52 protein-coding genes and 2 pseudogenes (2 of these 54 only partly in view) are annotated in these 56,401 nt (G+C 70.3%); 18 read left to right on the forward strand and 36 right to left on the reverse strand.

The window, feature by feature from the left end; all coding sequences use genetic code 11:
- A protein-coding gene (locus WDU99_RS12290; RefSeq protein ID WP_337332754.1) for an SGNH/GDSL hydrolase family protein crosses the window boundary here: on the forward strand, positions 1-530 show its 3' portion. 166 nt of this gene lie to the left of the window's left edge; only the last 530 of its 696 coding nucleotides appear in the window; the start codon falls outside the window, past its left edge; it ends in the stop codon at positions 528-530.
- A gap of 41 nt (positions 531-571) precedes the next feature.
- On the opposite strand, the gene gnd is transcribed toward WDU99_RS12290, so the two are convergent.
- The 4 genes from gnd to WDU99_RS12310 all read right to left on the reverse strand — a co-directional run bounded on the left by gnd (position 572) and on the right by WDU99_RS12310 (position 3,981).
- Positions 572-1,627 carry a phosphogluconate dehydrogenase (NAD(+)-dependent, decarboxylating) gene (gnd, locus tag WDU99_RS12295; protein WP_337332755.1) on the reverse strand — a complete coding sequence of 352 codons (1,056 nt, stop codon included), beginning with the start codon at positions 1,625-1,627 and terminating at the stop codon, positions 572-574.
- A gap of 182 nt (positions 1,628-1,809) precedes the next feature.
- Entirely contained in the window at positions 1,810-2,085 is a 276-nt protein-coding gene (locus WDU99_RS12300; protein ID WP_337332756.1) for a metal-sensitive transcriptional regulator, read from the reverse strand.
- Positions 2,082-3,812 carry an FAD-dependent oxidoreductase gene (locus WDU99_RS12305; protein WP_337332757.1) on the reverse strand — a complete coding sequence of 577 codons (1,731 nt, stop codon included), beginning with the start codon at positions 3,810-3,812 and terminating at the stop codon, positions 2,082-2,084. Before WDU99_RS12305 ends, WDU99_RS12300 begins: the two co-directional genes overlap by 4 nt.
- Before the next feature lie 4 nt (positions 3,813-3,816).
- Complete coding sequence (locus WDU99_RS12310) at positions 3,817-3,981, reverse strand: hypothetical protein (protein ID WP_337332758.1); 165 nt, start codon at positions 3,979-3,981, stop codon at positions 3,817-3,819.
- A gap of 207 nt (positions 3,982-4,188) precedes the next feature.
- Between WDU99_RS12310 and WDU99_RS12315 the strand changes: the two genes are divergently transcribed.
- The gene (locus WDU99_RS12315) at positions 4,189-4,533 is read left to right on the forward strand and encodes a TraR/DksA family transcriptional regulator (RefSeq protein ID WP_337332759.1); all 345 of its coding nucleotides are present in this window, start codon (positions 4,189-4,191) and stop codon (positions 4,531-4,533) included.
- Between the two features lie 9 nt (positions 4,534-4,542).
- Here WDU99_RS12315 and WDU99_RS12320 read toward each other — a convergent pair whose 3' ends face one another.
- Both WDU99_RS12320 and WDU99_RS12325 read right to left on the reverse strand, forming a co-directional pair.
- Positions 4,543-6,030 carry a multicopper oxidase family protein gene (locus WDU99_RS12320; protein ID WP_337332760.1) on the reverse strand — a complete coding sequence of 496 codons (1,488 nt, stop codon included), beginning with the start codon at positions 6,028-6,030 and terminating at the stop codon, positions 4,543-4,545.
- Positions 6,027-6,431, reverse strand: coding sequence for a hypothetical protein (locus tag WDU99_RS12325; protein WP_337332761.1), 405 nt, complete (start codon positions 6,429-6,431; stop codon positions 6,027-6,029). The genes WDU99_RS12320 and WDU99_RS12325 overlap by 4 nt, the downstream gene beginning before the upstream one ends.
- 152 nt (positions 6,432-6,583) lie before the next feature.
- Between WDU99_RS12325 and WDU99_RS12330 the strand changes: the two genes are divergently transcribed.
- The 4 genes from WDU99_RS12330 (at position 6,584) to WDU99_RS12345 (ending at position 10,468) form a co-directional block, all read left to right on the forward strand.
- Positions 6,584-7,834, forward strand: a complete 1,251-nt coding sequence (locus WDU99_RS12330) for a sensor histidine kinase (protein ID WP_337332762.1) — start codon at positions 6,584-6,586, stop codon at positions 7,832-7,834.
- Positions 7,831-8,532, forward strand: coding sequence for a response regulator transcription factor (locus tag WDU99_RS12335; RefSeq protein ID WP_337332763.1), 702 nt, complete (start codon positions 7,831-7,833; stop codon positions 8,530-8,532). The genes WDU99_RS12330 and WDU99_RS12335 overlap by 4 nt, the downstream gene beginning before the upstream one ends.
- Positions 8,533-8,544: 12 nt before the next feature.
- A complete protein-coding gene (locus WDU99_RS12340) occupies positions 8,545-9,396 on the forward strand; it encodes a hypothetical protein (RefSeq protein ID WP_337332764.1) in 852 nt (283 codons plus the stop codon).
- Positions 9,397-9,520: 124 nt separating this feature from the next.
- Positions 9,521-10,468, forward strand: coding sequence for a Gfo/Idh/MocA family protein (locus tag WDU99_RS12345; RefSeq protein WP_337332765.1), 948 nt, complete (start codon positions 9,521-9,523; stop codon positions 10,466-10,468).
- A gap of 7 nt (positions 10,469-10,475) precedes the next feature.
- Here WDU99_RS12345 and WDU99_RS12350 read toward each other — a convergent pair whose 3' ends face one another.
- From WDU99_RS12350 to WDU99_RS12380, 7 genes and pseudogenes are all read right to left on the reverse strand, one after another.
- On the reverse strand, positions 10,476-11,951 hold the full coding sequence (locus tag WDU99_RS12350) for a lipase maturation factor family protein (protein WP_337332766.1): 1,476 nt from the start codon (positions 11,949-11,951) through the stop codon (positions 10,476-10,478).
- A gap of 162 nt (positions 11,952-12,113) precedes the next feature.
- Complete coding sequence (locus WDU99_RS12355; RefSeq protein ID WP_337332767.1) at positions 12,114-13,034, reverse strand: glycine betaine ABC transporter substrate-binding protein; 921 nt, start codon at positions 13,032-13,034, stop codon at positions 12,114-12,116.
- Positions 13,035-13,095: 61 nt separating this feature from the next.
- Complete coding sequence (locus tag WDU99_RS12360; RefSeq protein WP_337332768.1) at positions 13,096-14,028, reverse strand: ABC transporter permease; 933 nt, start codon at positions 14,026-14,028, stop codon at positions 13,096-13,098.
- Positions 14,028-15,362, reverse strand: a complete 1,335-nt coding sequence (locus WDU99_RS12365; protein ID WP_337332769.1) for a quaternary amine ABC transporter ATP-binding protein — start codon at positions 15,360-15,362, stop codon at positions 14,028-14,030. Before WDU99_RS12365 ends, WDU99_RS12360 begins: the two co-directional genes overlap by 1 nt.
- Before the next feature lie 286 nt (positions 15,363-15,648).
- Entirely contained in the window at positions 15,649-16,842 is a 1,194-nt protein-coding gene (locus WDU99_RS12370; protein WP_337332808.1) for a class I SAM-dependent methyltransferase, read from the reverse strand.
- Between the two features lie 17 nt (positions 16,843-16,859).
- Positions 16,860-17,216: a hypothetical protein gene (locus WDU99_RS12375; protein ID WP_337332810.1), complete on the reverse strand. Its 357-nt coding sequence runs from the start codon at positions 17,214-17,216 to the stop codon at positions 16,860-16,862.
- A 58-nt stretch (positions 17,217-17,274) separates the two neighbouring features.
- A pseudogene (locus WDU99_RS12380) lies at positions 17,275-17,571 on the reverse strand (PH domain-containing protein); the annotation flags it as partial.
- Between the two features lie 27 nt (positions 17,572-17,598).
- Here WDU99_RS12380 and WDU99_RS12385 point away from each other — a divergent pair.
- The 4 genes from WDU99_RS12385 (at position 17,599) to WDU99_RS12400 (ending at position 21,575) form a co-directional block, all read left to right on the forward strand.
- Positions 17,599-19,515 (forward strand): DUF5107 domain-containing protein, encoded by a 1,917-nt coding sequence (locus tag WDU99_RS12385; protein ID WP_337332770.1) that lies wholly within the window; start codon positions 17,599-17,601, stop codon positions 19,513-19,515.
- 73 nt (positions 19,516-19,588) lie between these two features.
- Positions 19,589-19,975: a GntR family transcriptional regulator gene (locus WDU99_RS12390; RefSeq protein WP_337332771.1), complete on the forward strand. Its 387-nt coding sequence runs from the start codon at positions 19,589-19,591 to the stop codon at positions 19,973-19,975.
- Positions 19,972-20,889: an ABC transporter ATP-binding protein gene (locus tag WDU99_RS12395; RefSeq protein WP_337332772.1), complete on the forward strand. Its 918-nt coding sequence runs from the start codon at positions 19,972-19,974 to the stop codon at positions 20,887-20,889. The genes WDU99_RS12390 and WDU99_RS12395 overlap by 4 nt, the downstream gene beginning before the upstream one ends.
- The gene (locus WDU99_RS12400; protein WP_337332773.1) at positions 20,889-21,575 is read left to right on the forward strand and encodes a hypothetical protein; all 687 of its coding nucleotides are present in this window, start codon (positions 20,889-20,891) and stop codon (positions 21,573-21,575) included. The genes WDU99_RS12395 and WDU99_RS12400 overlap by 1 nt, the downstream gene beginning before the upstream one ends.
- Positions 21,576-21,635: 60 nt before the next feature.
- Here WDU99_RS12400 and WDU99_RS12405 read toward each other — a convergent pair whose 3' ends face one another.
- On the reverse strand, positions 21,636-22,262 hold the full coding sequence (locus WDU99_RS12405; protein WP_337332774.1) for an ArsR/SmtB family transcription factor: 627 nt from the start codon (positions 22,260-22,262) through the stop codon (positions 21,636-21,638).
- Between the two features lie 73 nt (positions 22,263-22,335).
- Between WDU99_RS12405 and WDU99_RS12410 the strand changes: the two genes are divergently transcribed.
- Both WDU99_RS12410 and WDU99_RS12415 read left to right on the forward strand, forming a co-directional pair.
- Complete coding sequence (locus WDU99_RS12410) at positions 22,336-23,688, forward strand: MFS transporter (protein WP_337332775.1); 1,353 nt, start codon at positions 22,336-22,338, stop codon at positions 23,686-23,688.
- Positions 23,689-23,948: 260 nt separating this feature from the next.
- Positions 23,949-24,752, forward strand: a complete 804-nt coding sequence (locus WDU99_RS12415; protein ID WP_337332776.1) for a MerR family transcriptional regulator — start codon at positions 23,949-23,951, stop codon at positions 24,750-24,752.
- Positions 24,753-24,876: 124 nt separating this feature from the next.
- Here WDU99_RS12415 and WDU99_RS12420 read toward each other — a convergent pair whose 3' ends face one another.
- On the reverse strand, positions 24,877-26,100 hold the full coding sequence (locus WDU99_RS12420) for an NAD(P)/FAD-dependent oxidoreductase (protein ID WP_337332777.1): 1,224 nt from the start codon (positions 26,098-26,100) through the stop codon (positions 24,877-24,879).
- A gap of 171 nt (positions 26,101-26,271) precedes the next feature.
- Between WDU99_RS12420 and WDU99_RS12425 the strand changes: the two genes are divergently transcribed.
- Positions 26,272-26,754 (forward strand): Lrp/AsnC family transcriptional regulator, encoded by a 483-nt coding sequence (locus WDU99_RS12425; RefSeq protein ID WP_337332778.1) that lies wholly within the window; start codon positions 26,272-26,274, stop codon positions 26,752-26,754.
- A 207-nt stretch (positions 26,755-26,961) separates the two neighbouring features.
- Here the strand turns inward: WDU99_RS12425 and WDU99_RS12430 are convergent, their stop codons facing one another.
- The 6 genes from WDU99_RS12430 to WDU99_RS12455 all read right to left on the reverse strand — a co-directional run bounded on the left by WDU99_RS12430 (position 26,962) and on the right by WDU99_RS12455 (position 32,891).
- Entirely contained in the window at positions 26,962-27,738 is a 777-nt protein-coding gene (locus WDU99_RS12430) for a DeoR/GlpR family DNA-binding transcription regulator (protein WP_337332779.1), read from the reverse strand.
- Positions 27,739-27,761: 23 nt separating this feature from the next.
- Positions 27,762-28,628 (reverse strand): class II fructose-bisphosphate aldolase, encoded by an 867-nt coding sequence (locus WDU99_RS12435; RefSeq protein ID WP_337332780.1) that lies wholly within the window; start codon positions 28,626-28,628, stop codon positions 27,762-27,764.
- The gene (locus WDU99_RS12440) at positions 28,625-29,716 is read right to left on the reverse strand and encodes a 1-phosphofructokinase family hexose kinase (RefSeq protein WP_337332781.1); all 1,092 of its coding nucleotides are present in this window, start codon (positions 29,714-29,716) and stop codon (positions 28,625-28,627) included. Before WDU99_RS12440 ends, WDU99_RS12435 begins: the two co-directional genes overlap by 4 nt.
- The gene (locus WDU99_RS12445; RefSeq protein ID WP_337332782.1) at positions 29,713-30,720 is read right to left on the reverse strand and encodes an ROK family protein; all 1,008 of its coding nucleotides are present in this window, start codon (positions 30,718-30,720) and stop codon (positions 29,713-29,715) included. Before WDU99_RS12445 ends, WDU99_RS12440 begins: the two co-directional genes overlap by 4 nt.
- Before the next feature lie 56 nt (positions 30,721-30,776).
- Positions 30,777-31,676: an SIS domain-containing protein gene (locus WDU99_RS12450; protein WP_337332783.1), complete on the reverse strand. Its 900-nt coding sequence runs from the start codon at positions 31,674-31,676 to the stop codon at positions 30,777-30,779.
- Positions 31,677-31,745: 69 nt separating this feature from the next.
- Entirely contained in the window at positions 31,746-32,891 is a 1,146-nt protein-coding gene (locus WDU99_RS12455; RefSeq protein WP_337332784.1) for an ROK family protein, read from the reverse strand.
- A gap of 116 nt (positions 32,892-33,007) precedes the next feature.
- Between WDU99_RS12455 and WDU99_RS12460 the strand changes: the two genes are divergently transcribed.
- The gene (locus WDU99_RS12460) at positions 33,008-34,075 is read left to right on the forward strand and encodes an ROK family transcriptional regulator (protein WP_337332785.1); all 1,068 of its coding nucleotides are present in this window, start codon (positions 33,008-33,010) and stop codon (positions 34,073-34,075) included.
- A gap of 82 nt (positions 34,076-34,157) precedes the next feature.
- On the opposite strand, the gene WDU99_RS12465 is transcribed toward WDU99_RS12460, so the two are convergent.
- Positions 34,158-34,457 (reverse strand): chorismate mutase, encoded by a 300-nt coding sequence (locus WDU99_RS12465; RefSeq protein WP_337332786.1) that lies wholly within the window; start codon positions 34,455-34,457, stop codon positions 34,158-34,160.
- A 59-nt stretch (positions 34,458-34,516) separates the two neighbouring features.
- Between WDU99_RS12465 and WDU99_RS12470 the strand changes: the two genes are divergently transcribed.
- A complete protein-coding gene (locus WDU99_RS12470) occupies positions 34,517-35,734 on the forward strand; it encodes an AI-2E family transporter (RefSeq protein WP_337332787.1) in 1,218 nt (405 codons plus the stop codon).
- A gap of 31 nt (positions 35,735-35,765) precedes the next feature.
- Here WDU99_RS12470 and WDU99_RS12475 read toward each other — a convergent pair whose 3' ends face one another.
- The 6 genes from WDU99_RS12475 to WDU99_RS12500 all read right to left on the reverse strand — a co-directional run bounded on the left by WDU99_RS12475 (position 35,766) and on the right by WDU99_RS12500 (position 42,117).
- Positions 35,766-36,689 (reverse strand): ABC transporter substrate-binding protein, encoded by a 924-nt coding sequence (locus tag WDU99_RS12475; RefSeq protein ID WP_337332788.1) that lies wholly within the window; start codon positions 36,687-36,689, stop codon positions 35,766-35,768.
- 48 nt (positions 36,690-36,737) lie between these two features.
- The gene (locus tag WDU99_RS12480; RefSeq protein WP_337332789.1) at positions 36,738-37,460 is read right to left on the reverse strand and encodes an ABC transporter permease; all 723 of its coding nucleotides are present in this window, start codon (positions 37,458-37,460) and stop codon (positions 36,738-36,740) included.
- Entirely contained in the window at positions 37,457-38,113 is a 657-nt protein-coding gene (locus WDU99_RS12485) for an ABC transporter permease (protein ID WP_337332790.1), read from the reverse strand. The genes WDU99_RS12480 and WDU99_RS12485 overlap by 4 nt, the downstream gene beginning before the upstream one ends.
- Complete coding sequence (locus tag WDU99_RS12490) at positions 38,110-39,000, reverse strand: ABC transporter ATP-binding protein (protein WP_337332791.1); 891 nt, start codon at positions 38,998-39,000, stop codon at positions 38,110-38,112. The genes WDU99_RS12485 and WDU99_RS12490 overlap by 4 nt, the downstream gene beginning before the upstream one ends.
- A gap of 161 nt (positions 39,001-39,161) precedes the next feature.
- The gene (locus WDU99_RS12495; protein WP_337332792.1) at positions 39,162-40,571 is read right to left on the reverse strand and encodes a dihydrolipoyl dehydrogenase family protein; all 1,410 of its coding nucleotides are present in this window, start codon (positions 40,569-40,571) and stop codon (positions 39,162-39,164) included.
- A 109-nt stretch (positions 40,572-40,680) separates the two neighbouring features.
- The gene (locus WDU99_RS12500) at positions 40,681-42,117 is read right to left on the reverse strand and encodes an MFS transporter (protein ID WP_337332793.1); all 1,437 of its coding nucleotides are present in this window, start codon (positions 42,115-42,117) and stop codon (positions 40,681-40,683) included.
- A 53-nt stretch (positions 42,118-42,170) separates the two neighbouring features.
- Between WDU99_RS12500 and soxR the strand changes: the two genes are divergently transcribed.
- Positions 42,171-42,647, forward strand: a complete 477-nt coding sequence (gene soxR / locus WDU99_RS12505; protein ID WP_337332794.1) for a redox-sensitive transcriptional activator SoxR — start codon at positions 42,171-42,173, stop codon at positions 42,645-42,647.
- 6 nt (positions 42,648-42,653) lie between these two features.
- Here soxR and WDU99_RS12510 read toward each other — a convergent pair whose 3' ends face one another.
- From WDU99_RS12510 to WDU99_RS12520, 3 genes and pseudogenes are all read right to left on the reverse strand, one after another.
- Complete coding sequence (locus WDU99_RS12510) at positions 42,654-43,217, reverse strand: lactonase family protein (RefSeq protein ID WP_474199790.1); 564 nt, start codon at positions 43,215-43,217, stop codon at positions 42,654-42,656.
- 194 nt (positions 43,218-43,411) lie between these two features.
- Positions 43,412-43,696 (reverse strand): annotated as a pseudogene (locus tag WDU99_RS12515) (beta-propeller fold lactonase family protein); the annotation flags it as partial.
- A gap of 42 nt (positions 43,697-43,738) precedes the next feature.
- Positions 43,739-45,025 carry an adenylosuccinate synthase gene (locus tag WDU99_RS12520; protein WP_337332795.1) on the reverse strand — a complete coding sequence of 429 codons (1,287 nt, stop codon included), beginning with the start codon at positions 45,023-45,025 and terminating at the stop codon, positions 43,739-43,741.
- Between the two features lie 111 nt (positions 45,026-45,136).
- Here WDU99_RS12520 and WDU99_RS12525 point away from each other — a divergent pair, with 111 nt between their 5' ends.
- Both WDU99_RS12525 and WDU99_RS12530 read left to right on the forward strand, forming a co-directional pair.
- On the forward strand, positions 45,137-45,844 hold the full coding sequence (locus tag WDU99_RS12525) for a Pr6Pr family membrane protein (RefSeq protein WP_337332796.1): 708 nt from the start codon (positions 45,137-45,139) through the stop codon (positions 45,842-45,844).
- A 150-nt stretch (positions 45,845-45,994) separates the two neighbouring features.
- Entirely contained in the window at positions 45,995-47,782 is a 1,788-nt protein-coding gene (locus WDU99_RS12530) for a protein kinase domain-containing protein (protein WP_337332797.1), read from the forward strand.
- Positions 47,783-47,803: 21 nt separating this feature from the next.
- On the opposite strand, the gene WDU99_RS12535 is transcribed toward WDU99_RS12530, so the two are convergent.
- The 5 genes in view from WDU99_RS12535 to WDU99_RS12555 are tightly spaced (each overlapping or abutting the next) and all read right to left on the reverse strand, a layout consistent with a single transcriptional unit that may run on beyond the window.
- The gene (locus WDU99_RS12535; protein WP_337332798.1) at positions 47,804-49,963 is read right to left on the reverse strand and encodes a transglutaminase TgpA family protein; all 2,160 of its coding nucleotides are present in this window, start codon (positions 49,961-49,963) and stop codon (positions 47,804-47,806) included.
- Positions 49,960-51,123 carry a DUF58 domain-containing protein gene (locus tag WDU99_RS12540; protein WP_337332799.1) on the reverse strand — a complete coding sequence of 388 codons (1,164 nt, stop codon included), beginning with the start codon at positions 51,121-51,123 and terminating at the stop codon, positions 49,960-49,962. Before WDU99_RS12540 ends, WDU99_RS12535 begins: the two co-directional genes overlap by 4 nt.
- Positions 51,120-52,115 (reverse strand): AAA family ATPase, encoded by a 996-nt coding sequence (locus WDU99_RS12545; protein WP_337332800.1) that lies wholly within the window; start codon positions 52,113-52,115, stop codon positions 51,120-51,122. The genes WDU99_RS12540 and WDU99_RS12545 overlap by 4 nt, the downstream gene beginning before the upstream one ends.
- Positions 52,112-54,769, reverse strand: coding sequence for a hypothetical protein (locus WDU99_RS12550; RefSeq protein WP_337332801.1), 2,658 nt, complete (start codon positions 54,767-54,769; stop codon positions 52,112-52,114). Before WDU99_RS12550 ends, WDU99_RS12545 begins: the two co-directional genes overlap by 4 nt.
- On the reverse strand, positions 54,766-56,401 hold the end of the coding sequence (locus WDU99_RS12555; RefSeq protein WP_337332802.1) for an FtsK/SpoIIIE domain-containing protein. The gene runs 2,714 nt beyond the window's last position; the window shows 1,636 of its 4,350 coding nt (coding positions 2,715-4,350); the start codon falls outside the window, past its right edge — the gene reads right to left on this strand; the stop codon is at positions 54,766-54,768. Before WDU99_RS12555 ends, WDU99_RS12550 begins: the two co-directional genes overlap by 4 nt.

The following is a 56,401-nucleotide window of genomic DNA, read 5'->3' on the forward strand; positions in this document are numbered from 1 at the left end:
AGGACGTGCTGATCAACACGGGCATCAGCGGCTGGCGAGTAGTGCTGCTGCTCGAAGACTTCGACCGGCGCGTGGCCATGTGGCGCCCGGACGTCGTCACGCTCATGATCGGCACGAACGACTGCTCGGACGCCGGCGTCTTCCCGGTGGTCTCACCCGCGCAGTTCGCCGCCTCGGTCACCGAATTCGTGCGCCGGGTGCGCGCCACCTGGGCGATCCCGGTACTGCAGACCCAGCCCGCGATCGACGTCGCCAACGCCCCCGAGCGCGCCCGCATCGCCGACTTCGCGCAGGCGATCCGCGATGTCGCCGCTGCCGAGGACGCCATCCTCGTCGACCAGTTCGCGAAGTTCGCCGAGCTCGGCGCGGGCGACGTGCCGCACAGCCTGCTCGACGATCCCTTCCACCCCGGAGACGCCGGTCACGCCGCGCTGACCCTCGAGATCGCCCGCGTGCTCGGGCTGCGCGCGCCGGCAGCATCCGACCGCGTCCTGCCCGACCTGACCCAGCGCGTCGCACGCGCGATCTGACGGCTGGTTGCCCGAGACTCGCTGGTTGCCCGCGACTCGCATCAGCGCGAGTCGGACTTGCGGGCGCCGGCCTCGAGCACGTCGCCGGCGGGCAGCTCTTTGTGGCCGCCGAACTGCAGGCGCATCGCCGAGAGCACCTGGTTGGCGAACTGGTCTTCATCGCGTGAGGCGAAGCGCTCGAACAGCGCGGACGACAGCACGGGCACTGGAACTCCCACGTCGATCGCGGCCTTGACAGTCCAGCGGCCCTCGCCCGAGTCCGAGACGCGACCGGCGAGCCCGTCGAGCGCGGGGTTCTCGTGCAGCGCGGTGGCGGTCAGGTCGAGCAGCCACGACGAGATCACCGACCCGCGCCGCCACAGTTCGGTGACCTTCGCGGTGTCGATGTCGAACTGGTAGAACTCGGGCTCTTCGAGCGGGGCGACCTCGGCGGAGTGCTCCGCCTCGCGCACGCCGGCATCCGCGTTCTCGAGCAGGTTCAGGCCCTCGGCGATCGCCGCCATGATGCCGTACTCGATGCCGTTGTGCACCATCTTCACGAAGTGGCCGGAGCCGGCCTGACCACAGTGCAGATAGCCCTGCTCCTCGGGCGCGAGTTCGCCGGTGCGTCCCGGGGTCCGTTCGATCTCACCGGCGCCCGGCGCGATGGTGCGCAGCAGCGGCTCGATGTGCTGCACGGCAGCATCCGATCCCCCGACCATGAGGCAGTACCCGCGCTCGAGACCGAACACCCCACCGCTCGTGCCGGCATCGACGTACTCGATGCCGCGCTCGCGCAGCGCGGCGGCGCGGCGCACGTCGTCGCGGTAGTTCGAGTTGCCGCCGTCGATGACGATGTCGCCAGGCTCCAGGTGCGCGGCGACCTCGTCGACGACCTGCCCGGTCAGCGATGCGGGCACCATCACCCAGACCACGCGCGGGGTCTGCAGCTGCGCGGCGAAGTCGGCGAGGTCGGATGCCCCGGACGCACCCTCTGCGGCGAGCGCCGCGACAGCATCCGGATTCACGTCATAGGCGACGCAGTCGTGCCCGTCCTTCATCAGCCTGCGCACGATGTTCGCGCCCATCCGGCCCAGTCCGATCATTCCCAGCTGCATGGCGTCTCCCTCGTGTCCGGTCGTTCCATCGTCACGCACGTCGGGGAGGCGGGCAAGGGGCTCGCACCTCGCTCCCCGCCCCGTTGTCGGGAACGGATGCAGGGAGATTGAACGCTTGTCCGGCGACACGCCGAGGTTTTCACCTGCAGGCGTTCAGACGTCCTGCATCCGTTCCCACGAGATCAGGCGAGCGTGAGGAACAGCTTCTCGAGCTCCTGCATGCTGGGTGCGTCGTCGTCGGCATCCTCTCCCTCGGTCACGCAGGTGCGCAGGGCGGTGCTGATGACCGCGAACCCGGCCCGGTCGATGGCCTTGCCGACGGCGGCGAGCTGCAGCACGACGTCGCGACAGTCGGCGTCGGTCTCCATGGCGTCGATCACCGCGGTCAGCTGCCCGCGGGCGCGCTTGAGCCGGTTGACGACCTTGCGGATGTCGTCGGCGGATGCCTGGCTGCTCATGCCATCTCCTTCTCTCGGATGCCGGTGCCGGCGCTCTCGCGGGCATCGGCGCTCATTCGTGTTCCGGCCGCCCAGGTCAGGTAGCCGCCGTCGAGGTTGCGGGCCCGGCGCCCACGCTGCCGCAGCAGCCGGACGGCGGTGTGACCGCGCTGACCGACCTGGCAGTGCACGATCAATTCGCCCGGTGGCAGGTCGTCGATCCGCTCGCGCAGCTCGTCGACCGGGACGTTGAGGCTGCCCGGGATCGACCCGCCCGCGTGCTCGGCCTCGGTGCGCACATCGATGACGGTCGCCCCCGCGGCTACCGCGGCATCGACCTCGTGCCACTGGATGCTCTCGGTCAACCCGGTCGCGGCGTTGTCGGCGATGTAGCCGAGCATGTTGACGGGATCCTTCGCCGAGGCGAACTGCGGTGCGTACGCCAGTTCGAGACGACTCAGCTGCGAAGCGGTGAGCCCCGCCTGCATGGCCGTGGCGATGACATCGATGCGCTTGTCGGCGCCGTGGCGTCCGATCACCTGCGCACCGAGGATGAGATCGGTGTCGGGGTCGACGAGCATCTTCATCGTGAGCCGCTCGGAGCCGGGGTAGTAGCTGGCGTGGTCGGCGGGATGCGCATGGATCACGCGGTGCGCGCGCCCAGCATCCGTCAGCCGCCTCTCGCTCCACCCGACCATCGCGACGGCCAGGCCGAAGACGCCGACGATCGCAGTGCCGACAGCGGGCACGGCGTCGTCGGGGCGCTCCTCGAGCAGCCCGTGCTCCCAGGCGATGGCGTCGGCGGCCGTGCGACCGTGGCGGTTCGCGAGTCCGGCCATGGTGACGAGGGTCGGCTCGGCCGAGATCGCGTCGATCTTCTCCACCGCGTCGCCGACGGCGACGATGCGCGGGTCGTTGGTGCGCTGCAGACCGTCGACTGCGATGCCGCCGGTTGGTCCGGTGGCCAGTCCCGCATCGGTGGCGATGGATGCTGCCGGGCGGACCCCTCTGGCATCGATCACGATGTCGGCGGGCACGATGGTGCCGTCGTCGAGGTGTACACCGTCAGCATCCATCGACTGCACCGAGGTGTGCATCCGCAGGTCGACGCCGCGGGCGGTCAACTCGTCGACGACGACCGCCGCCATCTCGGGGTCGAGCGGGCTCAGCGGGTGCGCGCCGTGCTGCACGAGCGTGACGTCGAGGCCGCGGTGCACGAGGTTCTCGACGGCCTCCAGCCCGATGAATCCACCGCCGGCGACGACGGCGCGCTTCTTCGGTTCGGCGGCGCGGCCTGTACCGGGCACCTCTTGGAGTGCGAGAGTGATGCGGTCGACGTCGTCGATCGTGCGCAGGGTCGACACGACTGGCCCGCCCTCGATCTGACCGAAGGCGTCACGCGGAGTCGCTCCGGTGGCGAGGATGAGGTGATCGTACGCTTCATGCGTGATCGTGCGCGTGCGGGTGTCGCGGATGCTGACCGTCTTGGCCGCGCGGTCGATCGCGACGGCCTGGTGACGGGTGCGCACGTCGAGCGCGAAGCGGGCGCGCAGCGACTCGGGTGTCTGCAGCAGCAGCGACTGGCGCTCGGGGATGACGCCGCCGACGTAGTAGGGCAGGCCGCAGTTGGCGAAGCTGACGTAGTCGCCCTGCTCGATCACGATGATCTCGGCGGTCTCGTCGAGTCGGCGCAGGCGGGTGGCGGCCGACATGCCACCGGCGACGCCCCCGATGATGATCACGCGCATGCGATCACGCCCGTCCGAACAGCTTGGCGAAGAAGCCGGTGCTCGGCTCGTTCTCGTGGCCACGGCAGCGGTCGGACGGTCGGATGCCGCGCATCACGCTGTCGACGTGCTGGCCGCATCCGGCCCACGTGGTCTTGCCGCACTTGCGGCAGGTCACTGCTCGACACATGTCTGGTGCTCTCCTCGAATCTGCTCGTGCGATACCCCCGAGGGTATCAGATACCCCTGGGGGTATCTGCGAGTGCGCTGTGCAAGGCATCCGATTCTTCCGCGTGCGCGCCACATTCCTTCATCCGCGCCATTGATCGATGGCGCAGATGCAGGAAAGTGGCGCAGATCCGAGTCGCCGCCTCTTCGTCGACCTAGGGTGGAGCGCATGACGGATGTGCGGGCGAACCTCGAGGCCTTGCGGGCCGAGGCCGCCGTGCGCGCCGAGACGGCGGCATCCGCCCTGGCCGACCTCGTGCGCGACCGGCAGGGATCCAACGATGACGACGAGCACGATCCCGAGGGCGTGACGCTGTCGTCGGAGTGGTCGCGCCTGTCGGCGTTGTCGGATGCTGCCGCCGACGAGCTGCGACAGTTCGACGTCGCACTGGCGCGCGTCGATGCCGGCACCTACGGCATCTGCGCCCGGTGCGGGAAGCCGATCCCGGCCGCCCGGCTGGAGGTGCGGCCGTTCGCCGAACTGTGCGTGCCGTGCGCGGAGCAGGTCGGGTGAGCTGCCCGCTCAGTGGTGGTGCCCCTCTGGCATCCCCACGTCGCCTTCCTGGCCGCGCTCGATGACGACGAACTGGCCCATCATGCCTTCGTCCTCGTGCCGCAGCATGTGGCAGTGGTACATGTACGGCATGGTGGGGTCGGCGTAGTCCTCGAAGCGCAGTAGCAGCCGGTACTGCACGTTCGGCATCAGATAGACCGTGTCCTTCGGGCCCGCGAGCTCAGGCGGCGGAGCCTGACCGCCGATCGACAGGATGCGGAACTGCACGTCGTGCACGTGGAAGCTGTGCGGAATCGGCTGGGTGCTCGTCACCTCCCACACCTCGGTGTCGCCGACGTAGGCGATCTCGTCGATGCGCGACATGTCCATCCTCTCGCCGTTGATCTCGCGGCCCTCCAGTTCGAACGCACGGGTGACGGTGGCGTCCTCCTCGTGCAGCGCGTCAGCATCGGCTTCCGCGGCAGGCGACCACGACGGCTCCGGTGACGGCACCAATTCGTCGGCCACACGGAACTCCACGACGTCGAACGCATCATTCGCCCCCGTCGTGCCGGGAACGGCGATGCCGCCCAGGTCCGTCTTCAGCGACCGCATCCGCACGGTCTCGCCCGCGGCGAAATCCACCACCACCTCTGCCCGCTCCCCGGGCGCGAGGCGCAGTTCGTCGAGGGTCAGCGGCGCGTCGAGGAAGCCGCCGTCACCGGCGATCATGGTCATGGGACGGTCGGGGAACGCGAACGTGTACGTCCGTGCCGTCGAGCCGTTCAGCAGCCGCAGCCGCACCCGTTCGGTCGTCACCTGCTGGACGGCGCCGACCGTGCCGTTGACCATGACGGTGTCGCCGAGCATTCCCGGCTCGGCACCGTCGTGCTGCAACTCGAACTCACCGTCTCGATTGAACGAGCGATCCTGCACGATCATGGGCAGGTCATCGATCCCGTACTCGTGCGGCAGATCAGCGGCGACGCTGGCGTCGTCATCCAGGATGAACATGCCGGCGAGACCGCGGTACACGTGCGCTTCGGTCTCGCCGTGTGGGTGCGGGTGGTACCAGAGTGTCGCCGCCGGCTGGTCGATGATCCAGGTGGGCCGCCAGTGCTCGCCGGCGTCGATCATCTGGTGGGGGCCGCCGTCCATCGCGGCGGGTAGGTGCATGCCGTGCCAGTGCACGCTGGTCGGCTCGGGCAGCTCGTTGTCGATCTCGATCGCGACCTTCTCGCCGCGCTGCGCGCGCAGCGTCGGCCCGAGGAAGGCGCCGTTGAAACCCCAGGTCTCGGTCGGCGCCGACGCCCCGGGGAATCGCGTCATGCCCTCCTGTGCCGACAGGTGGAACGTGCGCACCCCGTCGTCGACCGTGGAGTGCGCCAGCGGCGGGATCGCCAGTTCGTTCTCGAACGGCTGCTCGGCCACGGGCGACGTGGAGACGCCGCACGCGGTGAGCGCGGATGCCACCAGGGCGAGCATCGCGATCGATGCCAGCCTGGATACCCGGCTCATGAGGCACCCCGCGCGCCGAGCGCTCTCTGCACGCCCAGGGCGATCACGCCCGAGAGCGCCCCGGCCGCAGCGCTCATGAGGAGCTCGGGGATGAGCACCCACAGAGTCGCGACGTCGCCCAGCGGGCCACCGCGGGAGACGAGCCCGGCGAGCACGAGGGCGATGAGACCGTGCAGCACGCCGGTGACGGTCAGGGTCAGCACCGGGCGGGGCACCCGCGCGAAGCCGACGACGCCGACCCAGACGACGAAGGTGATGCCGAGGATGCTCAGCGCGCGGGGCAGCCCGTGCCCGATGTTCCAGAGCGCCGTGATGGGCCAGAGCAGAGCGAGTGAACTCATGCCGATGATCAGCAGCCACGGCAGTGGTCGACGGGTGGGAGATGCGGTGTTCGTGTTCATGCCCTCCACACTTCCGCCGCGGCAGCGCGCGGACATCGGCCCGCAGGCGTCTGTTCGCGTCCGCACCGGGCGACGGCATGATCGCCTCCGGGCGACGGGGATGACGCGCAGAGGCGACTGTGCGTCGGGCGGCAGGTTCGTAGTCTGGGAGTGTGACCGCAGCGCGCCCGCCCCTGGCATCCGATCGCCGCGCGCGCAGGGATGCGCGTGTGGCCGACGCAGCCCTGGCGGTCTCGGTGACGCTGGTGATCTCGCTGGTGGTCGCCGTCGACCGCTCGGAGATCTCACCCGTGGAGGGCATCGTGTGCGCTGCGGCGTTCGGTGCGCTGCTGCTGCTGAGGCGGCGTTTCCCTGTGCTCGTGCTGATCACGACGATCATCGGGATCTTCGGCTACTACGCGGCCGGGTTCCCTCCGATCGGCATGGTGCTTCCGGCGGTCGGAGCGCTGTACTCGGCGGCCGAGATGCGCCGGACGCTGTGGGCCATCGGATGCGCGACCGTGCTGATCGCGGTCGCATCCTTCTATCGCATGGACGGCACCGAGCCGACGGCAGCGCTCGACGGCTACTCCTTCGTCACCGAGCTCGCCCTGGCGGCCGCGGCGATCGCACTGGGGGTGGTGGTGCGCATGGTGCGCGAGGCTCGAGAGCGCTCAGCGCGGATCGCCGAGTTGACCGCCGCGGAGCAGACCCACGCCGCCCAGGCCCGCAGGCAGGCCGAGCGGATGCAGATCGCCCGCGACCTGCACGACACGATCGGGCACACGCTGTCGGTGGCATCGCTGCACGCCGGCGTCGCGGCGGAGGCCGACGACCTCCCGGCCACCCGCGCGGCCCTCGCCGAGGTGAGGGCCGCGACGTCGGATGCCCTGCGCGAACTGCGGCGCACCGTGAAGGTGCTGCGGGCAGATCACCTGCCCGAGGCAGCGCCGGTGCTGGGTCTCGGATCGGTCGACCCGCTGCTCGCCGCCGTCCGCGCGGCAGGGGTTCGCGTCGACGTCGATCTCACCGCGCTGACGCTGCCCGCAGGAGTGGATGCGGCGGCGTACCGGATCGTGCAGGAGTCGCTCACCAACGTGCTGCGGCACGCGTACGCGTCTTGCGTCGCCGTGTCGGCTCGCCTGGTCGATCGGCGACTCGAACTGCGCATCGCCGATGACGGTGCCGCGGCCGACGGTGAAGGGCGTGACGGCGCGGCGACCGACGGGGCAGCGATCGACGGGGCTGCGACCGACGGCGCGGGCATCCGCGGCATGCGCGAGCGCGCCGAGCTGCTCGGGGGAACGCTGAGCACGGTCCGCTCAGCATCCGGCTTCGTGGTCGACGCGATATTGCCCCTCGACGCACCCGAGCTTGACGAACCGCGCGGCAGTGCCCTGCCCACACGGGAGGAGCCGTCGTGAACGCCCAGCCGATTCGCCTCGTGATCGTGGACGATCAGGAACTCGTCCGCGCCGGGCTGCGGCCGCTGGCCGAGCGCGACGGCGACATCACCGTCGTCGGTGAGGCGCACGACGGACGCACCGGGCTGGCGAGGGTGCGCGAGCTGCGACCCGATGTGGTGCTGATGGACATTCGGATGCCCGTGATGGACGGTGTGCACGCGACACGCGAGATCATCGCGGACGACGCGTTGTCCGGCGTGCGGGTGCTCGTGCTCACCACCTTCGACGAGGATGACCACGTCTACGCCGCGATCCGCGCCGGCGCGGCCGGATACCTGCTGAAGGATGTCTCTCCGCAGGATCTGCGGTCGGCGATCCGCACGGTGGCCGCCGGAGACTCGCTGCTGTCACCCGCGGTGACCGCGACGGTGATGCGTGCTGCCGCCGAGGGACGAAGCGGCGAACCCGACCGTCGCTCACTGGAGGGGCTGACCGAGCGAGAGATCGAGGTGCTCACGCTGATCGGGCGCGGCCTGACCAACGACGAGATCGGCGACAGCCTCTTCCTGAGCCCAGCCACCGCACGCACATACGTCAGCCGCCTGCTCGGCCGCCTCGGCGCCAGAGACCGCGCAGCGCTGATCGTGCTGGCCTACGAGACGGGACTCGTGCGGGCAGGGGGAACTGCGTCCGACCTTGGGCCTCCGCGGAACTAGGCTGAGCACATCATGGATGTGTTCATGCAGGGCTTCTGGGAGTTCGCCGGCAACTATTGGTGGCTGGTGTTCCCGATCATGGGTGTCGCCGGGGGCATCGGCAAGGCCTGGGAGCGCAGTGCCAAGCGCCGTCACGAGCGCCGTATGGAGACGCTGCGCCTGAAGGGCGAGCTCAAAGCCGCGCAGCTCGCCGCGCGCGGATCCGCGCCCGCGCACAAGAACGCAAGACAGGTCGCCGCCGACGAGCGCCAGTCGACGAAGCACATGCTCGAGAAGCTCTTCGCCGAGCATGACGAGGTCACCGCGCGCTGGCTCGATTACGAGCTCGACGTCGCGAAGCTGATCGCCTTCCCCGCGATGAGCGATGGTCGCCAGCCCCTGACGGCGGCGTTCCTGCGCGCCAAGAAGACGGCCGACACTCTGCGCCCGGCATCGTCGGATGCCAAGGTGAGCGAGACCGAGATCGCCGAGTACCTGGAAGCCGTCGGCAACTACTCCGTGGCGTTCGAGGTGGCCGAGCGCGATGCCCGCAGGCTGCGCAACTCGACCTTCAGCGAGGCCGAGCGCAAGCGCCTCGACCGAGCCCAGCACATGCTGACGGTCGCCCTCGACGAGGCCGCCACGCAGGCCGAGCGCAACGTGGCCTACAAACGGGTCCGCGAAGAGCTCGACGGGCTGATCCTGCTCTCGGACGAAGCCGTCGACGTACTGAAGAAGAAGGTCGCCGGCGAACTGCCGTCGGCACGGCGGGAAGCACCCGCACCGGCATCCGAGCGTCCTGTGCCGGCGGCCGAGCGCCCTTCGCAGGCACCTGCTCCGATGCCCGAGCCGATGCCCCTGCGGCGCGACGACGAACGGGCATGACCGCGCTGACCACCGCACGAAACGCAGGGGGACGCGCGAAACGCAGAGCCTGATCCGGCATCTGCTCCGGCATTTCGTGCGAAATCCTCCGTTCTGTGCGAGGCGCGCGCGTAGGCTCGGGCGCATGGACGGCAACGAGGCTCTGCGGGTCGGGATCGTCGGGGCGGGTGGCATCGCCCCGCCGCATATCGAGGGCTGGCTGGCGCTGGGCGCCGACGTCGGCATCCTGCGCCGCACCGGCGTCGACGAACTCGCCGCACGCTACGGCATCGCCATCGTCGACGACCTCGACGAGCTGATCGAATGGCCGACGATCGTCGACATCGTCAGTCCGACGGCGACCCATCTCGACATCGCCCGCCGCGCGTTCGCCCGCGGCCGACATGTGGTGTGCGAGAAGCCGCTCGCGGTCACGACCGCGGATGCGGTCGCCTTGGCCGAGGCTGCATCGGATGCCGATGTGCGCCTGTTCCCCGCCCATGTGGTGCGCTACTTCGAGGGGTACCGGGCGCTGAAAGAGCAGATCGGGTCGGTGGGTGCGCTGCTCGAACTCACCTTCCGACGCACCGTCGCGGCGCCCGATTCGGCCTGGTTCTATGCCGAGGATGCCGGTGGCGGGCTCATCCGTGATCTGATGATCCACGACCTCGACCAGGCATTGTGGCTGGCGGGCCCCGTGGTGGAGGTCGCGGCGACGCAGGATCCGCCGGCGGCGGACGGGCAGGTCATGCCGCCCGTCTCGGCGCACGTCTCACTGACCCACGCGAACGGCGCCGTCAGCCACCTGCGCGCCGACTGGTTCGGCCCCGAGACGACGTTCCGCTCGCAGGCCCAGGTGGTCGGCGCGACGGGACGACTCGAGTTCGACACGCAGGGGTCGGCCGGGCAGCGCGAGGGCTATCTGCCACCGGCATCCGATATCGATCCGTACCGGGCGCAACTCGCCGACTTCGCAGACGCGATCCGCACCGGGCGCGACGCGCGCGTCACTCCTGACGACGGCGTCGCCGCCGTGCGCCTGGTGGATGCCGCGTACGAGTCCCTTCGCACCGGGCGGCCCGTGCCGGTCTGACTTCAGGTCAGCTGCCCCGCAGGCTCACGGGCTGCACGATCACCCGTCGACGATCGCGCGTCCAGACGGCTCGGCTCACGCGGTGCTGGGCGCGTGTCGCGAAGCGGTAGCGGTACGAGACGACCCGCACCCACTGCGGCGCCTCTCCCTCGAAGGGGTCGTGCCGCAGCAGGCGCAGCGTCGCGGCGTCGGCCTGCAGCAGGCGGGCGAGCAGCATCGAGAACCAGTCGTCGAGCGAGTGCCCGAGCGGCAGGAACCACATGAGCCAGTCGAGCCGCAGATGGTACGGCGCGAACTGACGAGGGATGCGGCCGACGGCTCCGGGCTTGCCCTTGAACTCGTACTCCGACCACTCCGCGGCGTCGGGGTCAGCATCCGACGTTCCCTCGATCACCAACTCGATGCGCTCGCGCGTCACGGTGCCGAAGGCGCCGTAGGCGTTGCCGAGCTGCCAGCGGTTGAAGCTCGCGTTCATTAGCTGTCGGTGCGCGAACAGATTGCGCAGCGCGGGCCAGCTGAGGGCGACAGACAGCAGGCCGACGGCGCAGGTGATGACGATCCAATAGACCGGGAGGGCAATGGCGCGCGTTTCGTCTCGCTGCGCTCGCTCAACGACCGGGATGCTGACGGCCGAGAACGCGATCACGATGGTCGCCCAGTTCAACCACGCGAAGTTGCCGGTGATCACGAGCCATGCCTGGGTGGCGACGATGATCGTCGCGGCGACCGTGCCGATCCAGATCCACGGTCCATCGACGGCGACCCACACGGCCACCAGCGGCGCGAACAGGAAGAACGGCACCACCAATTGCGCGAAGTGATTGCCGAGCACCTCGCCCTTGTGGAACCAGCGCGGAAGCAGATGCGCCTGCCGGCTCAGCGGACCCGGCATCGGCTGGGTCTCGTGGTGATACGTCAGCGCGGTCAGATCACGCCACTCGCGTCCGCCGCGGATCTTGATCATGCCCGCCCCGAACTCCAGCCGGAACAGCAGCCACCAGAACAGCGCGATGACGACCGTCGGCGGCGGCTGATCGGCCGAGCCGAGGAACGCCGCGAGGAACCCCGCCTCGAGCAGCAGCATCTCCCAGCCGAACGAGTAGAACGTCTGCCCGATGCTGACGATCGACATGTACCCGCCCCACAGCAGCAGGAAGCAGATCATCGGCACCCACGGCGGGCCCAGCTGCGGCAGCCCGACCACCAGGACGGCCGCGACGGCCATGCCGGCCCAGCACAGCGCGGCCAGTCGCCGGTCCGTGTAGCGCATGCGAGAGAAGAGCGTCGGATGCAGCATCCGACGCCTTCTCGGCGACTCGGCCACCCACGCCAGCAGGTCCGGCGCGGGAAGCAGCCCGCGCTCCCCGAGCAGCGGGCGGAACTGGTTCAGGCTCGAGAGGAACGCGACGAGGTACAGTGCGGCGATGCCGCGCTGCAGCACCTCGCGAGCGAAGCCGTAGTCGACGGCGGCGAACCCGTCCATGCCCGCATGTTACGCCGCGCCCTGCCGCCGCCGCGGGGCCTTGACACGCGGGGCGCAGCCTCCAGATGCGCCGAGGCCCCCTCCTGTCATCCGCGCCCCCTCTGAGTCACGCGATCCAGAGGGGGCGCCGACGGCCAGAGGGGGCCTCGGCGAAGAGAAGACTTACTCGGTGATGAGCCAGTCGACGTCCGAGCCGTACTCCTCGATCCAGGCGTCGACGGCCTCAGCCGACTTGTCCTTGTACTCGTCGGAGGTGACCAGGCCCTCGAGCGCACCGTACTGCTCGTCGGTCAGCTTCACGCTGCCGATGAAGTCAGCGGCCTCGGGGAACTCCTCGGCGAAGCCCTCCTTGCCCAGGAAGTGCAGACCCTCGGTGTCGCCCATGGCGCCCTTCGGGTCTTCGAGGTCCTTCATGTCCCACGAATTGTAGGCCCAGAACGGACGCCACAGGGTGACGACGATGGGCTCCTCGGCGGCCACGGCCGTGTCGAGCGAGGTCAGCATGCCGGCAGTCGACGAGGTGACGAGCTCGTACTCGCCGTCGAGACCGTACTCGGGGATCATCGAGTCCTGGGTGACGCCGGTGAGGCCTGCGCCCGGCTCGATGCCGATGATCTTGCCGTCGAACTGGTCGGCGTTGCCCTTGAGGTCCTCGATCGAGTTCACGTCGTCCATGTACTCGGGAACCGCGATGGTGAGCTTGGCGCCGTCGTAGTAGGTGCCGAGGTCTTCGATGCTGTCACCGAACTCCTCCATGTACTTGGCGTGCGTCACCTCGGACCACGCCGACGGGTACATGTCGACATCGGCGCTGGCGAGCGCTGCATAGAGCGGACCGGCGTCGACGACGTCTTCCATCTCGATGTCGTAGCCGAGCTTCTCGAGCTGGTCGGCCAGCAGGTAGGCGGTGCTCAGGCCGTCAGTCCACGCGGGGAGGAACCCCATCGTGATCGTGCCCTTGTCGTCGCCCGCAGGTGCGCCCGCGTCGCCGCTGTCACCGGAGTCGCCGCTGGCGCAGCCGGTCAGGACGAGGGATGCCGCCGCGCCCAGCGCGACGAGTCCGGTCAGGTGCCTCTTGTTCATGGTGCTTCCTTCTTTCTTCACGTATGACTCAGTCGTTTCGTATGTGCTGTGTGAGGGGGGTTCAGGTGGCGGCGATCGTCTCGGGTGTCTGAGCCGAGCTGGCGACCGAGGCGCGACGGGCTTCCTCGCGCCGACTGCTGAGCATGCCCAGCAGCGAGCCGCGGTTGTCGCGCGGGTTGCTCAGCGCGGCGGTGACCCGGTCGAGGAAGACGGCGATGAAGACCACGCCGAGGCCGGCCTCGACGCCCTGCGCGACGTTGATGGTCTGCAGTGCCGAGACGACTTCCTTACCGAGGCCGGGGGCACCGGCCATGCCGGCGATGACAGACATCGACAGCGCCAGCATGATCACCTGGTTGACACCAGCCATGATGGTCGGCATCGCGAGGGGCAGCTGGATGCCACTGAGGATCTGCCCGGGACGCGCGCCGAACGCGTGTCCGGCCTCGACCGTCTCCGAGTCCACGCCGCGGATACCCAGTTCGGTCAGGCGCACACCCGGGGGCAGCGAGAAGATCACGGTGGCGACCACGCCCGGCACGAAGCCGAGTCCGAAGAACACCATCGCCGGGATCAAGTAGACCAGCGAGGGCATGGTCTGCATGAAGTCGAGCACGGGCTTGAGCACCTGGCTGACCGTGTCGTTGCGCGCCGCCCAGATGCCCAGTGGCACGGCCACGGCGACCGTCACGAGCGCGGCGATCAACACCAGCGCGAGCGTCTGCATCGAGGTCTCCCACTGACCGACGCCCAGGATGATCACGAACATCACGATGGTGCCCACCGCGAACTTCCATGACCTCACCAGCCAGGCGATCAGCGCGAGAACGACGATCATCACCCACGGAGACGGGCTGATCAGCAGGTCGGACAGGCCCTCAGCGAGGAAACCGACCACATCGGAGATCGCGCGCGTGAGCCACTTCAGATTGTCGCGAGTCCAATCGACCAGGAACTCGACCCACGTTCCGATCGGAATCTCGAATCCATCCATCAACGCACCTCCTCAGCATCCGTGTCCTTGTCGGCGGCGCCGGTGTCAGCATCCGACCCCCCGCCCGCCACGGCGGCGTTCGCCTCTTCGAGCACCTCGTCGATCATCGTCGAGGGGATCGGCTGCAGCGGGATGGTCAGCTCACCGGTCGCCCCGGGCCCCGGGCCCAGCGCCGACAGCAGAGTGACGCGCGGGATCACCCCGAGCAGTCGTTCGTCGTCATCGGTCACCGCCAGCGGCAGCGGAGACTCGACCGACGGGATGAACAGGTTCATCAGCACATCGTCGGCGTTCACCGTCTGCGGCACCGGCTTCAGGATCGACGCCAGCGACGTCTCGCCCTTGCGCACCAGCTTCACGGCGTCGCGGTCGGTGACCATGCCGACCAGGTGCCGGTCGCGGCCGACGACATAGGTCGCCGACATGTACGAGTCACGCATCTGGCGCAGCGCCGTGCGCGGACCGGCGGTGTCGTTCACGACGGGCCGCGGCGGCTCCATGACGTTCTCGGCGGTCAGCACGCGGGCACGGTCGACGTCCTGCACGAACTGCTCGACGTAGTCGTTCGCCGGATCGGTGAGGATGTCCTCGGGCGTGCCGATCTGCACGATGCGGCCGTCGCGCATGACCGCGATCCGGTCGCCGAGGAACATGGCCTCGTTCAGGTCGTGCGTGATGAACACGATGGTCTTCTGCAGCTTGGCCTGCAGTTCGACCAGCTGCTCCTGCATCTCGCGGCGGATCAGCGGGTCGAGGGCGCTGAACGCCTCGTCCATCAGCAGGATGTCGGTGTCGGCGGCGAGCGCACGGGCGATGCCCACGCGCTGCTGCATGCCGCCGGAGAGCTCGCTGGGCAGCTTGTCGCCCCAGCCCGACAGGCCGACCATCGACAGGATCTCCTCGGCCTTGGCCAGGCGCTCGGTCTTGCCGACGCCCTTGAGCTCGAGCGGGTAGGCGACGTTGGCGGCCACCGAACGGTGCGGCAGCAGCGCGAAGTGCTGGAACACCATCGACACGTGGTCACGGCGGATCTCGCGCAGCTTCGACGCCGGGATGCCCGTGATCGGGTCACCGGCGATCGTGACGGTGCCGTCGGTGATGTCGTGCAAGCCGTTGAGCATGCGGATGATGGTGGACTTGCCGGAACCCGACAGGCCCATGATCACGAAGATCTCGCCACGCTTGACGGTGAAGCTGGCGTCGATCACCGCGGCGGTTCCGACATCGAGCACGTCGGTGCGGGACTCCCCCGCCTTCAGGCGCTTCACCGCCTGCTGCGGATTTCGACCGAACACCTTGTACAGATTGCGCGCTTCAAGAGCGGTATCAGACACGTTTCCCCCGTGACTCACCGGCTCAAGGGTGTGCGGCGAGTCCGTCTGGTCACGTCCGGGTCTTGATCACAAGGCCGCCAGTTCGTTGCCGTGCGCGGCGCGGTCGGGGCGCTTCGGGCTCCCCGCAGAGATCATCGACCTTACGCCCGCATTCTCGGTGTCACTGCACAGCGTGAGGATGCGACCGCGGACTGGTCTTGGCCACAAGGGCCACGTTCCACCGTAACAAATGGCTGATCGGGTGCCAAATCTTCGTTACCGTTTCGTGGCCTCACCGGGGAATTCGTCAGGCCCGCGAACTACGCGTCACGGTGAATTTCGGGGTGCGCGCGACCTGCTCGGTGGGGCCCACGGCACGACTCAGAGCGCGCCGATGGTCGAGATGCGAGTTGAACACCGTCCACACCTCGCCGCCCGGTCGCACAAGCCTCGCGGCGACCTCGATGAGCCGCCGGCCGGCCCCTTCGTGCACACTCGCCCCGAGGTGGAAGGGCGGGTTCAGCAGGACCAGATCGGCACTCGCATCGGGCAGCTCCGACCCGGCGTCGTCCAGCGTTACGGTGACGCGGTCTTCAAGGTGGTTGGCGGCGGCGGTCGCCCGGGCGGAGCGGACGGCGGTGGCTGAGCGGTCGGTCGCGATGACGGTGGCCGTCGGATGCTGCAGCGCGAACGCCACGGCGAGCGCGCCCGTGCCGCAGCCGAGGTCGATCACCCGGAGGCTGCCGTTCACAACCCCGGACCGCGGCTCCGGAGCGAGCGAAGCGCTGCGAAGAGCCGGCATCGCGTCGAGCAGAGCCCTGGTGCCGATGTCGAGCTTCGCGCCCGCGAACGCCCCGCCGTACGCGCACAGCGTGAACTCCACCCGCGAGAAACCATCTGCGGGCTGAGAAACCATGTGCGTGGTGGTTTCTGGAGCGGGAAGTGGTTTCTCAGCGGAGATGGAGAGAGGGGCGGATGCCAGGACGAGGCGTGACTTGCGGGTGGCGCGCTGCGGCTGGACAGTGCCGAAGTGACGGGCCAGCACGTCGTTCTGCGCGAGGGTCATGTGCTTGACCCGTCCGCCCGCGACCAGAACCACATCCGGCGCTGCCCAGCGCGCGACGGCATCCGCGATCTCGTCCAGCGCGGCCAGCGACTTCGGCAGCTGCACCAGCACCAGCCGCGCGCCGGCCAGCAGCGTCTCTTCGAGCTCGTGCGCGGCGAACGCGTCGCCGTCGACGCCCAGCACCCGGGCGTTGTTCGCCAGCGCCCGGCGGCCGGTCACCAGATCCTGATGCACGCGGATGCCGTGCATCCCGGCATCCGACAGCGCGAGCGTGATCGCGCCGTACTCGTCGCCGACCACCGCGATCGCGTCGCCGGGCACCTGCGCAGTCAGCGCCCACTCGACGAGCAGCTCGTCGGTGGCATCCCACGCCTGCAGGTTCGGCGCCTCGACATCGGGGAGGCGCCGCAGGCGCGTGTAGTCGAACTCGGGCACTCGCCCACTGTAGGTCGTCATCGGGCGGCGCCCGCGAAGCCGTTCAGCGGCGTCGTGATCGTCTCGGTCGCGAACGGCTCGATGTCGGCGGTCGCGTCGCGCTGCAGCTCGGTGGTGCAGACGTCGAGCATGGCCTCGACCAGCGATACGGCGACGTTCAGCGGCATCCTCCGGAATGCTCCGGTCTCCATCCCGGTCGCGAGGATCTCGCCCAGCAGCCGGGAGTCCTCCTCGGTGCCGAGCAGATACAGGGGCGTGCCGTCCTGCGTGCGGTGGGATACGACGATCTCGATGCCCGCGGTCACCTCGGCGCGATTCGCGTCGACGTACGACGCGCTCGACGAAGTCGTCGAGCACCCCCGGCGCGGCGGCATCGGCGAAGTCCAGCGCATCGCTCACGCGCATGTCGGGAGCTTCGTAGACCGACCAGCCTGCCGCGGTCATGGCCGCGACGGTGCCGAGTCCGAGTCGCCTCTGCAGCAGGGACTGCCGAATCGAGATCGTGCTCACGGCGTCTCTGCGCAGCGCGGACGTCGTTCGGCTGAACAGCCCCGAGCGCACGACCAGGTAGTCGCCGGCGATCGCGTTGCCGAGCGCACGATAAGCGACCACCCCCGCTGCCAGGGCCACAGGCCACAGCGTCAGCGCCGCCAGCGGCACCCAGCCCGGCACTGCTCCGGTCCAAATCGAGTTCTCATGCACGTGGCGGATGCTGCAGCGCTGAGGCACCGGGTTGGCGATAGCGTGGCCACCATCATGACTGCGACGCTCAGCCTCACCACCGTCTCGCTGCCCTCCGCGCCGATCGGGGCACCGAATCCGCTGCCTGCCGTGGCGGCGATGCCCGAGGCGCCGTATGAGGCCTCGACCGACGGCCTGTCCGAGGAGATCGCGGCCGGCATCGCGTACGGACGGGTCACCAGCATCCATCCGTATCTGCTACAGGATCAGTACTCGCGCGAGCGCACCGTCGCGCCGATGCGCCTGGCCGTGCTCGAGAACGAGCACCTGCGGGCCGAGTTCGCCCTCGACCTCGGCGGTCGCCTCGTGCGCCTGCTCGACAAGGCGACCGGGCGCGACCTGGTGTATCGCAATGCGATCTTCCAGCCCGCGAATCTCGCCCTGCGCAACGCCTGGTTCTCGGGCGGTGTCGAGTGGAACATCGGCATGCGCGGGCACTGGCCGCTGACGGCCGCTCCGCTGTACGCCGCCGAGGTCGTCGCCCCGGACGGCGAGCCCGTGCTGCGCATGTGGGAGTACGAGCGCAAGCGCGGCCTCATCGTGCAGCTCGACGCGACGCTCGACGCGAGCGCCCCCGCGCTTCACGTCGCGGTGCGGGTGCGCAACCCGCACCCGCGCGAAACCGGCATGTACTGGTGGACGAACATCGCGATCGCGCAGACAGCGGGATCGCGCGTGTTCGTTCCTGCCACGCACGCGTATCAGACCCAGTACGACGGGTCGCTCGGGTACGTCGACGTCGCCGATCCGGATGTCAGTCGTCCGGCGACCGCCCCCGCGGCGGCGGACTGGTTCTACGCCCTTCAGGGGCCCACGCCGCCGTGGATCGCCGCACTCGAAGCCGACGGCTCCGGGCTGGCGCACATCTCGACCGAACGGCTGCGCGCCCGCAAGCTGTTCGTGTGGGGCGACACCACCGGCGGCCGGCACTGGTGCGACTGGCTGGGCGGCGCGTCGGGCGCGTACTTCGAGATCCAGGGCGGTCTCGCCACGACACAGTACGAGCACCTGCCGATGCCCGGCGGCGACACCTGGGAGTGGCGCGAGAGCTTCCTGTCGCTGCACGTCGACGACACCCGCCGCGACGAGGAGTGGGCGACGGCGGTGCCCGTCGTCGAGAAGGCGGTGAACGCCGCTGCGGATGCCACGGACGGCGGCGCCCGGCTCGACGCCGTCAGGGACACCGCGCCCGGGCGGATGCTGAACACCGGCTCGCCCTGGGGCGCGCTCGAAGCCGAGCTCGCCGCGCGCCTGGGGGTGGCGTTCGATTCACTGCCAGGCGTGCGCTTCGATCGGGATGCCGGTGACGAAGGCTCCTACTGGACCGCGCTGCTCGACGATGAGGGAGCCAACGAAGCCGAGGACCACGCCACGGACGCACCGGCGTCATACGTCGACGGCGAGGGCTGGGATCGGCTGCTCGCCGCCGCCCCGGCGACCTGGCTGACGCACTATCACCGCGGCGTGATCGCACACGCGTCGGGCGAACTGTCGCGCGCGGCCTCGCACTACGAGGCGTCGCTGCGGCAGCGCCGCTCGCCCTGGGCGCTGCGCGGCCTCGGCCTGGCGCAGATCGCGGAGGGCGAGGTGGATGCTGGCCTCGCGGCCCTGGCGGATGCCCTCTCGATCGCTCCGGATTGCGTGCCGCTGGTGATCGAGCTCGGCACCGCTCTGCTGCAGGTCGGCCGCGCGGACGAGGCGTCGGCACTCGTGGCATCCCTCGCTCCCGCGGTGCGCGAGAACGGCCGCGTGCAAGTGCTGGCGATCCGCGCCGCGCTGGCGTCCGGCGACCGCGAAGCGGCGGGTCGGATGCTGGAGGCGGAGCTCGTGGTGCCCGACATCCGCGAGGGCGAGCTGAGCATGTCGGCCCTCTGGCAGGAGGCCTTCCCGGACCGGCCAGTGCCCGAGAGGTACGAGTTCTCGATGAAGTGACGTCTACGGTCTTGACACATCTTCGGTTAGGTGGTTAATTAGTCGAGTAACTAACCACCTAACCGGAGGCGACGTGATCGACGAAGGCAGGCCCCTGTTCGTCCAGATCGCCGAGGCGATCGAGGACTCCATCCTCGACGGCAGCCTCGCCGAGGACGAGAAGGCGCCGTCGACGAACGAGCTCGCCGCGTTCTACCGGATCAACCCCGCCACCGCCGCGAAAGGTGTCGCCGTGCTGACCGACAAGGGCATCCTGCTCAAGCGTCGCGGCATCGGCATGTTCGTGGCCGCAGGCTCCAGGGGAAAGCTGCTCGCCGAGCGCCGCACGGCGTTCGTCGAGCGCTACATCGATCCACTCATCGCCGAGGCCCAGGCTCTGGGACTCGGCGCCGACGACCTGACCGCACTGCTGCGCGAGCGCGCATCGCGCCCGCCGGCCACCGAAGGGAACCCCGCATGACTTCCGTCATCGAGGCGACGAACCTCACCAAGCGATACAAGGACAAGCTCGCGCTCGACAGCGTCTCGCTCTCGATCGAGAAGGACACCATCTACGGCCTGCTCGGCCGCAACGGCGCCGGCAAGACGACGCTCATGTCGATCCTCACCGCGCAGAACTTCGCCACCTCCGGCGAGGCCCGCGTGTTCGGCGAGCATCCGTACGAGAACGCGAAGGTGCTCAGCCGCGTCTGCTTCGTCCGCGAGAGCCAGAAGTATCCGGACGACGCGACGGCCACGCACGCCTTCAAGGCGGCTCGCCTGTTCTTCCGCAACTGGGACCAGCAGCTCGCGGAGCGTCTGATCGAAGACTTCCAGCTCCCGATGAAGACGACCATCAAGAAGCTCTCCCGCGGGCAGCTGTCGGCCGTGGGCGTCATCATCGGCCTGGCTTCCCGCGCCGAGCTCACCTTCTTCGACGAGCCGTACCTGGGACTGGACGCCGTCGCGCGCCAGATCTTCTACGACCGCCTCATCGAGGACTACGCCGCGCACCCGCGCACGATCATTCTCTCGTCGCACCTGATCGACGAGGTGGCGAGCCTTATCGAGAAGGTGATCGTGATCGACGCCGGCCGCATCCTGCTGCATGAGGACACGGATGCCGTCCGCGGGCGCGCATCGACCGTCGTGGGCGATGCCGAGAAGGTCGAGGCGTTCGTCGCCGGACGCGAGGTGCTGCACCGCGAGTCGCTCGGGCGCGTGGCATCCGTCACCGTCCTCGGCCACCTCACCGATGCCGACCGCGCGGCCATCGCCGCCGCGGATCTCGACCTCGCGCCGGTCTCGCTGCAGCAGCTGATCGTCCGGCTCACACAGAACGCCGCGCAGTCGGCATCCACCCCCGCTTCCGCACTCACTGAGGAGGTGCGCTGATGCGACGCACACTGAATGTCGTCCGGCTGCAGATGATCAACAAGAACACGTTCATCTGGGTGCCGCTGATCGTGCTGGCATCCGCCGTCGTGATCTCGGTGCTGATCTACGCGATGATCCCCGTCGACACCCCGAAGTACGGCGGCGGCGGCCAGGCTCCGCTGTGGGTGTTCTTCGCCGTCGGCATGTCGGCGATGACGATGACCTTCCCGTTCTCGCAGGCGATCAGCATCACCCGACGCGAGTTCTTCATCGGCACCATGCTCGCCGCGATCATCGGCAGCGCCTTCATGGGCGTGCTGTTCCTCATCGGCGGCGGCATCGAGCTGCTGACGAACGGCTGGGGCGTGAACGGGTACATGTTCCACCTCCCCGACGTGTGGGCGGCAGGGGCCGGTGGCGCCTTCGTCATCTACTTCACCCTCGCGCTGTTCTTCTTCGTCATCGGCTTCACCGGTGCCACGATCTACAAGCGCTGGGGAGCGCTCATGATCACCATCGTCGGAGTCGGCATCGGGCTGCTGCTCGTGGCCGCCGTGTTCCTCATCACCAGACTCGAGCTGTGGGGTCAGGTCGGGATCGTGCTCGGGCAGCTCGGCGCGCTGGGCGTCGCGCTCTGGGGCCTCGTCGGGGTGGGTGTGCTCATGGTCATCTCCTACCTGACGCTGCGCCGGGCGACGCCGTAGCCGCCGATCGGCGGGCGGATCTCACGGGGGCGGGTGCGATGGCATCCGCCCCTGCGGCGTTCAGATGGTCTCGTCGGCCGCGACGATGTCGATCTGCCAGAAAAGTGCGTCCGGGTCGTCGTGGTCGCGTTCGACCTCTTGGAACGCCTCGCCGATCCTCTTGAGCACGTGCTCGAACTCGGCGCGGGTGAGGCGGGCGTTGCGCTGCTGGAAGGTCCCGCGCATCACCGGATCATGACCCTGGGTGAACTGCGGCGTCCAGTTGACGACGCGTCGCATCAGCTCGGCGTGCTCATCGATGATCAGGCGCATGAAGGCGGTGCCGGCGACGGCGTCCTCCATCGGATGCTCGGGTGAGCCGAGCTCGAGCGCGTGCAGCTCGGCGGGCTTCCAGACCCGGTCGCGGCGGTCTCGCGCGTGCTCGGGATCCTCTTCGATCAGACCGGCCTCGGCGAGCACCCGCAGGTGGAAGCTGAGGGTGTTGGCCGCGACGTCCAGGTCGGCGGCGAGATCGACGGCCCGTGCGTGCTTGCGCTTGATGAGCTCGTTGACGATCCGGCGGCGCAGCGGGTTGGCGACGGCCTTGAGCATCGCGGAGGTCATGACCGTGGTCGTGTGCCGACGCTCTGACGCGCTCTCGCCGCCTGCTGTGCTCTCGCCTGCTGTGCTCTCGCCTGGCTCCGCCATGCCCGCAGTCTACTCAGGATTATTTGCGCAACTTTACTTGCGCAATATTCCTTGCGGAGTTACTCTTGCGGTCATGACGACCGAAGTCCCCGTGCGCCTGTGGAGCAACCGGCGCTACCTGCTCTGGCTGATCAGCGACACCAGCAAGGGCCTGGGCACCACGCTGTTCAGCTTCGCGATCCCGCTGGTAGCGCTGTTCGTCACCGACGATCCCGCGCAGGCAGGGATCATCGGCGGCGTCGGCATGGCCGTGCGCCTGGTCACCACGCTGATCGGAGGCGCGCTCGCCGACCGGCACAACCGCATCGTGATGATGGTGGTCGGAGCGCTGATCGCAATGGCCATCGGCGGCGCGTTCGCGCTGCTCGCCTTCGCCGAGGCGCTGACCTTCCTCACGCTGCTGCTGCTCGAGGTCGCCCTGTGCGTGCGCTCCGGACTGTTCGAGCCCGCCAGCGAGAGCGCCCTGAAGCAGATCGTCCCGGACGAGGCGATGGGCCGTGCGCAGGCCGCGAACCAGGGGCGCGACGCCGCGCTGCAGCTCGCCGGCGGTCCGCTGGGCGGCGCGCTGCTCGCGGTGGGAGCGTGGCTGATCGCCGTCGTGATGACGGCTGCCTACGCGTTCGCCGCGGCGACGGCGTGGATGCTGGGACGGGCGAAGCCACGGGCATCCGACGTCCGTATCGACGCTGAGACCGACTCCGATTCCGGCGCCCGGCCCGACGCCGACCCGGCGATCGCGACGGAGCAGACCCGGCGCGGGGCGATGGCCCGCGAGATCCGCGAGGGGTTCCGGTGGCTGTTCTCACGTCCTGATCTCAGCGGCGTGCTCATCATCATCACGATCATCAACCTCGGCTTCAACGCCGCGGTCACCACGGTGATCTACTCGCTGCAGCAGGACGGCCACTCCGAGTTCACGATCGGCGTCATCTCGGCGGCGATCGGCGCCGTCATGCTCGTCGGAGCACTCGTCGCCCCGACTCTCGTGCCTCGTGTCAAGGCCGGGACCCTCATGATCATGGGCCTGACGACAACCACGGCGGGCGCGTTCATCATGAGCGTGATCGACACGCCGGTCGGCATCGCGATCGTGTTCGGCGCGGCCGTGTTCCTGCTGCCGTCGCTGAATGCGGCGATGATGGGCTACTTCATGGTCGCGACGCCCTCGCATCTGCTCGGGCGCGCGAACAGCGCCGCCGGCGTGCTGGGCATGGGCGCCATGCCCCTGGCTCCGCTCATCGCGGGGTTCGGCCTGGCGTGGGCGGGGCGCACCCCGACGATCGTGTTCTGCGGCGTGCTCTGCGCGGTCGCCGCGCTGCTCGCGCTCGTCAACCGGCCGCTGCGGTCGCTGCCGGCCGAGGCCGGCTGGTCGGCGCACGCCAAGCAGTTCGAGGATGCCGCACCCGTGGCATCCGTGTCGCACTGACCCACCGCCCTTGCCCCTCCTCAGCTACGCCGCCCCTGCTCAGTTGCGTAAACGAGCAGGGGCGGCGTAGGCCGGCAGGGGCGGGGACGAGCGCGTCACGTCAGCCTTCGCTCGCGTGGGATGCGAAAGTGCGGCCCAGCACCGCCGCAACCAACCATCGGCATCCCAGGTGCGCGGGCAACCCCCGGCACCCGACCGCGCCGGCCGGCCCGATCCGGCAGACTTGACCCTCACACGGTGTCAGGCAGGAGAACGGGTACATGCTGTCCATCGGAGCGTTCGCGCAGATCGGCCAGGTGACCCATCGGATGCTGCGGCACTGGGACACCGCCGGGCTGCTCGTGCCCGCCCACGTGGACGAGTTCAGCGGCTACCGCTCGTACGATCCCTCGCAGCTCGACCGGCTGCACCGCATCGTCGCGCTCCGTCAGCTCGGGTTCGGGCTCGACGACGTCGCGTCGCTGCTGGACGACGGGATCGATGCCGAGCGGCTGACCGCGCTGCTGCAGGAGCGTCGCGCTGAGGTCGAGCGCGAGCATCGCATCGCGGCGGCGAGACTCGTCGATGTGGAACGGCGGCTCCAGCTCATCCAGGAGGAGAACCACATGTCCCGCATCGAGATCATCGAGAAGCCCCTGCCCGCCGTTCGTCTCGCGGCGCGCACCGCGACCGTCGACGAACAGGCGGGCGTCGCCGCGGTCGTAGGCCCCGCGTTCGATGCCATCGCCGAGGTGCTCGATTCCGTCGGCGCATCGCGCGCGACCCCGATCGCCCAGTATGCGTCGGAGGAGAACGGGATGCTGATCACCGTCGGCTATGAGTACTCCGGGCATCCGCTCGACGGCGTCGAGATCGCCGAGCTCCCCGCCGAGGCGACCGCGATCTGCGGTGTGCACCTCGGAGCTATGGATCGGATCCAGCACAGCTGGATGGCGCTGCACGAGGAGATCCTCGCCCGCGGCTTCGTCCCGTCGGGCCCGTGCCGCGAGCTCTACGTGCGCGCGGTCTCCGACGACCAGTCCGACTGGGTCACCGAGCTGCAGCAGCCTGTCACGCGGGCGTGACCTGCCGCTGGCATCCGCGCGTATGCGTCCTCGCCCCTCCTCAGCGACGCCGCCCCTGCTCAGTTGCGTAAACGAGCAGGGGCGGCGTAGGCGGGTAGGGGCGGGGACGATCGCTAGAACCGCCTCAACGCAGGGGGTCGAAGGGCTTGATGACGGGGTCGATGCGGCCGGTGACGATCTGCTCGGCGAGCAGCTTGCCGGTCGCCGGGCCCAGCACGATGCCCCACATGCCGTGACCGCCGGCGACATAGACGTTCGGGGCGCGAGTCTCGCCGACCAGGGGCAGGCCGTCCGGGGTCACCGGGCGCGAGCCGACCCATTCGTCCTGCCGGTCGTCGAGGTCGATGCCGGTGAACAGCTCGCGCGCCTGCGCGATGATCGCCTGCACCCGCCGCGGCTGGAACGGCTCATCGGGTCGGCGGAACTCCATCGTGCCGGCGATGCGGAACCGCCCCTGGTACGGGGTGCACGCGATGCGCTGGAACGGCAGGTACACCGGATGCTCCTGCGGCACCTCGGTCGCCACGCTGAACGAATACCCGCGACCCGCCTGCACCAGAGTGCGCACACCGAGCTTGCGGGCGAGTGCGGGCATCCACGCTCCCGTCGCGATGACGACCGAGTCGGCCTCGCGACGCTCCCCGCTCGACAGGGTCACCACCGGACGCTGCGTCGACGACACGTCGGTCACATCGACGCCCGTCACCAGCTCGCCGCCGCGGTCGACGACCGCCTGGCCGAGCGCCTCGACGAACGGGCCCGGCTCGAAGAAGCGCTGGCCGTCCAGCCGGTAGGCGTGCTGCACAGCATCCGACAGCACCGGCGCGAGCTCGCGCGGATTCTCGAGAGGCTCGAACGGCACGTCCTGACCGTGCCGCACCACTCCCTCTATCTCGTGAAGGAAGCCCTTCGAGTGCAGCTCGTTCTTGAAGCCGATCACGAACGGGCCCTCGCGCGTCCACGACTGCACGCCGCCGTCGATCAGCTCGTCGAAGCACTCCAGCGCGATCTTGTCGATGGGCGTGAGCTGCGCCATGGTGCGATCCCACGCGCGGTTGGTGCCGTGCGCGGCGAAGCGGGCGAGAAACGACCACAGGCCGGGGTCGACCCGGAACGGCACGTGCAGCGCGGCATCCGGATCGAGCAGGGCCTTCGGCCCGTACGTCCACAGCCCGGTGTCGGCGAGCGGGATGGTCTTGCCCGGGGTCAGCCAGCCGGCGTTGCCCCACGATGAGCCGGCGGCGACGCCCACGCGGTCGATGACCGTGACCTCGACGCCGCGCTCCTGCAGATGCCATGCCGTGGCGAGACCGACCATTCCGGCTCCGACGACGATCGTCCGCGTCATTGCGTCCTCCTGAGACTGCGTGCTGAGACTGCATTCGTGCGGGCGCGAAGAATCGCCCACTATCTGCGATTATGCAGATCTCGATGATGTGATGGGTCACTGAGTGCAGATTCTGCGTAGAGTGAGCGGAAGCTCATCGAAATCTTCACTGAGACGCAAGGAAGCGAACCCATGGTTGCGGAATCTTCGACCACCCCGCACGCGGGGTTGGATGCCATCGACCGCACGATCCTCTCGGAGCTCAGCCGCAACGGACGCATCTCGAACACCGACCTGGCCGCGATCGCGGGAATCGCCGAGTCGACGTGCCTCAAGCGCGTGCGCGCCCTGCAGTCCAGCGGGGTGATCGTGGGGTTCCACGCCGAGATCTCACCCGGGGCGATCGGCCTGCACCTGGAGGCCCTCATCACGATCCGCCTGCACTCGCACGCCCGCGGTGACCTGCGCACGTTCCAGGCGCATCTCGAGCAGCTGCCGGCGACCCAGCGGGTGTACTTCCTCGCCGGAGACCGCGACTTCCTGGTGCACGTCGCCGTGCCCGACGCGGCGGCGCTGCGCGAACTGGTGTCGGACACGCTCAGCCTGCGCCCCGAGGTGGCATCCACCAGCACCAGCCTGATCTTCGCCCAGGCCGCCGGGTCGCGCGGGCTCTGACGGGGCCCTGGCGGGGTGCCCGGCCGGCGGTTTCCACCGCCCAGGTCGCAATGGATGCCGGAAAGAACGCTGCATAGCGGCATCCATTGCGACCCGGACGGGTGAGGGACCCGGATAGCGGCATCCATTGCGACCTGAACCGACTCGACGAACCGGCCGACGCCCGAACCGGCGCCGGGCCCGAACCGACCCCCATCCCCGACCGACTCAGACCGCCGTGGGCACCTCGTAGCCGGCATCCTTCAGCGCTGCGCGCTGGGCATCCGACGCTGCGGCATCCGTCAGCACGACTGGGAACAGCTCAGCGCCGCCCACGTGCGCGAAGGCGGCGCGGCCGAGCTTGGTCGCATCGGCCACGACGTAGGCGCGATCCGCCCGCTGCGCCATCATGCGGTTCACGGCCGCCTCGGCCTCGTCGTGGGTGGTGGCACCCGACTCGGCCGAGATGCCATTGACGCCGATGAACGCGATATCGATGCGGATGCCCGAGAGCAGCTGCTCCACGAACGGGCCGACCAGCTCGAAGCTGCGCGGATGGATCGCCCCACCGGTGACGACCACCTTGAACTCGGGGCGCATGGCGAGCTGCGCGGCGATGTTCACCGCGTTGGTGACGACCGTCAGCCCGTGCTCGGCGAGGTCGCCGCGCGCGGCGAGTGCGGTCGCGATGGCGTTGGTGGTAGTGCCGCCCGAGAGCCCGACCACCTGACCTGGCACGACCAGAGCGGCCGCTGCGGCACCGATGGCTTCCTTCGCTCCGGTGCCGTGGTGGCTGCGATACCGGATCGGCAGCTCGTAGGCCACCGACTGCGCCACCGCGCCACCGTGCGTGCGTGTGAGCAGGCGACGCTCGGCGAGGCTGTCGAGGTCGCGCCGGGTAGTCGCGGGCGAGGCTCCGAAGCGCTCGACGAGCTGCTCGACGCTCACCTCGCCCTGCTCGGCGAGCAGATCGAGGATGGCGGTGAGGCGAGCGGCGCGGTTCATGCGATTCCCCGGGGTTCGGTAGCTCAGTCGGATGCCAGGGCGAACAGACGCAGCATGCGCGCCGCCTCTTCGGCCACGGCCTCACGAGCGGGCTTGAGGTACTTGCGCGAGTCTACGAGGTCCTCGTCGGCGGCGAGGGTCTCGCGGATGGCGCGGGTGAAGAATCCGTTCAGGTGCGTCGACACGTTGATCTTCGTCATGCCCGCCTGCACCGCCTGCACGATCACGTCGTCGGAGACGCCCGACGAGCCGTGCAGCACCAGAGGCACATCAGCTCCGCGGCGACCGGCACCGCGCAGTGCGGCACGCAGCCGGCCGATCAGCTCGATGTCGAGCGATGCCGACCGGTCGAGCATCGCGTGCGACGAGCCGACCGCGACGGCGAGCGAGTCGACGCCGGTGGCCTCGACGAAGGCACGGGCCTCATCGGGGTCGGTGCGCACACCGGGAGCGTGCGCACCGTCCTTGCCACCCACCTCGCCGAGTTCGGCCTCGATGTACACATCGGCGGCGCGGGCACGGGCGGCGACCTCGGCGGTGACGGCGACGTTCTCGTCGTAGTCGAGCTTGCCGCCGTCGAACATCACCGACCCGAACCCGAGTTCGATGGCCTCGTCGACCAGCTCAGGGCGCTCGGCGTGGTCGAGGTGCACAGCGACCGGGGTGGTGGCGCGGCGCGCGACGGCGAGGGTCGCCCAGCCGATCGGCTCGAGTCCGCCGTGGTAGTCGGCGCAGTTCTGCGAGATCTGCAGGATCACCGGCAGGTGCGCGCGCTCGGATGCTGCGATGAGCGCTTCGGCGGTCTCGAGGTGGATGACGTTGAACGCGCCGATTCCCGTGCCGACGGCAGCGGAGGTGCGCATGAGGTCGCGGGCGGAGACGAGGGTCATCGGGTTTCCTTCGGGGTGAGGACGAGAGCGCGCTCGAGGTCGGGCCAGGTCGGGTGGATCTCTCCGGCGAGCGGCATCAGCACGGCGGCGGCCGACCAGGAGGTCGCGCGGCGCAGGATCTGCTCGGGGTCGTGGATGCCGGCATCCATCAGCACGGCGCAGGCGGCGACCGCCGCGTCGCCGGCGCCGGTCGGGTTGCCGGCCAGCGCGGTGTCGAGCCGGGCGTGCAGCACGCTCACCGGCATGTGCGGACGATACGTTTCGGGGGCCGACACGCCAGATGTCGGACCGGATGCCGGGGATCGTCCGACATGTGGCGTATCTGCCCCCCGTTCGTATGCGTGGGCGGGAGCGTCGGATGCTGGTGCGCCGGGGTCCGCGGCGGTGATGGCCAGCATCCCCTCCGCCCCGCGCGAGAGCAGCACGAGCTCGGCGCCGCGGCGCAGCAGCTCGCGGGCGCCCTCGATCGGGTCGTCGAGGCCGGTGGCGTCGGCGAGTTCGTGCTCGTTGGGTTTGAGGACGGATGCCCCGGCGTCGGCCGCGACGAGCAACGCGGGGCCCGAGGTGTCGGCGATCACGGTGGCTCCGGCCTCGCGGCCGAGCGCGATCAGCGAGGGCAGCACCTCGTCGGGCGTGCCGGGCGGGAAGCTTCCCGAGATGACGAGCACCGGCGCACCGGCATCCGCCGGCGGCCCCGAAGTGTGAGCGAGCGCGTCGGCGACGGCGGCACGCAGCGCGTCCCATTCGTCGGATGCCGGGGCGATGCCGCGCTCGTTCACGATGGTGGTGTCGCCGAGCGCCTCGTCGACCAGGGCGATGCTGCGGCGGGTGGCCGCGGCGACGGGCACCAGCATGTGCGGCACCCCGGCGACGATCAGTTCGGCGGTGAACTCCGCTCCCGTGGCCCCGCCGGTCGTCGTGACGGCGACGACCGAGGCACCCTGGGCGTGGGCGACCCTGGCCACGTTGAGGCCCTTGCCTCCGGCGCGCGCGGCACCGGCATCCGCTCTGTGCGTGCCCCCGGCGACGATCTTCTCGACGTGCCAGGTGAGGTCGAGCGCGGGGTTCGCGGTGACGGTGACGATCATGCGGCGCCTCCCCCCGCGAGCTCGCGGGCGCGCAGCGCCGACCCCAGGATCCCGGCGTTGCCGGAGAGCTCGGCGGGCACCAGCGTGGGGATGCGGTGGAAGCTGAGTCGTGCGCGCAGCCGCGAGCGCAGCTCGTCGAACAGGGCGCCGCCCGCGCGCGAGAGTCCACCGCCGATGACGACCGCCTCGGGGGCGATGACGGCGGTGAGCTGGGCGATCGACATCGTGAGCGCGTCGAGCGCCTCGTTCCACACTCGCGCGGCGACCTCGTCGCCGTCGGCGGCGAGCGCGATGACCTCTTTCGCGCCGCCGACGTGCGCGCCCGACGCCTCGGCGTAGCGCCGCGAGATGGCGCCGGCCGAGGCGATCGCCTCGAGGCATCCGCGGGCGCCGCACGGGCACGGCCAGTCGCCGATCGGCGAGTGGCCGATCTCTCCGGCATATCCGCCGGCGGTGTGCGGTCGCCCGTCGATCAGGATCGCTCCGGCGACGCCGGTGCCGATGATCAGCACCACCGAGTTCTCGTACGAGCGGGCACCGCCCAGCACGTGCTCGGCCCAGCTGGCCGTGCGCACGTCGTGGTCGAACGCGACCGGCAGTCCGAAGCGCGCGGCCGCGAGGTCGCGGATCGGGGCATCGCGCCATCCGAGGTTGCTGCTGAAGACGCCGATGCCGGCCTGCTCGTCGACGATGCCGGGTACGACGAGTCCGATGGCCGCGGGGACGATCTCCGGATGCTGCGTCCGCAGCTCATCGGCCAGCTCGACGAGCCGGTCGATGAGGCGCTCGGGGGCGTCTTCGCCGCCGGCCGGCGTGGGCGTGCGGCGCAGGCCGATCGCCGTGCCGTCGGCGTCGAAGAGGGCCGACTTGATGTCGGTCCCCCCGACGTCGAAGGCGAGCACCGGAGCACCGCGGCCGATCGTCGCGGCGCGCGCGAGCCTCTCGCCCGACACGTCGGTGACGACGTCGGGGATGGCGGAGTGATCGGAAGCTGCGGTGCTCACGGGCTCTTTCCTGTCGATGTGGCTGTGCGCTGCGTCTCAGTCGTCGAGGATGCGTCTCAGTCGTCGAGGATGACCGAGCGGGTCAGGTTGCGCGGCTGGTCAGGGTCGAGACCCTTGCCCACGGCGCGGTCGAGGGCGACGCGGTGCACCCGCACGAGTTCGGCCATCGGATCGATCGGATGCTGCACGAACTGCGCTCCGGTCGCCTCGACCTGGGCCTGAAGGCCCTCGGGGGCGGCGCCGAACTGCCAGGTGATGCGGCCGGGGGCGGCGATGGCGATCGGCCCGTGGCGGTACTCCATGGCCGAGTACGACTCGGTCCACGACTGCGACGACTCCCGCATCTTCAGCGCGGCCTCGTGGGCGACGCCGATCGACCAGCCGAGGCCGAGGAAGCTGTACTGGTCGGCGGCGCCGAGTGCGGCGTCATCGGTGCCGTCGAGCACGGCCTGCGCGTCGGCGATCACGGGTTCGAGGTCTTCACCGAGCGAGGCGCGGAACAGCGCGAGCGCCGTGGTGGCGAAGCGGGTCTGCACGACCGACTGCTCGTCGGCGAACGGCAGGGCGATGACCGTGTCGGCGAGGTCCACCAGGGGCGAGGAATCGTCGCCGAGAACAGCGATGACCGGCGTGCTGCCCTTGACGCGCTCGGTCAGCTCGAGCACCTCGGTGGTCGTTCCCGAGCGGGTGAGCGCGACGATCGCGTCGTAGCCGCGACCGGTCGGCACCTCGGATGCTGTGAATGCGTCCGACTCGCCGAGGCCGGCGGCCTCGCGCAGCGCGGCGTACGACTGCGCCATGAACCACGAGGTGCCGCAGCCGACGACGGCGATGCGGGCGCCGGATGCCGGCAGCAGGGCCTGCTCGGTGCGCATGCCCGCCGCGCGGGCCCAGGTCTCGGGCTGCGAGGTGAGTTCTGCACGCATGTGTGCGCCGGCGGTCGTGATGTCGGTCATGACGGGCTCCTCAAGAGTGGGCACCCAGTATTCTGGATGTAAGTTTTTGATCGTTTATGCCGTTAACGATCAGAATACCGCAATCGAGCCCCACCGCACACCCAGCACCGAGCCGAGAGCGAGCTGAGCCGCACCGGCGTGGGCGGCCACCCCGGGGGCGGCGGCACGCACCCGGGCGACGCGCGTGCCGGTGGGTGCGCGACCGGTCTCCTGCCGCACACGGGCGAGGAACGCCTCACCCAATCCGGTGACCGCACCCCCGAGCACGACCTCATCGGGATCGAGCATCGCGGTGAGCATCATGATCACCCGCCCGAGCGCCACCGCGCCCTCCGCCAGGCGCTGAGGATCGGTCGCCGAGACCAGGGCGTCGAGCTCGGCGGCATCCATGTCCTCAGTGAAGGCGTCGCCGAGCATCGCGGGCATCGAGGCGGACGACTCCAGGCATCCGCTCCGACCGCATGGGCAATCACGCGCATCGGCCCCGTACACGACCCGCACGTGACCGATCTCACCCACCCTGCCCACGGGGCCCGGCGCGAGTTCGCCGTCGAGCGTCACCGACGCGCCGATGCCGATGCCGATGTGCAGGAACAGCTGTCGCCCGGCGACCGTGCCGCCCGCCACCATCTCGGCGACCGCCTCGGCATCGACATCGTTGACCAGCAGCGTCGGCACGCCCAGCACCTCGGTCAGCTGCTCCGCCAAGGGCAGATCGGTCCAGCCCAGCTGCACGCTCTGCAGCACCCGCCGCCCATCGGTGGCGCCCGGCAGCTGCACCGCCGCCGCAAGAAGGCGCGGACCGAAGCGACCTCCGATGCGCGCGATCATGGCGTGGATCTCGCGGTCGCGATCGCCGCCCCCGTAGACCAGGCGCTCCTCATAGACGGGAGCGCCGTCGAGTGCGATCAACCAGGCGTGCGCATCGCCGAACCGCAGCACGACCACGAGCAGCAGATGATGACTCGCGTCGACGGCGAGGGTCATGGCGCGCTTGCCGCCCGTGCTCGCGGCATGGCCCACCTCGACGACCAGGCGATCCGCGATCAGCTCGGCCACCAGCGACGATGCGGTGGCGGCGGTGAGCCCGGTCTCGCGGGCGATCGCCGCGCGGGTTTCGCTTCCCGAGTTGTCGAAGATCAGCTGCAATGCCCGTCGCAGATTGGTGCGGCGCACAAGCGCTTGACCGTCGGGAGCCTCTGTGAACTGCAGCATCCGCGCCGATCCTTTCCACGGCACCGTGCCGAGCGGGAATCATTGACAACCGTCTCGGACGAGCTTACGCTCGCAGGAGTAAGTTTAGGCAATGAACTAAGTAATCGAGGAGCACGATGGCCGCGACCACGACGCTGTCGGCACGAGCCACCGCCCAGCAGCTGCCCGGGCACGGCACCCGACGCCACAACCGCGGCGTCGTGCTGCAGACCCTGCTGCGCGAAGAGACCGCCAGCCGCGCCGACCTCGCCCGGCTGACCGGCCTCGCGCGACCCACGATCACCGAGGTCATCCGCGAGCTGCTCGCCAGTGGCGTCGTCATCGAGACCGGTCACAGCCAGGAGGTGCGGGTCGGAAAGCCGTCGGTCATGCTCGAGATCGACACCCGCGCCGCGCAGTCGATCGCCGTCGACCTCACCCGCCCCGACTGGATCGTCGGCGCCGTGTGCGCACCCGACGGCAGCATCCTGCTGCGCAACGAGATCTCGCGCGACGCCACCGACGACATCGGCCCCGCGGTCGCAGCGCTCGTCTCACGCCTGCTCGCCCAATCGGGCATCCCCGTGCTCGGCGTCGGACTCGGCGTCGCACTCGACGCCGACGACGAGGCCACCGCCTGCGTCGCGGCACTCGGCGCGCTCCGCGAGACCGCAGAGCTGCCCGTGCACGTCGCGGCCGAAGCCGACCTGATCGCCCGCGCCGAAGCCGGCCACGGCACCGCGGAGTTCCTGCTCGTGCGCCTGGGCGCGATCATCAGCACCGCCATCGTCACCGCGTACACCGCCGACAGCTCCACCGCCCGCGAACTCGCGCACCTCGACGTCGGCGACGACGCGGGACGCGCCTGCCGGTGCGGCAACAGCGGCTGCGTGCACGTCTGGCTCGAGGTACTCGGCGAGCGCATCGCGAACGCGCCCGATGAGCAGACCCGAGACGCGCTGCGCAGCGAAGCCGGCACGCGACTGGGCACGCCGCTGGCCGCGATCGTCTCGGCGCTCGATCTGCCCGAGGTCGTGCTCAGCGGAACGGGTCCGCTCCGCGGCGACGTGCTGTGCGACGCGGCGGAGACCGCCCTGATGGCGGCTCGACTGCCGAGTGCGCACGTCGAGGTGCGCTGCAGCACGATGGACGACGCCGTGCTGCGCGGCGCGGCCGCCCAGGTGCTCGCCACCGAACTGGCCTGAGCGCGGGCTAACGCCCTTCGGCTTCAGGCGGGCCAACGCCCTTCGGCTTCAGGCGGGCTAACGCCCTGCGCCTCCAGGCGGGCTAACGCCCTTCGGCCGCCTCCGTGTGGTGACGGATCACCTCGGCGACCACGAAGTTGAACCACTTCTCGGCGAACTCGGGGTCGAGGTGGGCGTCCTCGGCGAGCGCGCGCAAGCGCGCTGTCTGCTGCTCCTCGCGTCCGGGGTCGGAGGCCGGCATGTCGTGGTCGGCCTTGAGCCTGCCGACCTGCTGCGTGCAGCGGAAGCGCTCGGCGAGCATGAAGATCAGGGCGGCGTCGATGTTGTCGATGCTGGCGCGAAGGCGCAGCAGCTCGGCGCGGGCCTGCTCGGCGTCGGTCATGATCCTCCCGGTGTTCGGCCCTCCCACGATAGCGACCCCCGGAGTCTAGAGTGTTCGACATGAGCCCAGAGGAGCGCATCCAGCCCGATCCCGACACGGCGCACGCCGTCGCGACGGATGCCGCCGCCGATGCGGCCGCCGGCGCGGGAACGTCGGATGCCGCGGTCGAGCCCACTGCGAACGAGCCGTACCGGTCGACCGTGGATCCGCCCGTGCCGAGCCGGTCGTTCTGGACCCGCATCGACACGCCGTTCAAGTTCGGGTTCCTGGTGACCATCGGCGGCCTTCTCGCCTTCCTGCTGGCGATCACGCTGTCGAACCTGTCGACCGTGCTCATCTACATCGCCTTCGCGCTGTTCGCCGCGCTCGGCCTCGACCCGGCGGTGCGCTTCCTCGAACGACGCGGGCTCTCGCGGGGGGTGAGTGTGCTGATCGTCATCCTCGGCCTGATAGGCGTGCTCGCCCTGGTGCTGCTGATGATCGTGCCCGTCGTGGTGGAACAGATCTCATCGTTCGTCAGGTCGGTGCCGAACCTGATCGCCGACTTCATGGCCGGTGACGTCTACGACTGGCTCGAGAACCAGTTCGGCGACCAGTTCGAGCAGCTGGTGCAGGACGCACAGCAGTTCCTCACCGACGGTCAGACGTGGCAGGCCATCGGCGGGGGAGCCCTGCAGATCGGCACCTCGATCGCGACGGGCATCTCGGGCGTGATCGTGGTGCTCGTGCTGACGCTGTACTTCGTCGCCGGCCTGCCCACGATCAAGGCCTCGATGCTGCGACTCGCCCCCGCCCGTGACCGCGCCCGCGCCGGTGACCTCACCGACCAGATCACCGACTCGGTCGGCGGATACGTGCAGGGCATGGTGACGCTCGCGTTCATCAACGCCTGCGTCGTGCTGGTGCTCTACCTGTCGCTGGGGCTGCCCTTCCCGCCGCTGATGGCGACCGTGGCGTTCCTGGTGACCCTGATCCCGCTGGTCGGTTCGGTGCTGTTCTGGATCGTCGGATCACTGATCGCGCTGTTCGCCGACCCGTGGCAGGCACTCATCTTCGCGGCGCTGTACCTGGTCTACATGCAGATCGAGGCGTACCTGTTCACCCCGCGCATCATGAACAAGGCGGTGTCGGTGCCGGGACCGCTGGTCGTCATCGGCGCCCTCGCCGGCGGCACGCTGCTGGGCATGCTGGGCGCTCTCGTGGCGGTGCCGGTGACGGCATCCATCCTCATCATCATCAAGCAGGTGTGGATCCCCCGCCAGGACTCCCGTCTCTGAGAGTCCCGGCGGGTACCACTGCGACGGCGAGTCAGATCAGGCCGGCGTCCTCGAGCCACTGCTTCGCGATGTCGGGCGTCGACTGCTGGTCGACAGTGCTCTGCACATTCAGGGCGACCAGGTCGTCGGCGCCGAACTCAGCGCTGATCGCGTTGATCACGTCGCTGACGTCGGTGGCGACCTCTGTCGACGCGATCGGCACGACGTTGGATGCCAGGATCATGTTCTCGGGGTCCTCGAGCGCCACGATGTCCTCGGTCTGGAACGCCGGGTCGGCGGTGTAGATATCGGCGACCTGCACCTCGCCCGCCAGCAGCGCGTCGAGCGTGCCCGGACCGGTGGCGGAGAACTTCAGATCGACGCCGTACACGTCCTTGGCGCCGGCGGGCCCGTAGGGTCGCTGCTCGAACTCGGGGGCGCCGCCGATCGTGGCGGGCTCGCTGAGCTTCGACAGATCAGCGATGGTGCTGAGACCGTTCTCGTCGGCGAACGACTTCAGCACCGTGTAGGTGTCCTGATCGCTCGCCTCGGCGTAGTCGAGTGCGGTGAGCCCCTCGGGGAGTGCGTCCTGCAGGGCCGCGTAGACGTCTTCCGGGCTGGTTGCGGTCGCCTCGTCGTCGAGGTACTCCAGCAGGTTGCCGGTGTACTCGGGGAACAGGGTGATCGTGCCCGACTCGATCTCGGGCATGTAGGCATCGCGCTGGCCGATGCTGAACTGTCGCTCGACAGTGAAGCCGGCGTTCTCGAGCGCCTGCGCGTAGATCTCGGCGATGATCTCGTTCGAGTAGTACGCCTGCGACCCGACGACGATCGTGTTGCCGCCGCGGTCTGCCGCCGAGTCGTCGGTGGGCTCGTCGAGCGGGTTGCTGCTGGTGCCGCACCCGGTCAGGGCGATCGCGGCGACCAGCGCGACGCCGGCCGAGAGGGCGGTGCGGGTTCTGCGAGTGGTGAACATTTCGATTGCCTTTCGGTGGGGAATCAGGCGGAGGTGCGGATCAGAGTTTCAGGCGGGGGCGGATGCCACGCGCCGGGCGCGCGGACCGCCTGCGGTGCCGTGCTGCACGCCCAGTCCGGCCGGCACGGCGGCGCGCTGTGCGAGGGCGAGCAGCAGATCGACGATGAGGGCGAGCGCGGCGACGAGGATGGCACCGCCGAGCACCTGATCGAAGCGTCGGAGCGGGATGCCCTGGATGATCGGCCAGCCCAGACCACCCAGGTTGACGTAGGCGCCGATGGTGACCGTGGCGATCACCTGCAGCACTGCCGAGCGCAGCCCGCCGACCAGCAGCGGCATGCCCAGAGGCAGTTCGACCCTGGTGAAGATCTGCCATTCGGTCATGCCCATCGCGCGGGCGGCATCGATGACGCGTCGGTCGATGGCCTCCAGACCCGTGTACGCACCGGCGAGCAGCGAGGGGATGGCCAGCAGCACGAAGGTGATCACCGCCGCCAATGGCGTCTGCACGACGCCGAGCACGAGCACCAGCAGCACGAGCAGGCCGAACGAGGGCACGGCGCGGGCCGCTCCCGACACGGCCACGGCGATCTCACGGCCCTTGCCGGTGTGCCCGATCAGCCAGCCGACCGGGAAGGCGATCGCAGCGGCCACGGCGACCGAGACGACCGTGTAGAAGAGGTGCTGCGCGAGCAGCGTCTGCAGCGCATACGAGCCCTCGAACCGCTCGGGAGAGAAGAGCCAGGCGAACGCGTCGGCGAAGAGGTTCATGCGGTGGCCGCCTTCCCGCCGGTGGCCCGCACCCACGGCATGAGCGCGCGCCCCAGAAGCAGCAGCAGCGCGTCGACGATCAGCGCGATGACCACCACGGCGACGACTCCGGCGAGCACCTCGGGGATCAGTCGCCGCTGCTGGCCGTTGGTGAACAGGTAGCCGAGGTTGGTCACGCCGATGAGGATGCCGACGGTCGCCAGCGAGATCGTCGACACGGCCGTCACGCGCAACCCGGCGAGGATCACCGGACCCGCCAGCGGCAGCTCGACGCCCCAGAAGCGCCGCGGGGCAGCATAGCCCATCGCCGTGGCCGACTGACGCACGCTGGCGTCGACGGAGTCGAGACCGTCGGCGACGGCACGCACCATGATCGCCACGGCGTAGATGGTGAGGGCGGCCACGAGATTGGCCTCACTGATCACCGAATAGCCGAGCGCGGCGGGCATCAGGATCAGCAGCGCCAGCGAGGGGATCGTGTAGAGCAGCCCGGTGAGCACGATCACCGGACCGCGCACCAGACGGAACCGCCAGGCCACCCAGCCGAGCGGGATGGAGAGCACCAGGCCCAGCACGATCGCGATCACACTCTGACGCAGGTGCACCAGGGTCAGCTCGAAGATGAGCCCGACATTGTCGAAGACCCAGGTCATGGGCCGCTCGCCCCGTCGATTGCATCGGATGCCCGTGACGCCGGCTCTGCAGCATCCGACGCCACCGCGGTCGGCGCTTCGCGCAGCCGCCCCTGGGTGCGCCCCTCGGAGTCGACGACGACCGCGCCGTGCGGCGTCTGCTTGACCGTCAGCGCTCGCCGCCCCCGCTCGGCGCCGATGAACGCCTCGACGAAGTCATCGGCGGGATTCTCGATGATCTCGCTCGGGCTGCCGACCTGAACGATGCGGGCGCCCTTGTCGAGGATGACGACCTGGTCGCCGAGCAGGAAGGCCTCGTCGATGTCGTGCGTGACGAAGACGACCGTCTTGTCGAGCTCGCTCTGCAGACGGATGAGCTCCTGCTGCAGGTCGGCGCGCACGATCGGGTCGACGGCGCCGAACGGCTCGTCCATGAGCAGGATGTTCGGGTCGGCGGCGAGCCCGCGGGCCACGCCGACGCGCTGCTGCTGACCGCCGGAGAGCTGGCTGGGGTATCGGTCGGCCAGGTGCTGGTCGAGTCCGACGGTGTCGAGCATGGTGCGCGCGCGCTCATGCGCCTCGCGCTTGCCGACGCCGGTCAGTCGCAGCACCGTGGCGACGTTGTCGAGCACGGTGAAGTGCGGCATGAGGCCGGAGTTCTGCATCACGTAGCCGATGCGGCGGCGCAGCGCGACGGGGTCTCCGCCGAGCACACTCTCGCCATCGATCTCGACGTCGCCCGAGGTCGGCTCGACCATGCGGTTGATCATGCGCAGCAGGGTCGTCTTGCCGCAGCCGGACGACCCGACGAACACGGTCGTCTTGCGCGAGGGCAGCACCAGGCTGAAATCGCCGACCGCATGCGTGCCGTCGGGGAAGGTCTTGGTGACGGAGCGGAACTCGATCATCGTGCGGCCCGCCTAGCGGCGGGATCCTTCAGGTCGTGACTTCATGGGGTCGTGCCTCCTAGGTCGCCCTTCGAGCGTATTGGACACCTCCGACGTCGGCGCGGGATCGGGGGCGATTCGCAGATTCCCGGGATCTTCGTCCCTTGCGGTTGCGGTCACCCTCACGCCGACTGCCGTCCGTAGGCCTCCAGCAGACGAAGCCAGATCTCGCCCATCGTCGGGTAGGCCGGTATCGCATGCCAGAGCCGGCTGATCGGCACCTCGGCAGTGACGGCGATCGTCGCAGCCGGCAGCATCTCGGCCACGTCGTCGCCGACGAACGTGACGCCGAGCACCACCTCGCGGTCGACGTCCACGACCATGCGCGCCATGCCCGTGTAGCCGTCCGCGTGCAGAGACGCGCCGGCGACGGCCCCCAGATCGTGGTCGACGACCTCGATCCGATGGCCGGCTTCGCGCGCAGCATCCGATGTGAGTCCCACCGAGGCGACCTCGGGCAGGGTGAAGACGACCTGCGGCACGGCCGCGTGGTCAGCGGATGCCACGTGCCGGCCCCACGGCTGGTCGGCGATCACCTCGCCGCGCGACCGGGCCACGATCACGTCACCGGCGGCACGTGCCTGGTACTTGCCCTGGTGGGTGAGCAGCGCCCGCCCGTTGACATCACCCACCGCGTACAGCCAGTCCGTTCCGGGCACGAGCATCGTGTCGTCGACGTCGAGCGCATCGCCCGGCTTCAGGCCGACCGTCTCCAGCCCGATGTCGCTGCTGCGCGGGCGGCGTCCGGTGGCGACCAGCACCTCGGCCGCGGTGACCTCGGTGCCGTCGCCGATGGTGACGGTGACGCCGTCGTCGCCGCGCGTCACCTTGTCGGTGCTGGTGTTCAAGCGCACATCCACCCCGAGCTCGCGCAGTCCGTCGGCGACGCGCTCCCCCGCGAAATCCTCCATGCCGCCGAGCAGACCGCTGCGGGCCAGCACGGTGACCCGCGCGCCGAGAGCCGCGAATGCGGTGGCCATCTCGACGGCGACGACACCGCCGCCGATGATCGCCAGCGATTCGGGCACCTCTTCGGCGCTCGTCGCCTCGCGGCTGGTCCACGGCCGTGCCTCGGCCAGACCCGGGATGCCAGGCATCGACGCCGACGATCCGGTCGTGACCGCCACCGCGTGGCGCGCGCGCAGCATCCGATCGCCGTTCTCGTTGGCGACCGTCACCTCACGTTCGCCAACGAGGCGACCGTGGCCGCGCACCAGATCGATGCCCGCGCTGCGCAGCCAGTCGACCTGACCGGCGTCCGACCAGTGCGCGACGAAGCCGTCGCGACGCTCGAACACGGCTCGCGCGTCGATCGACCCGCCACTGACTCCCCGCACGTGCCGGGCTGCGTGCAGCGCATGGATCGGCCGCAGCAGCGCCTTCGACGGGGTGCACGCCCAGTATGAGCACTCCCCACCGACGAGCTCATCCTCGACGATCACCGCCGTGAGCCCTCCCTGCACGGCACGATCGGCGACATTCTCGCCAACCGGGCCTCCACCCAGCACGATCAGGTCGTATTCATCGGTCATCTTGGCCTCCGGGCCCAGTCTTGCCGCTGCACCGGGCGATGTCACGGGGTTGACTCAGGGTCACTGGGTTGACTCAGGGTCACGGGGTTGACTCAGAGCGTGCGGGTGTTCACAACTCCGGAGAATTCACGACCGCGGCGCCCGAATCCGGCCCTGAGCGACGAAAGTCGCCTGTTCTTCCGGAGTTCTGAACACGCGGCGCCGCCACCACGGCCACCAGCGCGAGCAGAGCCGCGAGGCCGAACACGACGATGAACCCGTACCCTCCGGCCGAGAGCGCGGCGAACAGCACCCCGGTCACGGCCAGGGCGAGAGCCGTCCCGAACGAGTCGGCGACGGTCATCGCCGAGCTGTTGAAGCCCTGATCCTCGGGCGTCGACATCGACAGGATCAGCGTGCTCAACCGCGGGCTGGCCAGCCCCATGCCGGCTCCGGCGAAGACCCACGCGGCGAAGATCACGACGGGCGAGAGCACCAGCGTCGTCGCCACCAGCACCACCGCGACCCCCGACAGCACGAGCGCCGTCCCGATCAGCACAGCACGCTCGCTCGCCAGGCGCATGCCCAGCTTTCCCTGCACCATCGATGCCGTCGACCATGCCAGCGCGGCGCCGGTGAGCACCAGACCCGCCAGCGTCGGAGTGAACGCGTACTCGTCCACGAGCAGGTACGGAAGGTAGATCTGCGTCGCGAAGAACGCCGCCGCCACCACGGCGCGGACGAAGATCACCGCCGGCAGTCCACGCCGCACGAGCAGCGCTCCCTTCGGTACCAGCGGCCGCACGGCGATCAGCGCGATCACGATGGCGACCGCGGCGAGCGCCGGCCCCACCGCGGGAACATCACCGGTGAGATTCAGCACCAGGACGGCGATCGCCGCGAGCACCGCCCAGCCGAGTCGTCCAAGCGCCCACGGGGCCGCGGAGTCACCCTCGCGCGAAAGCCCCTTCAATGCCGGCACGACCATGAGCAGTGCGAACACGACGAGCACGACGACGCCGAGGAAGACCCAGTGCCAGCTGAGCAGCTCCGTCACGAATCCCGCGACCGTGGGCCCGATCAGCGACGGCACGACCCACGCGGCCGCGAAGGCGGCGAAGATCGCGGGGAGCCGATCCTTGGGGTAGACCCTGGCGACGACGACGTACAGCGCGACGGTCATCGCTCCGCTGCCGAGCCCCTGCGCGAACCGGGCGACCACGAAGATCTCCATCGTCGACGCGAACCCGGCGACGAGCAGTCCCACGACGAACGCGGCCACCGACGTGTACAGCGGAGCACTCGGTCCGCGACGATCCGACCAGTTCCCCGCGACGACCATGCCGATCACCCCGGTGGCCAGCGGCCCCGCGAAGGCGAGCGCGTAGAGCCGCTCACCGCCGAGATCGGCACTCACGACGGGCATCACGGTGGTGACGGCCAGCGATTCGAACGCGCCGAGGAACACCAGCGCGCACGCGCCGATCGTGATCCACAGGTACTCGCCGACCAGGATGCCGGACGGAGCGCGAGTCGGTCCGGGAGCGGTGTCGGTCTCAGAAGCCATGAGCATGACCATAAGACCTCAACTATGGTTGAGGTCAAGGAGAGGAGGGGCGGATGCCTCAGCTGGACGGCGACAGGAACCGCAGACTCACGATCGGCGAACTGTCCTCGCGCAGTGGCGTGGCAGCATCCGCTCTGCATTTCTACGAACGCAACGGCCTTCTCATCTCGGAGCGCACCGACGGGAACCAGCGCCGCTACCGGCGCGATGCCCTGCGCCGCGTCGCGTTCATCCGTGTGTCGCAGCGCGTCGGGATTCCCCTCAAGGACATCCGCTCCGCGCTCGACTCGCTGCCCGAGGGGCGCACCCCGACCAAGAAGGACTGGGCACGCCTCTCGCAGCGCTGGCGCGACGAGCTCGATGCCCGCATCCGACAGCTCGAGCACCTGCGCGGCGACCTGGACGGATGCATCGGATGCGGCTGTCTCAGCCTGACCTCGTGCAGCCTGCAGAACCCGGCCGACGTGCTCGGGCGCGAGGGAACCGGCCCCAGGCGCTGGCTCAGCACGGGAGCCGGTGCGACCGAGTGACCCTTCTCAGGCGGGCAGGACGCGGGTGGGCGTCGGAGCCGCCGTCACGTGCCGCACATCGCGCGGGGCGCCGGTGCGCTCGTCGAGGTCGACCACGCTGATGGTGCTCGAGCGCTGACCGGCCACGAGCAGCGTGCCGTCGTACACGAGGTGGTGGCGCGGCCAGTCGACGCCGGCATCGGCGAGCGCCAGCGGCTCGAGCCCCTCACCGCCGCCGCGCACGCGCAGCGCCGCGATCGTGTTGCTGCCGCGCAGCGCGGTGTACAGGGTCGCCCCGTCGCGCGACATCGCCAGCTCGGCGGGGAAGTCGATGCCGACCTGCGCGGCCGGCGAGGCGGTGGTCGCCGAGGCGAGTCCCCAGCGTCCCTCGCGGTCGGATGCCAGGGTGAACACCTCGCACGAGTACTCGGTCACCACGTGCAGATGCCCGCTGGGGTGCATCACCATGTGGCGCGGTCCGGTGCCGCGCGGCAGTTCGACGTCGTGATCGACGCTGAGGTCGCGCCGGCGGATGCGCACCAGGTCGAGCCCGAGGTCGGCGGTGGCGATGCGCCCGTCGGGCAGGAACACCGCCGAGTGCGCGCGTGATACCCGCCCGCGTGACGCTTCGGGGGCCGACCCCCCAGATCGTATTCGCCCGAGGCGGTCCCCGGGGCGGTCCCGAAGAGGGCGGCGCGCAGCGCGGCGGCCTTGTCGGGGGCGGATGCCACGAGCCGGCCGTCCGGGGCGATGCCGTAGCCGATCACGCGCCCATCGCCGTAGCAGCTGGCGACCAGCATCCGACCGTCCGGCGACACGGCGAGGTGGCAGACGGCGTCTCCTGCTGCGAGCGCCGGGCCAAGCGGATGCAGTTGCGCCTCGCCCGACCGCGCGAAGGCCTGCACCTCGCCGGCGCCTTCCAGCGCCGCGTAGACCACGTCGAGGGTCGGATGCTGCGCGAGCCACGACGGCGACACGGCGGGCGCCGCGACGCCCCGATAGCGCAGCGTCGCCGGTCCGCGACCTTCATCGACCGACAGGAAGCCGATGCCCTCGGCATCCCCCTCCATATCGGCGCCGTAGCCGCCGACCCAGAACCGCGTCACGTCGGATCAGTCGACGAGGTCGTGGCGGACGATGGCCTCGTCGCGGGCGGGTCCGACGCCGATCACCGAGATGCGGGTGTTGCTCATCTTCTCGAGGGCGAGCACGTAGTCCTGCGCGTTCTGCGGCAGGTCCTCGAAGGTGCGGGCCTTCGAGATGTCCTCGGTCCAGCCGGCGAAGTGCTCATAGATCGGCTTCGCGTGGTGGAAGTCGGTCTGGTTGACCGGTACGTCGTCGAACCGCTCGCCATCGACGTCGTAGGCGACGCACACCGGGATCTCCTTGAGACCGGTGAGCACGTCGAGCTTGGTCAGCACGAGGTCGGTGATGCCGTTCACGCGGGTCGCGTAGCGGGTGATCGGGGCGTCGTACCAGCCGGTGCGGCGCTCGCGTCCGGTGGTCGTGCCGTACTCGCCGCCGGTCTTGCGCAGCCACTCGCCCATGTCGTCGTCGAGCTCGGTCGGGAACGGCCCCGATCCGACACGCGTCGTGTACGCCTTGACGATGCCGACGATGCGGTCGAGGCGCCCCGGCCCCACGCCCGAGCCGGATGCCGCTCCGGCGGCGGTCGCGGTGGACGAGGTGACGAACGGGTAGGTGCCGTGGTCGACGTCGAGCAGGGTGGCCTGGCCGGCTTCGAACACGACGACGTCGCCCCGCTCCAGAGCCTCGTCGATCAGGTGGCCGGTGTCGGCCACCATCGGACGCAGCCGCTCGGTGTACGACAGCAGGTCGTCGACGATCTCGTCGACCGTGATCGAGCGGCGGTTGAAGACCTTCACCAGCAGGTGGTTCTTCTGGTCGAGGGCGCCCTCGACCTTCTGGCGCAGGATGTTCTCGTCGAACAGGTCCTGCACGCGGATGCCGACGCGGTTGATCTTGTCGGCGTAGGCGGGGCCGATGCCGCGGCCGGTGGTGCCGATGCGGCGCTTGCCGAGGAACCGCTCGGTGACCTTGTCGAGCGTGCGGTGGTAGGCCGTGATCACGTGCGCGTTGGCGCTGACCCGCAGGCGCGAGGTGTCGACCCCACGGGCCTGCAGGGCGTCGAGCTCTTCGAAGAGCACCTCGAGGTCGACGACGACGCCGTTTCCGATGACGGCATTGACGCCGGGGCTGAGGATGCCCGAGGGAAGCAGGTGCAGCGCGTACTTCTCATCACCGATCACGACCGTGTGACCGGCGTTGTTGCCGCCGTTGAACTTGACGACCCAATCGGTGCGTTCGCCGAGCAGGTCTGTCGCCTTGCCCTTGCCCTCATCGCCCCACTGGACGCCGACGATCACGATTCCTGGCATGGGTGAACCCCCTGGTACTGCACGCTGTCGCCGGGTTTGCACCGGCAGATGAGCTGGCCCGAACGGGCGGCTCCATACTACCGGGCGGGTCGGATTCACTAGAGTTCTGCCATGACGAGCTGGTGGCCCTATCTGCGACTCGCTGCTGCGGTGCTGGGTTTCGCCGCGCTGATCCGGCAGCTCTCGCTGGCGATCGGCAACGCGCGATCCGCCAAGACCGAGTGGGCGTCGCACCTTCCGACGGTGGTCACGAACTTCTTCAGCTACTTCACCGTGCTGTCGAACCTGATCGCGGCAGTGACGCTGGTGATCGGCGCGGTGTGGATGCTGCGGCATCGCCACGACCGCAGACCCGAGCCGGCCTGGCTGTCGACGCTGTTCGCGTGCGCCGCGACCTACATGATCGTCACCGGCATCGTGTACAACCTGCTGCTGCGGAACATCCCGATCGCCGGCATCTCGGATGTCTGGACCAATGAGACGCTGCACGTCATCATCCCGCTGGTGATGCTCGCCGACGTGCTGCTGGCACCGCACCGACGTCCGCTCTCGTACCGCGCCGTCGCCGTGATCGCCGCGTTCCCCATCGTGTGGGCGGCGTACACGCTGCTGCGCGCGAACCTCATCACCGGGCCGGCCACCGGGAACCCCTGGTGGTATCCGTATCCATTCCTCGATCCGCACCTGCAGGGCGGGTACCCCGTGGTCATCGCGTACATCGCGGGGATCGCCGCGGTCATCCTGGCCGTCGGCGCGGGCGTCGTCTGGGTGGGACGTCGTCGTGCGGCATCCCTCCCCGATCGCGTACTGACCCGCTGACGACTCTGCTGCCGACCGCGTCCGCGCCAGTTTCCTGCATCTGCGCCATCGAACGATGCGGCGGTTGCAGGAAACTGCAGCGGATGCCGACGCAGTCAAGGCCCCGGTGTGGCCTATCCTCAATCGGAGACACGTCAGAGGGGGACGCTCTTGTCGGATGAGGACTGGGCACCGCGCCCGACGACGAGCGTGCCCGAGTCGCGCGGGCCGGCCCCCAGCGGCACACGACCGCAGCCGGCCATCGAGGTGCCCGGCTACACCGACCTGGTCGAGTTGGCTCAGGGCGGAGACTCGATCGTCTATCACGCCCGCCAGATCTCGCTCGATCGCGAGGTGGCCATCAAGGTGGTGCGGATCTCGGATCCGTCGATGGCCGAGCGCTTCCGTCGCGAGGTCGAGATCACGGTGCGCCTCGGGCGGCAGCATCCGCACATCGTCACCGTGCTCGACACGACGACGGCGACCACCGGCGAACTCTGCCTGGTGATGGACTTCCACGATCTCGGCTCGCTGCACGATCGCCTGCAGGCGCATGGTCCGCTCTCGGCTTCCGAGGTGGTGGAGGCGGGAACGGCGGTGGCGGATGCCCTGGCGTTCGCGCATCGGGCAGGTGTGCTGCACCGCGATGTGAAGCCGCAGAACATCCTGGTGCTGCCGACGTCGTTCGTGCTCAGCGACTTCGGCATCGCCCGGCAGATGGATGCCGATCGCACGGCGTCCCTCGAGAGATTCTCGTACCGGCATGCGTCGCCGCAGGTGCTCGACGGGCTGATGCCGACCGAGGCCGACGACGTCTGGTCGCTGGGCTCGACGCTGTTCACCCTGCTCGACGGTCGCGCGCCGTTCGCGGGCGACGACCCCGATGACGACAGCGCCCTGACCTATCTGCGCCGGGTGCGGCTGAACGAGCGGCGTCCGCTGCGCCGCGACAATCTGCCCGACGGGCTGCGCGAGTTCATCGACCGTGCCCTCGCCCCCGCGCGGGAGGATCGCATCGCGACGGCCGCGCAGGCCCTCGCGATCCTGCGCGGGCTGCGCACCGAGGGGCGCAGCTGGGAGCCGGATGCCACGGGCGGGGCCACGCCCGCGCCCGTTCCCGAGGGCGCTCCGGCCGCGACGATGATCACGGCGAAGGCGTCGAATGCTGGCGCGAGCACGACTTCGGATGCTGACGCGAGCGCCCCGGCCATCACGAAGCCCGCCGAGGACGATGACTCCCGACAGTCTGCGACGGAGACCCCACCGCCGCCGGTGAGCGATGGCGCAGCATCCGGCATCCACCCCGATGGCGACGCGAGCACGACGCGACCGGCCGCCGACTCGGCGCCGGTCGCACGATCGGCGCTCGCGGATCTCGACCAGCCCAGCCTGGTGCGTCCGGCGGGCGCTGACGACGATGCGACCGGAACCCTGATCCCGGACGCCGACCCCGACCAGGCCCCCGCGGATCGAGACGTCACGGCCGGCGCAGGACGCACCTGGCGCAGAACGGTGCTGTTCCTGGGCGGCATGCTCATCGCCGGTGCGATCGTCGGCGCCGTCGTCTTCTTCCTCTCACGCGAGGCTCCCGACGACACGCCTCCCGCGCCTCCGGCCGAGCAGACAGTGCCCTCTGCCTCGGCTCCGCCCGAGGACGACGGCACGCAGCCGACGGTCTCGGAGCCGGATTTCGCCCCCCAGGACCTCGTCGTCACCGATCGCGGCACCTCGGCGCTGCTGACCTGGGCGCTGCCACCCGGCACGGTCACCTCCATCGCGGTGGTGCAGGTGATCGAGGGCGAATCACCGGTCGTGCTCGCGAACCTCCCCGGATCCGCCGCCGAGTACACGGTCGAGGGTCTGAATCCTGACGCGAAGACGTGCTTCGCCGTCGCCGGCTACGGCATGAAGGACGGCACGGTCGCGGCGGGGTCGAGCCCGCAGGCCTGCACGAGCTGACGCCGCAGCGCAACGGCGCGGTCACCTGCGGCTGAGCGGCACGATGCTCCACGTCAGGCGGCGCCACGGCGAGCTCGCCCGGCGCAGAGAACGCTCGATCTCCATGGCGGTCGCCCATCCGGCATCCGATCCGAAAGCATCCGCACCGGCGTCACCCACCGGTCCGAACGCCGCCGACTGCGCCTGCGCTGCCAGAGCCAACGCCGCCTTCTGCAGTTCACTGTCGGCGGGCACGGCAGCGGCGACGATCTCCTCCGGTGCCGCCCCCGCAGCGGGCGGCCGACCGGCGAGCGCGAGCGCGTCGAGGACGAGCGCCCACGCACCGGGCGCACCCTGCCAGCGCCACCGGGCGCGACGACGCGCACGCCGTACGACGAGCACCACGACGGCCGCGATCAGCAGCGCGACGAGCGCTCCGCCGACCACCGCCAGCATCATCGGCACATTCGGCTGCTCGTCAGCGTCGGCGACCGGGGCCGCGCTGCCGCCATCCGTCGAGGCCCCGTCACCATCGGACGGTGTCGCCTGCGGCGCGGGAGTCGCCTCCGTCGACGAGGCCGGCGGGGTGTGCTCGGTGCGGATGGCGGAATCCGGCGCAGCATCCACGGCGATCCATCCGGCGCGCGCCAGGTAGACCTCGGCCCATACCCGGGCATCCGATCCGGTCACCGTCACCCGCGAACCGTCGGCCGAGCTCTCGGCCGCGGCGGGGTCGACGCCGAAGCCCACCACGAGCCGGCTGGGCAGCCCGACCGCTCGGGCGAGCACGGCGAACGACGCGGCGAACTGCTCGGTCGTGCCGACCTGTCCGCCCTCGGCCTCGGGGGCGAACAGGAACTCGGCGATCCGGCCGTACGACGCTCCCGACGGCGCGCCTTCGTCGAGGATGCGTTCCCCGCGCACGAAGTCCGCGAGCTCGGTGACCTGATCCCACCGCGCGGATACGCCGTCGACCACCACCTCGGCGTGACCCACGAGCTCGTCGGGCACGCGCGGCAGCGCCAGATAGCGCTGCACCTCGGATGCCGGGGGCACCCCCGCCTGCGCGATCGCCTCGTCGGAGGGCGCGTCGACGGATGCGGTGATCGTGAGCGCCTGCGGCACGGCGCCGTCAGCCGAGACCAGCGAACCCGTGTCGGGATCGAGGAGCAACCCGTCGGCAGCAGCACCGTCGACGCTGACCGCGCTGGTGTGCCCGACGCCCGGCACCCAGGCGCTGTCGATCGCGCCGGCCTCCACCCGGAAGGTGATCGGCGTCTGCCATTCACCCATCGGGGTGTCGGGCGTCGCGACGACTCCGACTGGACGCAGCCCGGCGTCGAGCGTCCACGAGGCGCCGTCGAAGTCGGGCAGCACCGCGAGACGGACGCGCTCGGGCATCGCACCCGGAGTCGACAGCGTGAACAGGGCGGTGTCGGCTTCGGCGTTCCACCGCGGAACGTCGGGCAGCGGGTTGACGGCCTGCGCGGGCAGCGGGGGTGCCGGCACGAGCGTGCGGGGCTCGAAGCGGTCGCCGCCGACGAGAGCGGATGCCGAGATCGTGAGCAGCCCGACCAGGGCGGCGGTCACCAGCCCGAGCGCCCATCCGCGCCGGGAGGCGCGTCGTGCGGGGCGACGATCGGAGTGCCGCGCGGGTGTCGAGATCCAACCCGCCAGGATGAGCAGGACGGATGCTGCGGCCACCGCACCATACGGATCGCCGGCTCCCGCGGTGAGCAGCGCACCGGCCACCTGCAGCACGAGCGCCCCGATCAGCGGGGCGATCCGCGCGCGACCCTGCGCGGTGACGGCCAGCGCGACGGCGAGCGAGCTCAGCCACACCAGCAGGGCCGCCGGCATCAACAGACCGATATCGGCCGGTGCGGGGCGCGGCGCGGTGAGCAGCCGCGGGATCGAATCGATCAGCGGTGAGAGCACCCCGTCGGCGGTCCACCTGGCCTCCGCATCAGCGGGCTGCGCGGCGAGCGCGGTGGCGGCGACGACGGCCATCAGGCCCACACCCACCGCGGTCCACACCGAGGGGATGCGCAGCCAGCGCGCGAGCACGACCAGCAGATGCGGCACGACGACGCACCCGACCAGCACGAGCACCGCCCACCACGCCGCGTAGCCCGCGGCGATCGGGATCGTCGAGATGCCGAGGATGCCGATCGACCAGACGACCGCGACCAGGCGGCTCATCGGGCGGCTCCCGCCGCGACCGCCGTGCGCCAGCCGTGCGCGAGCTCCTCGGCCCGTGGCCCGTGCAGCACCAGCACGCCGCCGGATGCCGAGACGAGCCGGTCCGGCGACGGGTCGACCACGGCGACGACGCCGACCGGCGCGGCGGCCGCGGTGAGCACGAGCTCGGCCGCGGAAGCATCCGATCCGGAGATCACGGCCACCACGTCCGGCGAGCTCACCTGCATCCGCAGCGGAGCCGACGAGTCGTGCGGGGCGAGCGTCGCGAGTGCGGCGAGCGCGTGCGGGGCGAGCCGCGCGTCCTCCACACGGCCCGGCTCGACGGGGAGATCCAGGTCGAGGGCTCCCGACACCGTGACCAGGCGCGCGGCGGAGCGTCCGGCGGCAGCGGCGTCCAGCAGACTCGCCGCGAGGTCGACCGCCTCGTCGAGGCCGCCCTCGCGATAGGACTCGGCCCGGTCGTCGAGCAGCACGGTGAGGAACGGCTGCGAGGGGTCGGCGTCCTCGCGCACCATCAGCTGGCCGCGCCGCGCGCTGGTCGCCCAGTGCAGTCGGCGCAGGTCGTCGCCAGGCACGTACTCGCGCAGGCCGACCAGGTCGGTGCCGCCGTGGGCGATGCGCTCGTCGGCGCCCGCGTGCCCGCGGCGCATTCCGGGCGGCACGCCGATCACGTCGAGCACGCGAGGTTCCACCAGCACGCTGGCCGTGTCGCCATGCACGCGGCGGACGCGGATCAGATCGCCGAACGAGCGGCGGTCGAGGGTGAGCGGGCCGAACTCGATCAGGCCGCGGTGGTCGGTGGGAATGCGCACGTCGGTGGCGGCATGCTCACCGGCCGCGAGGGTAGGGAAGTCGAACACGATCGGCGCACCGGCCACCCGGTCGGTGCCGCTGATCGAGACGCGCCAGCGCCGAGCGGTGTTCTCCACCCTGATCGTGGCGTGGCACTCGTCGTGGCGGGCGACACGTGCGGGATGCACGGTGCGCGAGACCTGCACGGGTGTCGGCGCGGCGACCGTGAGCACGGCCACGAGCAGTGTCGCCGTCAATGCCAGAGCCAGACCGACGATCGCGGGGTACGCGGCCCACACGCCGAGCACCCAGCAGAGCACCGCGCAGACGGCGGTGGCCCACCCGCGCGCAGTCAGACGCGTGGTCATGCCGGCGTGGGCTGCGGTGCCTCGACGCGGGCGAGCACGTCGGCGAGCACATCGTCGGCCGTGACGCCGTCGAGCTGCGCCTCGCGCGAGAGCACCAGACGGTGGGCGAGCACGGGCACCGCGAGCTGCTGCACATCGGAGGGGATCACGAAGTGGCGCCCCTGCGTCGCGGCGCGCACCTGGGCGGCGCCGACCAGTGCGCGCAGCGCGCGGGTGGAGGCACCCAGTCGCAGCCGTCCGTCCGCTCGAGTGGCGGCGCCGACGGCGCGGATGTAGTTCAGGATCGGGTCGGCAACGTGCAGCGCGGACAGCAGCCGGATCTGCTCGGCGACGGCATCCGGATCGGTGACCTGCCGCACGTCTCCGATCCGTCCGGCCGCGCTGCCCGGGCGGAGCACCGCCACCTCGTGCTCGAGGTCGGGATAGCCGATGCGCAACCGCATCAGGAAGCGGTCGAGCTGCGCCTCGGGCAGCCGGTAGGTGCCGTCCATGTCGACCGGGTTCTGCGTGGCGATCACGAGGAAGGGATCAGGCACGCGCTGCGCGACGCCGTCGGTGGTGACGGTGTGCTCGGCCATGACCTCCAGCAGCGCCGACTGGGTCTTGGCCGCGGCGCGGTTGATCTCGTCGGCCAGCAGCACGTTCGCGAACACCGGGCCGGGGCGGAACGAGATCTGGCCGGTGGCCGGGTCGAAGACGCTCGTGCCGGTGACGTCGGCCGGCAGCAGGTCGGGCGTGAACTGGATGCGGCGGGAGATACCGCCGATCGCGGCGGAGAACGCCCGCGCCAGGGTGGTCTTGCCCGTGCCGGGCACGTCTTCCAGCAGCACGTGCCCGCCCGCGAACAGCGCCACGGCGGCCTGCTCGATGACGCCGCGCTTACCCTGCAGCGCCTCGCCGACGGCATTCACGATCCCGTCGTGCAGCAAGCGGAAGCGTGAGACATCGGCCTGGGTGGGCACCTGCGCGGGCTCGAGTGCCGTGCCGGTCATGCGGATCCTCCATTGCGGGTCGGGGCGGGGTCGGATGCTGTGGGGTCGGATGCCGTGAGGCGGTCGGTCGTCTCGCCGCGACGACGGATGCCGCGCAGCAGCCAGGCCACGCCGAGCAGCCCGATGCCGGCGGCGAGGATGGGCTCGTCGGTGCCGTCGATCGGAGACCACGGCACGGGGACGATGCTCACGTCGGGGTCAGTGGGGTCGAAGCCCACCGGGTCGGTGCAGATGCGCGTGTTCGGGTCGCAGTAACCCCACTGGTTGCGCGGCGGGGCGGAGTCCGACTCGGTCGCCGAGGTGACCCCTCCGCGGGTCACATAGGCGGACACGTTGGACGACCCGCGCGTCGACCCACCGAAGTCGCCGCCACCGGAGGCGCAGTCGATGGTGCGTGTCTGCGGGCCCGTCGAGCTCTGCAGGTGCACCGTGCACGATCCGCCTGCGGCGCTCCACCCGGCAGGCAGACTCACGCTCACCGTGAAGGGGATGTTCTCGTCGTAGAGCCCGGGATTGCCGAATCGGATGCCAGAGATCGCGTCATCACCGTTCGCGGGCGGCGGCGGGGGCGGAGGTGCCGTGACGACCTGGGCGCTCGCGGAGCCGGTGGTCGACGCCCCGGCACCGGCGCTGTTCGACGGCGTGACGGTCGCCGACACGCTGATGGTGCGCGTCTCGCCCGGGGCTCCGCGTCCGCACAGGTGCTCGTCGCCCGCGCGGCAGGTGAGCGTCCGCGAGAGAGAGGTGGACGTCGTCGTGACCGTCTCGGTGCGGCCGGCGCCGACCAGCTCCACCGAGTAGGTCACCGGGGCGCCGTTGCTCGCCGCCGCGGCCCAGCTGACGCTGAAGCTGACCGCGCTGCCGTCGCCGGTCAGTCCCGTGACGTTCGGCGTGCCGGGGGCGCCTGGGGCGCCCACGATCGTGACCGGGTTGCTGGCGGCCGATTCGGCGGTGGTGCCGTCGAGCACGGTGCGCACGGTGTACGTGTGCGTGCCGAAGCCGACGTTGGAGAAGGTGAGCGAGCGGCTGGTGCCCGCCGAGGTCCACGACCCTCCCGCCGGGCGCACGAGGTACTCGTCGGCACCGCCGGATGCCGCGTTCCAGGCGACCGTGACCGATCGTCCGGCAGCGGCGGCGGTGACGTTCGTCACGGCGGTCGCCTGCAGCTCGGGATCAGGCTCCGGATCGGGGTCAGAAGTCGGGGTCGGATCCGGGTCGGGGTCGGACGTCGGAGTGGGATCCGGGTCCGGCGTCGGCGTGGCGTCCGGGTCCGGATCGGTGCCGGGGCCGGGGGTCGGATCGGCACCGGGAGTCGGATCGGCACCGGGAGTCGGATCGGCACCGGGAGTCGGCTGCGGGTCGATGCCGGGTGTCGGGCCGGTACTGGGGAGCGGATCCGGAAGCGGATCCGTGCCGGGCGTGGGAGCCTTGCTGGGCCGGGGGTCCGGGCGACCCTGGTCGCCGGACCGGTCGCGGTCCTCGTCCTTCTTGCCGCGGTCCGGTGCCGGGATGGTGACCGGTGGGTTGTGGTCGACCCGCACCTCGGGAACGTCGGGCGCGCCCAGGTCGACCATGCCGGTGGAGCCGTCGGGCTGCACGACCACGGCGCGTCCGTCGCGCTCGGTGGTGACGAACAGGCGCCCCTCGTCGACGGTGAAGACCGGGTCACCGCCACCGGGGATGACGATGTCCGCTCCGGCGCGCTTGCCGCGGGCGTCGAGCACCATCACGGTTCCCGTGCCGAGGCACGGCACGTAGACGCGCTCGCTGAACACCTGGGGGCTGCCGGGTCTGGTGCATCCGCGCTCGCCTACGTCGACCTGCAGCAGCGCGCCGGACGACAGCAGGAACACGCGCCCGGCGTCGGTGACGGATGCCGGCACGAGTGTCGCCGGCGACTGCGGCGCCGCGGCGACCGTGCCCGACAGATCCGGGACGGTCACGGCGAGGTCGCCGCCCGAACCCACCTGCACGACCGCCCCGCCGTCCGCGGCGAAGACGGTCACGCCGCGCTCGTGCGGCACGAGCCTGGTCTCGGGTCCCGCTCCGGCGACCGGCCGACGTTCCTCGGTGCGGAACCTGCCGGAGCCGTCGGAGTACTCCAGCTGGGTGAGCTCGCCGTCGTCGGTGAGCACCCAGACGTCGCCATCGCCGTCGACGACGGCATCGGCGATCGGATGCTGCGTGCGGAACGGCTTGCCGATGTCGGCGAGGGTCAGCGGGTCGACGGCCCGCACCGTGCCGGGATCGTCATCGACGACCACGACGCGTCCTCCGCCGACCAGCACCCGCTCGTCGCCCGAGGTTGCGCGGCTGCCGCTGGCGATGAGAGCGGCCAGATCGACCGCGGTGACCAGCCCGCTGCGCTCGTCGGTGACGATGAGCGCACCGTCGCGCTGCGCGATCGACAAAGAGGTGTCGCCGTCACCGACCACCAGCCGCCGCTCGGCGACGCCGGTGGACGGGTTGACCTGCACGACGCTGCCGTCCTGGCCGGGAAGCCACGCCTGGCCGTCCGACATGTCGACCGCCAGGGCCGCGACGCCGTTCCCGGCGATCGCGCCGACCACGAGCAGCGCACCACCGAACGCGACGCCGACCTCGACCATTCCCCGATCGCGGCCGCGCAGCAGTCTCGACCAGATTCCCCTCATGATCGCCCCTCCGACGCCTCAGATACTAGCTGTACGACGTGGATCTGCCCACCGGCGACGAGTACGCCGCGGCCCACCCCCGCCATCGGTTCATGCGAATTCATCGGCACCTGGGCGCCGACCAGAGCACCGTCACCCATCTCGGGCGCAATGAGCATGGCCCGTCGCGAGCGCTTCACCGCGGCCACGATTCCGGGGATGTGCTGGCGGCTGCGGAGCTCATCCGGATCGCCCGCGACGACCACGGCGATGTCGGGCCGGCCGATCAGCGCGGTGAGCGCCTCCAGGGCATGCCGCTCGTCACCGTTCGCCTCCCACCCGCGCTCCCACTCGTGCACATCGTCGACCAGCACGAGCGTCCAGCCGTCGCCCGCGGGACGCGCGGCCAGTTCCTGCGCCCACGCTGCCGCCTCGGCGGCGTGCGTGATCGTGCGGTCGATGTCGGATGCTGACGACTCGTCGCCACCGGTCGCGCGAGGCGCGATCAGCACGACCTCCGCCGGCGTCTCGGCGCGGCGGGCGAGCTGGGCGAGACCGAGCAGCGTGGAGGTGCGACCGGAGCGCGCGCGTCCGGTCAGCAGCACCGGACCGTCGCAGAGCCGCAGCGAGATCGGTGCGACGACGTCCTGCTCCACGCCGACGACCAGCTCGTCGCGTTGCGGTCGCGGCAGCACGCTCTGCGGCAGGCGGGTCGGCATCACCGGCACGGGAGAGGGCGATGCCTCGTCGTAGCGACCGTTCAGGCGGCCGCCGAGCTCGTCGAGCCGCTCGACCTGAAGCGGCGTTCCCGCTCCGCCGAGCGTGGCGACGTGCACCTCGTGCGCGCCGAACAGCCCCCGGCCGGCGGGCGACTCGCGGTCGAGCACACCCGCCGGCACGCCGAGCATCGCGTAGTCGTCGTCGACGCTCATGCGCATCACCACGCGAGCGCCGAACGCGGCCAGGATCTGGCTCGACACCCCCGTGCGCTGCGGTGCGGTCGCGGTCACGTGCACACCGCAGCGACGCCCCTCCTGCAGTACGGTGAGCAGCTGGTCGGCATGCTGGCGGCGCAGCGAGCCCCCGCCCTCGAGAGCGTCGAGCACGGCGGGCAGGTTGTCGATGAGCAGGTGGATGCGCTGCACGTGCACGCCGGTCGCCGCCAGTGCGTTGAGGTCGGCGACGCCGTGCGAGGCGAGCATCGCGTTGCGCTCGGTGACCGTGCGATGCACCATGCGGATCAGGCGCAGCATCCGCTCGGTGGACTGCTCGACGACGATCGATCCGACCGAGCCGAGTCGCTCGAGCACCGTCAGGCCGCCGCCGCCGGCGTCGATGCCGTACACGCACGCGGCCGCGCGCTCGGCGCCGGCGGTCGCGGCGAGCGCGACCGTGCGCAGCAGCTCGGTCTTGCCCGCACCGGACGCACCGAACACCAGCAGGTGGCCGGCGCGCGTGTAGTCGATGGTCCAGGGCACCTGCCGCTGCTCGCCGGGCACATCGCGCAGACCCAGCAGCACGCTGCCGGGAGCCTGCTCGACGACGGTGACGTCGGTGCCCGAACCGGCGATGGCGGCCTCGTCGCGGGCATCCGATCCGATCGCGAGGCGACCCGGCTCGATCACCGCGACGGGCAGCTCCTCCGGCAGCGGC

The organism is Microbacterium bandirmense (assembly GCF_037204185.1).
Classification (GTDB): Bacteria; Actinomycetota; Actinomycetes; order Actinomycetales; family Microbacteriaceae; genus Microbacterium; species Microbacterium bandirmense.

Bases quoted from the DNA above. Each gene is read 5' to 3' on its own strand.
- WDU99_RS12300 (WP_337332756.1), bottom strand. From the start codon at position 2,085: ATGAGCAGCCAGGCATCCGCCGACGACATCCGCAAGGTCGTCAACCGG.
- WDU99_RS12485 (WP_337332790.1), bottom strand. From the start codon at position 38,113: ATGACCTGGGTCTTCGACAATGTCGGGCTCATCTTCGAGCTGACCCTG.
- WDU99_RS12420 (WP_337332777.1), bottom strand. From the start codon at position 26,100: ATGACGCGGACGATCGTCGTCGGAGCCGGAATGGTCGGTCTCGCCACG.
- WDU99_RS12340 (WP_337332764.1), top strand. From the start codon at position 8,545: ATGGATGTGTTCATGCAGGGCTTCTGGGAGTTCGCCGGCAACTATTGG.
- WDU99_RS12315 (WP_337332759.1), top strand. From the start codon at position 4,189: ATGACGGATGTGCGGGCGAACCTCGAGGCCTTGCGGGCCGAGGCCGCC.
- WDU99_RS12320 (WP_337332760.1), bottom strand. From the start codon at position 6,030: ATGAGCCGGGTATCCAGGCTGGCATCGATCGCGATGCTCGCCCTGGTG.
- WDU99_RS12520 (WP_337332795.1), bottom strand. From the start codon at position 45,025: ATGCCAGGAATCGTGATCGTCGGCGTCCAGTGGGGCGATGAGGGCAAG.
- WDU99_RS12430 (WP_337332779.1), bottom strand. From the start codon at position 27,738: ATGAACCGCGCCGCTCGCCTCACCGCCATCCTCGATCTGCTCGCCGAG.
- WDU99_RS12355 (WP_337332767.1), bottom strand. From the start codon at position 13,034: ATGAACAAGAGGCACCTGACCGGACTCGTCGCGCTGGGCGCGGCGGCA.
- WDU99_RS12475 (WP_337332788.1), bottom strand. From the start codon at position 36,689: ATGTTCACCACTCGCAGAACCCGCACCGCCCTCTCGGCCGGCGTCGCG.
- gnd (WP_337332755.1), bottom strand. From the start codon at position 1,627: ATGCAGCTGGGAATGATCGGACTGGGCCGGATGGGCGCGAACATCGTG.
- WDU99_RS12490 (WP_337332791.1), bottom strand. From the start codon at position 39,000: ATGATCGAGTTCCGCTCCGTCACCAAGACCTTCCCCGACGGCACGCAT.
- WDU99_RS12500 (WP_337332793.1), bottom strand. From the start codon at position 42,117: ATGGCTTCTGAGACCGACACCGCTCCCGGACCGACTCGCGCTCCGTCC.
- WDU99_RS12395 (WP_337332772.1), top strand. From the start codon at position 19,972: ATGACTTCCGTCATCGAGGCGACGAACCTCACCAAGCGATACAAGGAC.
- WDU99_RS12410 (WP_337332775.1), top strand. From the start codon at position 22,336: ATGACGACCGAAGTCCCCGTGCGCCTGTGGAGCAACCGGCGCTACCTG.
- WDU99_RS12540 (WP_337332799.1), bottom strand. From the start codon at position 51,123: ATGACCACGCGTCTGACTGCGCGCGGGTGGGCCACCGCCGTCTGCGCG.
- WDU99_RS12470 (WP_337332787.1), top strand. From the start codon at position 34,517: ATGAGCCCAGAGGAGCGCATCCAGCCCGATCCCGACACGGCGCACGCC.
- WDU99_RS12535 (WP_337332798.1), bottom strand. From the start codon at position 49,963: ATGAGCCGCCTGGTCGCGGTCGTCTGGTCGATCGGCATCCTCGGCATC.
- WDU99_RS12310 (WP_337332758.1), bottom strand. From the start codon at position 3,981: ATGTGTCGAGCAGTGACCTGCCGCAAGTGCGGCAAGACCACGTGGGCC.
- WDU99_RS12305 (WP_337332757.1), bottom strand. From the start codon at position 3,812: ATGCGCGTGATCATCATCGGGGGCGTCGCCGGTGGCATGTCGGCCGCC.
- WDU99_RS12440 (WP_337332781.1), bottom strand. From the start codon at position 29,716: ATGATCGTCACCGTCACCGCGAACCCCGCGCTCGACCTCACCTGGCAC.
- WDU99_RS12545 (WP_337332800.1), bottom strand. From the start codon at position 52,115: ATGACCGGCACGGCACTCGAGCCCGCGCAGGTGCCCACCCAGGCCGAT.
- WDU99_RS12375 (WP_337332810.1), bottom strand. From the start codon at position 17,216: ATGCCGCCGCGCCGGGGGTGCTCGACGACTTCGTCGAGCGCGTCGTAC.
- soxR (WP_337332794.1), top strand. From the start codon at position 42,171: ATGCCTCAGCTGGACGGCGACAGGAACCGCAGACTCACGATCGGCGAA.
- WDU99_RS12435 (WP_337332780.1), bottom strand. From the start codon at position 28,628: ATGACCCTCGTCTCCGCCCGCGACCTCATGCGCACCTCCGCTGCCGTC.
- WDU99_RS12425 (WP_337332778.1), top strand. From the start codon at position 26,272: ATGGTTGCGGAATCTTCGACCACCCCGCACGCGGGGTTGGATGCCATC.
- WDU99_RS12480 (WP_337332789.1), bottom strand. From the start codon at position 37,460: ATGAACCTCTTCGCCGACGCGTTCGCCTGGCTCTTCTCTCCCGAGCGG.
- WDU99_RS12405 (WP_337332774.1), bottom strand. From the start codon at position 22,262: ATGGCGGAGCCAGGCGAGAGCACAGCAGGCGAGAGCACAGCAGGCGGC.
- WDU99_RS12400 (WP_337332773.1), top strand. From the start codon at position 20,889: ATGCGACGCACACTGAATGTCGTCCGGCTGCAGATGATCAACAAGAAC.
- WDU99_RS12450 (WP_337332783.1), bottom strand. From the start codon at position 31,676: ATGACCGACATCACGACCGCCGGCGCACACATGCGTGCAGAACTCACC.
- WDU99_RS12525 (WP_337332796.1), top strand. From the start codon at position 45,137: ATGACGAGCTGGTGGCCCTATCTGCGACTCGCTGCTGCGGTGCTGGGT.
- WDU99_RS12360 (WP_337332768.1), bottom strand. From the start codon at position 14,028: ATGGATGGATTCGAGATTCCGATCGGAACGTGGGTCGAGTTCCTGGTC.
- WDU99_RS12455 (WP_337332784.1), bottom strand. From the start codon at position 32,891: ATGCTGCAGTTCACAGAGGCTCCCGACGGTCAAGCGCTTGTGCGCCGC.
- WDU99_RS12460 (WP_337332785.1), top strand. From the start codon at position 33,008: ATGGCCGCGACCACGACGCTGTCGGCACGAGCCACCGCCCAGCAGCTG.
- WDU99_RS12345 (WP_337332765.1), top strand. From the start codon at position 9,521: ATGGACGGCAACGAGGCTCTGCGGGTCGGGATCGTCGGGGCGGGTGGC.
- WDU99_RS12350 (WP_337332766.1), bottom strand. From the start codon at position 11,951: ATGGACGGGTTCGCCGCCGTCGACTACGGCTTCGCTCGCGAGGTGCTG.
- WDU99_RS12465 (WP_337332786.1), bottom strand. From the start codon at position 34,457: ATGACCGACGCCGAGCAGGCCCGCGCCGAGCTGCTGCGCCTTCGCGCC.
- WDU99_RS12415 (WP_337332776.1), top strand. From the start codon at position 23,949: ATGCTGTCCATCGGAGCGTTCGCGCAGATCGGCCAGGTGACCCATCGG.
- WDU99_RS12325 (WP_337332761.1), bottom strand. From the start codon at position 6,431: ATGAACACGAACACCGCATCTCCCACCCGTCGACCACTGCCGTGGCTG.
- WDU99_RS12550 (WP_337332801.1), bottom strand. From the start codon at position 54,769: ATGAGGGGAATCTGGTCGAGACTGCTGCGCGGCCGCGATCGGGGAATG.
- WDU99_RS12385 (WP_337332770.1), top strand. From the start codon at position 17,599: ATGACTGCGACGCTCAGCCTCACCACCGTCTCGCTGCCCTCCGCGCCG.
- WDU99_RS12495 (WP_337332792.1), bottom strand. From the start codon at position 40,571: ATGACCGATGAATACGACCTGATCGTGCTGGGTGGAGGCCCGGTTGGC.